Source organism: Nocardioides ganghwensis, assembly GCF_014779655.1.
Lineage (GTDB): Bacteria > Actinomycetota > Actinomycetes > Propionibacteriales > Nocardioidaceae > Nocardioides > Nocardioides ganghwensis.
Window position 1 is genome coordinate 337,742 of record NZ_JACXYX010000001.1, and the last position, 56,356, is coordinate 394,097.

Below are 56,356 nucleotides of genomic sequence, written 5' to 3' on the forward strand. Positions count from 1 at the left end.
TCCTGGCCGCCGAGCTCTCGGCGGAGTTCCTCGCGTGGCGCGCGGGCGTCGACCCGTTCGACCCCGACGACGAACGGCTCGCGCGACGGTGGCTCACGATGCTCCCCGAGGAGGACGCCGCGCTGGTCGCGGCACGCGGCGCACAGGCGGTGGCGGCCTCGGTCCGCGAGGCCCTCGCCTGCCCGGACGGCTACCTGCGTGACGCGGCGCTGCAGCACCGCCCGTGGCAGCACGGCCCGGCCGAGGTGGCCTGCCCGGTGCGGGCGTGGTTCGGCGAGGACGACGACCGGTCCCCGGCCGACCGCGTCTCCGGGCTCGTGGCGGGCTTCGCCGACCTCGAGGTCACCGTGCGGCCTCGGAGCACCCACCTCGCCACCCTCGTCGCGCACTGGCCCGACGTGCTGGCGACCCTGCGTGACCCGGTGTCCGGGCCGGGCGGCTGATCAGCGGGCGCCGCCGTCGTCGCACCCGGTGCCGTACCACCGGTCGCCGATGATCTGGATGCGGCACGGGCGATCGGTGGACGACGCCTCGGACACGGCGGGCGAGGCGACCAGGACGGACCCGAGGACGGAGGCGGCGATCGCCACCATCCCGGCGGTCCGCAGCCGGCGGTCGGTGCGCACGTCGTCGTTCGTGACCAGTGGCTCGACGGTCGTCGCCATGGTGTCTCCCAGGAGTCGGAATGCGGCTTGTCCACAGTTTGTCCACCGTTGGTGGAAAACGAACACTAGGACTCTGTCCACTGTTTGTCCAAAGATGGGTACCCTTGTGGACGTGTACACCGTCGGACGCACCGCAGAGCTCACCGGAGTGCCGCGCGAGACCCTCCGCAAGTGGGAGCAGCGCTACTCCGTCGTCGCCCCTGCACGCACCGAGGGCAACTACCGCCTCTACGACGACGAAGCCGTCCGCCGCCTCTCGGTGATGCGCGACCTGGTCGACTCCGGCTGGTCGCCCCGCGAGGCCGCCAAGCGGGTGCTCGCGGATCCGGCAGGCGGGGTCAGCGTGCTGCCCGGCGCCGAGTCGCCCCTCTCGAGCCTCGACGAGCTCGCGGCCTGCGGCGAGGACTTCGACGTCGTGCGGCTGGAGAGCCTGCTCGACAAGGCCTTCGCCGAGGCCGACCTCGCAGTCGCGGTGGACGAGTGGCTGATGCCGTCGCTGGTACGGCTCGGCGAGGCGTGGCAGCGCGGCACGGTGAGCGTCGCCGGCGAGCACTTCGTCAGCGCTGCCGTCCTGCGGCGCCTCTCCCAGGCGTTCCACCAGCTCCCGCACCCGGCGGACGGCGCTCCCCGGGTGATGGTCGGCCTGGCCCGCGGGTCGCGGCACGAGCTCGGCGTCATGGCCTTCGCCATGGTGCTGCGCAGTCGCGGTGTCGGCGTGACCTACCTCGGCGCCGACCTCCCCGTGGAGTCGTGGGTCGACACCGTACGCGCGCTGGGCCCGGCCGCGGTCGTGCTCGCGGTGCCGACGGTCGAGGACCTGCCCGCGGTGCGTGAGGCCGTGCAGGCCATCGCCCCGCGGACCCGCGTCCTGCTCGGGGGTGCCCACCAGGGGCGGGTCGAGGGCGCCGAGCAGCTCGGCCACCGCATCGGCGAGGCCGCCGCCGGTCTCGCCGACCGCCTCACGGCCTCGGGCTGACCCCGCCTACTGCGCCGAGCGGACGCGGATGCCCGACAGGGGCACCGTCGTGGTGCCCGCGGGGTCGGTGAAGAAGTCGTTGCCCTTGTCGTCCACGACGATGAACGCCGGGAAGTCCTCGACCTCGATCTTCCAGACCGCCTCCATGCCGAGCTCCTCGTACTCGACGACCTCGACGGACCTGATGCAGTCCTGCGCCAGCCGCGCGGCCGGGCCGCCGATCGAGCCGAGGTAGAACCCGCCGTGCGTGCCGCACGCCTCGGTCACCTGCCGGGAGCGGTTGCCCTTGGCGAGCATGACCATCGAGCCGCCCGCGGCCTGGAACTGCTCGACGTAGGAGTCCATGCGGCCCGCGGTCGTCGGTCCGAACGAGCCGGACGGCATGCCCTCGGGGGTCTTGGCCGGGCCGGCGTAGTAGACCGGGTGGTCCTTGAGGTAGGACGGCATCTCCTCGCCGGCGTCGAGGCGCTCCTTGATCTTGGCGTGCGCGATGTCGCGTGCCACGACGAGCGGGCCGGTGAGCGAGAGCCGGGTCTTGACCGGGTGCTTCGACAGCTCGGCGAGGATGTCGGCCATCGGCTGGTTGAGGTCGATCGGGACGACTGCGCCGCCCTCGATGTCGTGGGCCATCCCGGCGTCGGGCATGTAGTGCGCGGGGTCGGTCTCGAGCTGCTCGAGGAAGACGCCCTCGGGCGTGATCTTGCCGAGCGCCTGCCGGTCGGCCGAGCACGAGACCGCGATCGCGACCGGGCACGAGGCGCCGTGGCGGGGCAGGCGTACGACGCGGACGTCGTGGCAGAAGTACTTGCCGCCGAACTGCGCGCCGATGCCGAAGGACTGCGTGAGCTCGAAGACCTTCTCCTCCAGCTCGACGTCCCGGATGCCGTGCGCGCTCATCGACCCCTCGGTCGGGAGGTCGTCGAGGTAGTGGGCGGAGGCGTACTTCGCGGTCTTGAGAGCGAACTCCGCGCTCGTGCCGCCGATCACCACCGCGAGGTGGTACGGCGGGCACGCGGCGGTGCCGAGCGAGCGGATCTTCTCGTCGAGGAACTCCATCAGCCGCGTCGGGTTGAGGACGGCCTTGGTCTCCTGGAAGAGGAACGACTTGTTCGCCGAGCCGCCACCCTTGGCCATGAAGAGGAACTTGTACTCAGGGCGCTGCTTGCCATCGGGCCCGGCCTTGGCGGGGGTGGAGTAGATCTCGATCTGCGCCGGCAGGTTGGTGCCGGTGTTCTTCTCCTCGAAAATGGTGAGCGGCGCGAGCTGGGAGTAGCGGAGGTTGAGCCGGGTGTAGGCGTCGTAGACGCCGCGGCTGATCGCCTCGCCGTCGTCGGTGCCGGTCAGCACGCCCTCGGACTTCTTGCCCATCACGATGGCGGTGCCGGTGTCCTGGCACATCGGCAGCACGCCGCCGGCGGAGATGTTGACGTTCTTGAGCAGGTCGAGCGCCACGAAGCGGTCGTTGCCCGAGGCCTCGGGGTCGTCGATGATCTTGCGCAGCTGGGCGAGGTGGCCGGGGCGCAGGTAGTGGCTGATGTCGTGCATCGCCTCCTCGGTGAGCCGGCGGATCGCCTCGGGCTCGACCTCGAGGAAGGTGCGTCCGCCGACCTCCGTCGTCGAGACGCCTTCGGTGGTGATCAGCCGGTAGGGCGTCTCCGGTGCGCCGTTGGACCCGGCGGTGGGGAGGAGGTCGGAGTAGTGGAATTCAGCGGCGCTCACGGCTGCTGATGCTACGCCGGGTCGGCTGCCCCGCCGGCGTCGCCCTCGCGCTCGCGACGCTTCTGCTCCGCGGCCCGTCGGCGCTGCTCCTCCGCGCGCTCGCGCACCTTCCTGAGGAACTCCTCGTCCGCCGCGGGGTCCGAGGCCGCGAACCGGCCCGGGCGGTCGTACTCGGGGAACGCGCTCGTGCTGCGCTCGTGCGGACCGGTGCGGCGCGGCGCCCGTACGGGCCGGCCGGCGAGCAGCCAGGCGAGCGAGCCGATCAGGGGGAAGAACAGGATGAGCAGGATCCACCACACCTTGCCGAGGTGGCGGACCTCGTCGTCGCGGCTGCTGATGGCCTGGACGAGGCAGAACACGGCCAGCACCAGTGGCACGAGGAAGAGCACGATGCGCATGAGAGGACCCCCGCAGGTCGGCCCCGGCCCGGGCCCCGGGCGACCGGTTCCACCCGCCGCGGCGGCAGCGTACCGCTCCACGAGGGATGCCGCGGCCGGTTGACGCGAACACCTCGGATTCATCGGTCGGTCGCAATCCGGCCATTCGGGAGTAGCCTCCGATGCGACGGGACCCACGAGGCTCCGCCCGGCACCCGCCGATCTCGGAACAGCACTCATGGAGGTCACGTGAACACTCGCAAGGCACTCATCTCCCTCGCCGCGACGGCGACCCTCCTCTCGGCCGCTGCCTGCGCGGCCCCCGAGCAGGAGTCCGACACCACCACCGAGAGCGGTGTCGACGCCGCGGCCGCCACCTCCGCCGAGGACTTCGGCGGCATGGAGGAGCTCATCGCAGCCGCCCAGGAGGAGGGCGAGCTCAACGTCATCGCGCTGCCCCCGGACTGGGCCAACTACGGCGAGATCATCGAGACCTTCTCGGAGAAGTACGACATCGAGGTCAACTCCGACCAGCCCGATGCCGCTTCGCAGGACGAGATCAACGCCGCCAACGACCTCGCGGGGACCGACCGCGCGCCCGACGTCTTCGACCTGGGCCAGTCCGTCGCCCTGGCCAACACCGACATGTTCGCGCCCTACCAGGTCGAGACCTGGGACGACATCCCCGACGAGTTCAAGGACCCCGAGGGCGCCTGGGTCAACGACTACGGCGGCTACATGGCCATCGGCTACGACTCCTCCGTCGTGCCCGAGGTGACGTCGGTGGCCGACCTGCTCAAGCCGGAGTTCAAGGGCAAGGTCGCGCTCAACGGTGACCCGACCCAGGCCGGCGCGGCCTTCAGCGGCGTGATGATGGCGGCCATCGCCAACGGCGGCTCGGCCGACGACATCGCCCCCGGCGTCGACTTCTTCCGCGAGCTCAAGGCCGCCGGCAACTTCCTCACCGTCGACCCCGACTCCACGACGATCGAGCAGGGCACCACTCCCGTCGTCATCGACTGGGACTACCTCGGTGCCGCCGCGGCCGCCAACGTCGACACGTGGGAGACCGTGGTGCCCGAGGAGGCCGTCGTGGCCGGCTACTACTTCCAGGCGATCAACGCCGACGCGCCGCACCCGGCCGCCGCGCGCCTGTGGCAGGAGTTCCTTTACAGCGACGAGGGCCAGAACCTCTGGCTCAAGGGCGGCGCCCGCCCGGTCCGCGGTGACGCGATGGCCGAGGCCGGCACCATCGACGAGGAGCTGTGGGGCGCCCTGCCGGAGGTCTCCGGCGAGCCGGTCATCCCGACCGACGAGCAGACGGTGACCGCGGGCGAGTACCTCGCCGAGAACTGGTCCAAGGCCATCCGCTGAGCACGACCACTGCGAAGGGGGGCCCGGGCCGACGGTTCGCCGTCGGCCCGGCCCTTCCGCTGCTCCCGTTCCTGCTCTTCGTCCTGGTCTTCCTCGTCGTCCCGACCCTCACGGTCGTCGTCGGCGCCTTCCAGGACGAGGACGGCCGCCCGACGCTGGGCAACCTCGACGCGCTCACCAGCGAGGCCGCGCTCACCGCGCTCGAGGGCTCGCTGGTCCTCTCGGCGTCGACCGCGCTCATCGGTGCCGTGCTCGGCGCCCTGCTGGCCTACCTCATCGTGTCGATGTCGCCGCAGAGCATGGTGCGCCGCGCGACGCTGGCCGTCAGCGGGGTGCTGGCCCAGTTCGGCGGCGTCGTGCTGGCCTTCGCGTGGATCGCGACCATCGGCCCGGTGGGCGTCCTCACCCAGGCGATGTCCGACCTCTTCGGCGCCGACATCTACGGCAGCGGCTGGCTCTTCGGACTGCCCGGCCTGGTCGTCGTCTACTCCTACTTCCAGATCCCGTTGATGGTGATCGTGTTCGCCCCGGCCTTCGACGGGCTGCGGCCGCAGTGGCGCGAGGCCGCGGTCAACCTCGGCGCGAGCACCTGGGACTACTGGCGCCACGTCGCCCTGCCGCTGCTGACGCCGGCCTTCCTCGGCGCCCTGCTGCTGCTGTTCGCCAACGCGTTCGCGGCGTACGCCACCGCAGCCGTGCTGGTCAGCCAGGGGCAGCCGATCGTGCCGCTCATGATCCGCCAGGCCATCACGAGCGAGGTCCTGCTCGGCCAGGCCAACGTCGGCTTCGCGCTCGCGCTGGAGATGATCGTCGTGGTCACCATCGTGATGGTGGGCTACAACGTGCTGCTGCGGCGTACGTCGAGGTGGCTGCGATGAGGCAGTCGACCGGGTTCAAGGTGTTCCGCGCCGTCGGCCTGCTGGTCTTCGCGGCCTACTTCTTCGTGCCGCTGCTGGCGATGTTCGACTTCTCCACCCAGGTCCGGGGGAGCGCCCCCGGGCGCACCTGGGACAACTGGTCGCTGATGGTCACCGACGAGGACCTCCGCTCCTCGATCGTCGCGTCGCTGCTGCTGGCGCTGTTCACCGTGGTCCTGATGGTCGTGCTGCTCGTGCCGACGATGGTGTGGGTGCGGCTGCGCGTGCCGCGGGCCCGCGGGCTGGTCGAGTTCCTCTGCCTGCTGCCGCTCACCATCCCGGCGCTGGTGATCGTGGTCGGCATCAGCAACGTCTACTCATGGGTGACCTACCTGCTCGGTGACAGCGCGCTGGTGCTGACGTTCGCCTACGTCGTGCTGGTGCTGCCCTACTCCTACCGGGCCATCGACGCCGCACTCTCCGCGATCGACGCCTCCACCCTCTCGGAGGCCGCCCGCTCGCTGGGCGCCGGGTGGTTCACCGTGATCGTGCGCATCATCATGCCCAACATCACCGGCGGCATCCTGGGTGCCGCATTCATCGCGGTCGCGCTCGTGCTCGGCGAGTACGTCTTCGCCTCGCTGCTGCACTTCGACACCCTCCCGGTGGCGATGGCGGCGCTCTACAAGAGCAACGGGCCGGCGGCCATGGCGGCCGCCCTCGCCTCGATGATCCTCGTGGCCGTGCTGCTCGTCGGCCTCACCTTCCTCAGCCGGGACCGGCACAGGCACGATCAAGGAGCCTCCTCATGACCGACCTCAGGACCGAGCGCGGGCTCGCCGTCGAGCTGTCCGACCTCACGCGCGTCTACGGGCAGGTTCGCGCGCTGGACGGCTTCACCCTCAGCATCGAGCCGGGGGAGCTCGTCGCCCTCCTCGGTCCGTCCGGCTGCGGCAAGACCACCGCGCTGCGCATCCTGGCCGGCCTCGACACCGCCACCTCCGGGACCGTCTCGGTCGGCGGCAAGGACCTGACCCGGGTCCCGGCCAGCAAGCGCGACATGGGCATGGTGTTCCAGGCCTACAGCCTGTTCCCGCACATGACGGTCATCGACAACGTCGCTTTCGGCCTCAAGATGCGTGGTCGCGACGGCGCCGCGCGGCGTGCGCGGGCCGGCGACATGCTCGACCTCGTCGGTCTCGCCGAGCACGCCGACCGCTACGCCCACCAGCTCTCCGGCGGCCAGCAGCAGCGCGTCGCCCTCGCCCGGGCGCTGGCGATCGAGCCGTCCGTCCTGCTCCTCGACGAACCGCTCTCGGCCCTCGACGCCAAGGTCCGCGTCCAGCTGCGCGACGAGATCCGACGGGTCCAGATCGAGGTAGGCACCACGACGCTGTTCGTCACCCACGACCAGGAGGAGGCCCTCGCCGTCGCCGACCGGGTCGGGGTGATGAACGCCGGCCGGCTCGAGCAGCTCGCCCCGCCGGCCGAGCTCTACTCGGCCCCGGCGAGCCAGTTCGTCGGGGAGTTCGTCGGCCTCAGCAACCGGCTCCCGGCTCAGGTCACGGGCGACACCGCGGCCGTGCTCGGGCGCGACGTGCCGGTGCTGCCCGGGTCGACCACCGGCGCCGGCCGCGCGCTCGTCCGCCCCGAGGCGGTCTCCGTCGTCGCCGACCCCGACGGCCCGGCCACGGTCGCCACCGTGATGTTCCTCGGTCCGCTGTCGCGGGTCACCTGCACGCTGCCCGACGGGACCGACGTCGTCGCCCAGCTCGCCAGCACCGAGGCGCTGCGCCTCCAGCCGGGAGACTCCGTACGCCTCGAGGTCGCGCCCGAGCCGGTGCTGGTCATCGCCTGAGCCGGTCGGAGTTCGGGCTCCTCCCGGGGCCACCTGCGGTAGTCCAGTGGGATGTGGCTGCTGGCGTGTCCTCCGGCGAGCCGGATCTCACTGGACTACCCGGCGGGCGGTCTGCCGGGGGGTAGTCCAGTGGACAGTGGTCGGGTTCTCGGCCGTGAAGCAGCCGTTGCCCACTGGACTACCCCCGCCGGCAGCCGTTGCCCACTGGACTACCCCCGTACGCCCGACCGCCAGGGCGCGACGAGCGCGGCCAGGTCGGGGGCCAGCTCCTTCTGCAGGAGCGGGCCGAAGGTCACGCGGTGGACGCCCATGACCTGCAGGTCCTCCAGCGAGCCTGCGGCCGAGCCCTTGCGCGGGTTGGCGATGACGTTGACCGGTCCGGCGAGCGCGTCGAGGATGCGCTGGAGCGACGCGGCGTCCGGTGCGCCGACGGGATAGCTGCACCGCGACCCGGCCTCCTCGCAGGCCAGCAGCCGGGTGATCGCCTCGGCGACCGGGTCCTCGAACCGGTCCTTCTTGACGAAGGCGTCGGTGCGCGCGTTGATGACCAGGTCGACGCCGGCCGCGTCGGCGGCCTGGCGCAGGCCCCCGATGTAGTCGGCGTGCTCGGCGACCGACCGCATCCGGCCGCCCTCGGAGTGCACGGTGTCCTCGATGTTGAGGCCGACGGCCCCGGTCTCGAGGAGCCGCTCGACCAGCTCGGCGGGGGCGGCGCCGTAGCCGGACTCCATGTCGGCGGTGACCGGCACGCCCGGCACCGCGCCGCAGATGCGGCGTACGCCGTCGAGCGCGTCGTCGAGCGTCATGTCCTCGTTGTCGCCCTGCCCGCGCGAGTCGGCCAGCGGGTGGCTGCCGATGCTGAGCGCCTCGAAGCCGGCCCCGGCGACGACCGTCGCGGACCAGGCGTCCCAGACGTTGGGCAGGACCAGCGTGGTGCCGGTGTGGTGCAGCTCGAGCAGCCGGGTGGCCAGGGCGGGGAGCGAGGAGGTGTCCATGGCGTCGAGGCTGCCACGCCCGCGCCGCCGGGCATAGGCCCGGAGGGACGGGCGTTGCACCCGTCGTGAAGGACGACGACCGGGTTCTCGAGTCACTGGTGATCGGCGCGGGGCAGGCGGGCCTCGCGGCGTCCTACTTCCTCCGCACCCGCGGGGTCGACCACCTCGTCCTCGACGCCAACCCACGGCCCGGGGGTGCCTGGCAGCACCGGTGGGCCTCGCTGAGCATGGACGACGTCCACGGGGTCGCCGACCTCCCCGACTCCACGGCCCCCGACGGATCGCGGCGGGCGGCGAACCTCGTCGTGCCCGACTACTTCGACGGCTACGAGCGCTGGCACCACCTCCCGGTCGTACGGCCCGTGCGGGTGGACCGCGTCGAGTCCGAGGGCGTCCTGCTCGTGGTGCACGCCGCCGACCGCGCGTGGCGCACCCGCACGCTGGTCAACGCGACCGGCACCTGGACACGCCCCTTCGTGCCCTACTACCCCGGCATCGCGTCGTTCGCGGGGGAGCAGGTGCACACCGCGCACTACCCGGGCGCGGAGCACTTCCGCGGCAGGCGGGTGCTGGTCGTCGGCGGCGGCGCCTCCGCGGTCCAGCTCCTCGGCGAGATCGCCCCGCTCGCCGACACGCTGTGGGTCACCCGGCGACCGCCGGTGTGGCGCGACGACGACTTCGACGCCGCCGCCGGCCTCGCAGCCGTGACGGCCGTCGAGGAGCGCGTACGCCGCGGGCTGCCGCCGGAGAGCGTCGTCAGCGTGACGGGGCTCGCGCTGCGCCCGCAGGAGCAGCAGGCCGCGCGACTAGGGGCGTACGACCGGCTGCCGATGTTCGCGCGGATCGAGCCCGACGGCGTGCGCTGGACGGACGGTCGCTTCGAGCGGGTCGACGCGATCCTGTGGGCCACCGGCTTCCGGCCCGCCGTGGACCACCTGGCACCCCTCGGCCTGCGGTCGCCGGAGGGCGGGATCGCCCTCGTGCCCGTCCCGGGCAACGTGCAGGGCGCCACCACCGCGGTGCGTGACCCGCGGGTGCAGCTCGTGGGGTACGGGCCGTCCGCCAGCACCCTCGGTGCCTCCCGCGCGGGGCGCCAGGCCGCACTGGCCGTGTCGCGGCACCTGGCCGCGGCCGCCGCCTGAGGTCGCGTCGGCGAGGTTGGACAAACCTTCAACCACCCCTGGGGCACAATCGAGGAATGGAGGGACGGGGGCGTCACCGCGCAGCAGTGGTGGCCTGCGCGCTCGTCGCCTCCGCCTGCACCTCGGCGCCTGCCGACGCCCCGAGTGACAGGGTCGAGCCGACCGTGCCGTCGGCGACCAGCACCGCCACCACCCAGCCGGTCCGCGAGGGCGAGGTCACCCTGGCGTTCGGCGGTGACGTCCACTTCGAGGGAGGGGTGGCCCGGCTCCTCGAGCGTCCCCGCAACGGCCTGGGTGCGATCGGCCGGACGCTGCGCGCCGCCGACGTCGCGATGGTCAACCTCGAGACGCCGGTGACGCAGCGCGGTCGCCGGGACCCCAAGGAGCTCGAGAACGCCGGCGACCGCTACTGGTTCCGTACGGGCCCGCGCGCCCTCGACGTCCTCGGCGCGGCCGGTGTCGACGTCGTGAGCGTCGCCAACAACCACGCCGGCGACTACGGCGCCGTCGGCCTCGAGGACACCCTCGCCGCCGGTCGGCAGCGGGGCATCGCGATGGTGGGCGCGGGGCGGGGCGACGCGGCGTACGCCCCGCACGTCGTCGAGGTGGGCGACCTCGAGGTCGCGTTCCTCGCCGCCGACGGCGTGCAGCGCGAGGGATCCAGCGACGTCTGGTCGGCCCGCCCGGGCGCCCTCGGCACGGCCTCCGCCCGCGGGAGCAACGCCGCCGGCCTCGTCGCCGCGGTCGAGGCGGCGGCGGCGCAGGACCAGCTCGTCGTGGTCTACCTCCACTGGGGCAAGGAGTACGAGTCGTGCCCCACCCAGTCGCAGCGCCTGCTCGCCCGCGAGCTCGCCGACGCCGGCGCCGACGTGGTGGTGGGCAGCCACTCGCACGTCCTCGGCGGAGCCGGCTGGGCGGGGGACACGCTCGTGGCGTACGGCCTGGGCAACTTCGTCTGGTACCACGACCGGCAGGCCGAGACCGGCGTCCTGTCGGTGACCCTCGACGCCGACGGCGTCGTGGGGAAGTCGTGGACGCCGGCCCGGATCTCACCGGTCGACGGCCGACCGGTGCCGGTGACTGGCGCCGACCGGACGCGCGCCGTGGCGGACTTCCGTGCCCGCCAGCGCTGCACCGGCCTGGCCGCCGAGCGCGGCGACGCGCAGGCGGACGACCCGGCGTACGAGTCGTCGGTCAGCCGGATCGACGCCGCCCTCGCCGAGCGGATGCGCCGCAGCCACCGGCCGGGCTGCCCGGTGCCGCTGCGCGACCTGCGCTACCTGCGGATGACGCACCGCGACTTCGACGGCCGCGCCCGCACCGGCGAGATGGTCGTCCACCGACGCTTCACCGGTGACGTGCGCGAGCTCTTCGGTCGCCTGTACGCCGCGGGCTGGCCGATCGCGCGGATGCGGCTCGTCGACGACTACCGCGCCGACGACGACCTGTCGATGGCCGCCAACAACACCTCGGGGTTCAACTGCCGCCGCGTGGCGGGGCAGACCAGCTGGTCGCAGCACGCCTACGGCGAGTCGATCGACATCAACCCCGTGCAGAACCCCTACGTCCGCGACGGGCGCGTCGACCCCCCTGCCGGTCGGCCGTACGTCGCGATCGACCGGCGCCGCTCCGCGCCCTTCCGGCTCGGCGTGATCAGGAACGAGGACCTGGTGGTGAAGGCCTTCGACCGCATCGGCTGGGCGTGGGGCGGCTACTGGGTGTCGTCGAAGGACTACCAGCACTTCGCGGCCTCTCGGGGCCCGTCCTGACGGACGGTCCTCCCGGCCGGTGCCCGACGACCGGTCCAGACCGTTCCACACGGGCCTGTCAGCGCTTGTCAACGAGCGTCAACCGCCGCTGTGGCGGTCGCACCGTGGTGTCACTCCCGGACCATCAGGGCCCGGCCCACGAAAGGGACACCACCATGAACACCACCATCTTCAGGTCGATCGCTGCCGCCGCCACCTCCGCCGTCGTCTTCTCGGTCGCGGCCTGCGGGGACGAGGTCGCCCCGCCGGCGAACGACGTCAGCCGTGGCAAGGTCGTGCAGGAGCGCAGTGTGCCGGCTCCCCAGCGCACGTCCGTCAACCGCATGGACTTCCGCGACGAGAACGGGAGCGCCAAGCCGCGAGGGCGCAAGCACGAGCCGGCCGGCAGCCGCACCCGCGACCGGATGGACTTCGCGGAGAACCACGGCCGCTGAACGACCGGGCGGTCCCGGCGCCAGGTCGGGCGGGGAGTGCGCTCATCGGGCTTCCTCCCGGGTCACGGTGATGGCCCTGCTGAGAGGGACGTGCTCTCGGGCGTCGGACGCCGCCCGCGTGAGCAGCCGGCCCGCGAGAGTGCCCTGCCCGTCGCGGAGCGCGCACTGAGCCGCTCGCCAGCGGCAGTACGCCACGTCATGGCGGCGCCCGGCATCGGCCCATGCGCCTGCCGCGGCCATCCAGTCGCCGACGGAGTCGAGTCCGTCCAGCCGAGCCAGCTCCACCTTCCACTGCGGTGCGGGGCACAGGTCCGAAGGAGCGTTGTCCGACGTGAACGGGTCGTGGGCAGCTCTCGCTCGCAGGTCGTCGAGCAGCGCGCGCACACGCCGCCGTCCGTCCGGGCCCGCCCTCGTCGCCGCAGCGAGATCCGCGACGGCCCGGGCAGCCAGGACCAGCGCGCGGCCGACCTCTCCCGGAACCGTTTCCTCGATGCTCCCGGCGACGGCGAGGCAGTCCAGTGCCTCGCGCGGCTTCCCGTGCCACAGGAGCGACGACGCCTCCTCCACCGCGAGCAGCGACCGGGGGAACGAGCTGGGACGGACCTCATACAGCTCCCGGACCAGAGACTCCGGGTGCTCGTGGCCGGTCGCGACCCCTATCGCGACGGCCAGCGTTCGCATCGGCCACGACGGCCGCGGCGCGCTCGTCTCCTCCTCCACCAAACGAGCGGCTTCAGCCACGTCGCCGGCGCGAACCCGTGCGAGCGCGACGTTGTAGGCGATGACCGCTCCTTCGACCGCTCCGAGCGCCAACGACGAACGTGCGGCGAGGTACGGGTCCGCGGCTGCCGACACCTCCGCGACCGGCGCGCACAGCAGGAGCAGCGTGTCGGTGTGGTGGTTCCCCACGATCAGCTCCATGACTGGGTCGTCGTCGGTCGACGGCTCGCCGAGCTCCCGTAACGCTGATCGCGCTCCGGCGACGTCACCTCGGCGCGCGGCCCACCAGGCCTCGAACACCGTGACCCACCGCTGCTCGTGCACCAGCCCGAGATCGCTCAGCACGCTCTTCGCCTCTGCGAGGTCTGCAGCGGCCTCTGGCGCACGCCCTTGCCGGTGTCTCAGGTTGGCCCGGTGCCCGAGCGCCCGGGCCAGCCCGCGAGAAGGTGAGCCGCGTCGGTAGAGCTCGATGGCCCGCTCGAAGAGCTCGAGCTCGGCTTGCGGTCTGCCGCCGGTGTCCAGGTGGATCCCGGCTCGATGGAGCATCTCGGCACGCTCCCCGTCGGACCACCCCCCGGACGCATCGAGCGCCCGTCGGCAGACATGGTCCAGCTCGGTGTCCCGGCCTGCCCGCGACAACGCATCCACCAGCCCGAGCCAGGCCTCGGCCTCGCTGAATCCCGGTTCGGTGACGCCGTCCGACGAGAGGTCGAGCACGCGCCTCCAGTGCGTGGACGCCTCGTCGCCGGCATGGCGTGCGGCGGCAGCCCGCGCCGCTGCGAGCACCCAGGTGAACTCCTCGTGGTGGCAGGAAGCAGCCCTCCAGTGGCCGGCGACCTCGGCCGCAGGCGCCACTGCCACCGCCGCGAGGGCGTCGGCGAGATGACGGTGGACCTCCCGCGCCTCGCCGGGCACCAGCCGCGCGCGAGCGGCACTGGCGATCAACGGGTGTCGCAGCGCGACGTCGTGCGACCCCGTCGACAGCAGGCGGCGGGCGAGCAGGACACGCAGAGCCGCCGTGAGGGCGCCCTGGTCGAGCTCCGTCGCCCGCGCCGCGACGTCGGGCGGGAGGGGGCGGTCCGCCACCCCCAGCGTCCGCACCACGCGCCACGCCTCCTCCGGCAGCTCGTCGAGCCGGGCCTCGAGCAGCTCCGCGACCCGTGCGGACAGCTGGTCGTCGCCGTGCGCGACGAGCTGTTCGGTGAAGAACGGATTGCCGAGGGTCTGCGCGTGCACTGCCGCAGCGCGCTCTTCCGGGGCGCCGAGGATCTCCAGCTGCTCGCGCACCCCCTCCACGTCCAGAGGCTCGAGACGCACCTCCGGGACCGTGAGTCCCCGGCGGAGACGAACGACCCGGTCGGGAGCGTCGGCGACGACGAGCGGACCCTCGGTCCTCATCGTCGCCACCACGGATGGGCGCGTAGGCCTGCCGACGAGGTGCTCGATCAGGTCGAGCGTGCTCTGGTCGGACCAGTGCAGGTCCTCGAAGCACACGGCGAGCGGTCGGACCGCGTCGAGTGCTCTCAGGATCGCTCCGACGGCGTAGAAGAGTCGACGGACGCCGTCGGGTAGAGGCTCGCGCGGCTCCACGGGGCCGAGATGGGGGAGCAGCTGCGGCAGCGACGCGGCGACATAGGGCGGGCACCTGGCCAGCGACTCGTCGAGCCATCCGCCACCGTCACCGAGGCAGGTGCTCAGGGCATCCGCGACGGGCATGAACGGCACCTCGGTGGACAGCGGCAGGCACTGCCCCACGGCGACGAAGGTGCCGGCCCGCTCGGCGGCGGCGCGTACGAGGGTCGTCTTGCCGATGCCGGCCTCACCGGTGACCAGCAAGAGGCCGGTGCCGGTCTCGAGGTGGCGGCGTACGGTCTCGAGCTCGGCGTGACGGCCTGCGATGCGGGTCGCTGGAGGACGTGTGCCATCGGCGGGGGTGGAGGCGGCGAGCCACAGGTCGTGGAACCGGGTCGTGTCACCGCCCATGGCCTCGACGAGGAGCTCGAGGGTGCCCCAGGCCGGGAGTGCGGGCTGGGAGAAGGTCTTGGAGACGGTGGTGTGGGAGACGCCGGTCTCGCGGGCGAGGGTGCGCAGGCTGGGCCAGCCGGCGCGGTGGTGTAGGTCGTGCAGGGCGTCGTTGAGCACCCGGATCGGCCCCGGGGCCAGGTCGGGGCGGGGAAGTGCGCTCATCGGGTGTCTGCCCCGGTCGCCGTGATGGCCCTGCTGAGAGGGACGTGCTCTCGGGCGTCGGACGCCGCCCGCGTGAGCAGCCGGCCCGCGAGAGAGCCCTGCCCGTCGCGGAGCGCGCACTGAGCCGCTCGCCAGCGGCAGTACGCCGCGTCGTGCGGGGAGTTGACCCGGTCGTGGGCGGCGGCGGCCACCGTCCAGAGGTCGGTCGTGTCCTGCGTGAGGAGCCGGGCGCGTTCCGCGTTCCACGTGGCAGCCCAGGCGTCCCTGCAGACCGGCATCGGCCCGGGTGCCAGCGGGTCGACCGCGGCACGACGTCGCAGGTCGAGCAGCTCCGCCGACAAGGTGCCGGGAGTGGGACCGCCCTGCGTGGCGAGGTCCGCGGCAGCGCGGGCGGCGGTGACGTACGACTCGCCGAAGTCGCCGATGCCGGGATCGGCGAGGGCGAGTTCGAGCGCGTCGCGGATGGCGGGCCACGCCAGGTCGGCGCGGCCCTGCCAGAGCTGTGCCGTCGCGCGGGCCCGGCAGATCGTGAGGTTGTTGGTGCGGCGGAGGTCCGGCATGTGCTCCAGCGTTGCGAGCGCCTCGTCCGGCGCATCCTGTGCGATCTGCACGAACGCCCTGACCACGCGCAGCGGCCACTCGTCGTAGGCGTCGGACGAGCGGACGGCGGCGAGCTCCTGTGCGGCCCGGCTGATCTCGCCGCTGTTGAGGAGCGCTTCCGCCACGTTCGCCCGGACGATGGTGAGGAGGTGGAACTCCAGGCCGAACTCGGCGGCGACGTCGAAGGCGCGTCGAGTGGCTGCGATCACCTCGGCCGCAGGGCGTCGGTGGAGCAACAGTGCATCGCTGACGCACATGGACATGTAGGCCTCGCGGTGTGGTTCCGCCGGTGCCGGGTGGCGCTCGCGGGCGAGCGCGAGCTGCCGCAGCGCAGCGGACAGGTCGCCCTGGTGCGCCAGCTGCCACAGGAGCGTGGCGGACGAGCCGTAGTACAGGCCGTGGTCGCCGAGGTCGGTGGCGATCTCGAGCGCCTGCCTGACGGTGGCCACCGCCTCCTCGTGAGCGCCGCCCCTGCTCAGCTCGTTGGCACGCAGGTCCAACGTGTGGACGAGGCACTCGCTGGGTGGCAACGCACGGAGGAGCTCCATGGCGCGGTCCGTGAGCGCGAGGCACGCATCGCCGTCGTCGGCGGCGATCGCCTCCATCAGTGCGGCGCGGCGGAGGATCTCCGCCTCCGTCAGCGGGTCGACCTGACCGACCCGCTTGAGTGCGGTTCGGGCGAGGGCGAGGGCGTCCTCCAGGCGGTTGCACAGCTGCAGTGCGTCGATCGCACCGATCACCGCTTCGGCCCGGTCGAACGCCGGCGCCAGGTCAGGCGACTCCTCGTCGATCTCGAGAGCACGGAGCCAGTGCTCCGACTCCTCCTTCGGTGCCGTGCGGAGGTGGGCCAGCCGTGCCGCTTCGGCGCGTGCTCCGAGCTCCGCGCCGGGCTCGCCCGCCTGGCGCCAGTGGGCCGCGATCTCGGCTGCGTGCTCCCGACGAGTGGGTTGCGCGTCCAGCGCTGCGGCAAGGGCGGCGTGGACCGCTCTCGCCTCGCCCGCGACCAACCGTCGTCGCGCCGCCTCGGCCAGCAGGGGATGGCTCAGCGCGACGCGGTCCTGCGCGTCCTGCGTCACGAGCTCGCGCGCGGTGAGCTCCTTGAGCCCGACCAGCAGCGCCGCGGGTGGGACGCGAGCGGCCTCCCCCAGGACGCCGGCGGGAAGGTCGCGATCGGACGTGCCCAGCACGGCGGCGAGTCGACCGGCCACGTCTCCCAGGTCGCCGAGGCGTCGGTCGAGCACCTCCGCCAGGAATCGCGGCATCGCCTCGCTCGTCGCGAGACCCGCAGCCAGGTGGGCGGTGAAGAGCGGGTTTCCGCACGAACGCCCGTGGATCCGGGCAGCGAGCTCGGGGGTCGCCGAGGCGCCGACGAGCAGCCGCAGCTGCTCGGCCGTCTCGTTCGGCGACAGCGGCGGAAGGTCGTCGCTGGGACCGACGAGGCGTTGCACGCGACCCAGCCAGTCCACGTGAACGGCCGACACGGTCGGGTCGTGCGTGCGCCAGGATCCCACCAGCGAGACGTTCGCCCCGCTCGCCACCAGGTGTTCCACGAGGTCGAGGGTGGTGGTGTCGGCCCAGTGCAGGTCCTCCATCACGAAGCCGAGGGGCCGACGGTCGTTCAGCCGGGCGATGAGGCGTGCCACGGCAGCGAAGAGGTGCTGCTGGCTGGTGTCCATGCCCGGGTCGCCCGCATCCAGCTCCGGCAGGAGACGCTGCAGTGCGCGGGGGACGAAGGCGGGACACTCCCTCAAGGCGTCGGCGAACCAGGAGCCGTCGGCGTCGAGGATGGTCCGCAACGCGTCGGCCACCGGCATGAGGGGAGCCTCCGTGGACATCGGGAGGCAGTGCCCCAGCGTGACGAACGCACCGGCCTGCTCGACTGCGGCCCGTATCAGGGTGGTCTTGCCGATGCCGGCCTCTCCGGTGACGAGGAGGAGGCCGGTGCCGGTCTCGAGGTGGCGGCGTACGGCTGCGAGCTCGGTGATGCGGCCGGTGATGCGGGTCGCGGACGGGGTGGCGGCGCCGTCGATGGGGGTGGAGGCGGTGAGCCACAGGTCGTGGAAGTGGGTCGTGTCGCCGCCCATCGCCTCGACGATGAGCTCGAGGGTGCCCCACGAGGGCAGGGTCGGGGAGGAGAGGGTCTTGGAGACGGTGGTGTGGGAGACGCCCGTCTCGCGGGCGAGGGTGCGCAGGCTGGGCCAGCCGGCGCGGTGGTGGAGGTCGTGCAGCGCCGTGACGAGGTCGCGGTGCGGCCCCGGGGGCAGGTCGGGCCGGGGGAGGGCGCTCATCGGCGGCCCGCTGCGGTCTCGGCGATCGCTCGGGAGAGCGGGACGTGCTCGCGGGCGTCGGCTGCCGCGCGCCTGACGAGCCGCGCGGCGAGGGTGCCCTGGCCGGTGCGAAGGGCGACCTGGGCGGCTCGCCACCGGCAGTAGGCCGCGTCGTGCGGACGAGCGAGGTCGTCCCAGGTGCCGATCGCCTCGAGCCACGCGTCGACCCGGTCCTCGTCCCGCAGGCGTCCGAGCTCTGCTGACCACTGGTGCGCCGCGGCCCTGTCCGCGAGGACGGCGGACGGCTCGAAGGGGTCGTGGTGCAGGCCTGCGCGGAGCTCCAGGAGTGACGTCGTCGTCGCCTGCCTGGCCCGGGCTGGGCCCCGCACGGTCATGTCCGCGGCTGCGCGCGCGGCCAGCACGAGCAGGTCGCCCACGGTCCCCGGGGAGATCTCGTCGTGGCGGCGCCCTCCCAGGATGCTTCCGAACATCCGCCACCCGGTCGCGGGGTCGCCCATCCACACCTCGTAGGTCAGCCGGGCCTCGGCGACGAAGGGGTCGATGACCTCGTGCAGACCCGACTCCACGCGCGACAGCCGGCGGCGCGCTGTCTCCTGGTGGCCACACAGCACCTCGAGCAGGGCACGCTCGATGTGCGGGAGTGGGAAGGAGCCCGGCTCCTCGTCGGCGGTGTGGTCGGACATGACCTCCAGGGCTCGACGTACGCGGCCGGCCCGACGCCATCCCTGGCTGACGTTGCACCTGAGGACGTGCACGTGGCCCGAGCCCACCTTCCAGCGCGCGGCGAGCTCCAGCGCGGGGCGCGCGGCCGCCTCGACGGCGTCAGGGGACCCGCAGGTCATGAGGAGGATGTCGGTGTGGCGGACGGCCACGGCCAGGTCGCGCTTCAGGTTGTCCCCATAGGCGAAGGCGCCGACGACGGCCTCGATGGCCTCGACTGCGCGCTCGTCCCCGGAAGCGGCCGTCTGCCAGGCGTGCTGGGCGCGGACCGACCGCTCGAGGGCCTGGTCGCCCACCTGCGCAGCCACCTGGGCCGCCTCGTCGAGGGCGGCCGCCGCCTCGTCGCGCCGCCCGTGCCACTCCAGTTCTGTGCCTCGCCAGTTCAACGCCGCGGCCAGCCCCGCCGACAACGGCAGGCTGCGGTAGAGCTCGATGGCCTGATCGACGAGCCGCAGACCGTGGTCACCGGTGTGGAACTGCGATGAGTGGAACCTGGCCAGCAGGGTGAGCAGCTCGGCGCGCTCGGACACGTCGTACAGGTCCGACATCGCCAGCTCCTCCTCCAGCACCGGCGCGGCCTCTGCCGGGCGACCGGCCAGGTCGAGCTGGTTGGCGATGCCGGCCACCACCTCGTGGCGCCGCACCGGCTCGTCCCCGACCTCGCGCGACTCCCGGGGCCACAGCGCCCACGCGCGCAGCCAGTGCTCCGCCGCCTGGGCAGACGCGTACCGCTCCGCCGCTGCCCGGGCAGCGCGGACCCGCCACACGAGTTCCTCGGACGCGTGCCCGGCCCCCTGCCAGTGGCGAGCGACCTCAGCAGGTTCCGCGTCCGCGGCTGCCGCCAGCACAACCGCCAGGGATCGGTGCAGCGCCGCCGTCTCACCGGGAAGCAGGCGGCGACGTGCTGCCTCGGCGAGCAACGGGTGCCGCAGGTGCACCATGCCGTCGGTGACTCCGAGAAGCTGGAGGTCGCGCAGCTCACGCAGGGTGTGGGAGAGCTCGTGGGGATCGGTCGCAAGGGCGCGGGCGAGCGCGGCCTCCGCGAGCGGGCGGTCCGCCACCCCCAGGAGCGCCGCCACCTGCCACGCCCGCCCGTCCAGACGGCGCACCCGTCCGTCGAGGAGCTCGCGGAGGTAGGTGGGCTGACCTGCATCCGCGTGGGCGAGCTGCTCGGTGAACAACGGCTGACCGTGGCTGCGGGCGTGGATTGCGGCGGCCGCCTGGCGGGACGTGCCCAGGCGCAGGAGGGCGAGCTGCTCGGCGGTCTCGTCGCTCGTCAACGGCCCCAGCTGGAGGGCCGTGGCGTCTCGGCGGATGCGTGTGCACCAGTCGCGCCGATCCGGGGGCACGTCGGGGTCATCGGTCCGCCACGTGCTCAGGATGCGTGTCCGGGTGCCGCGGCACAGGTGCTCGACCAGGTCGAGGGTGAGGTCGTCGGCCCAGTGGAGGTCTTCGAGGACCAAGGCGAACGCCCCACGGACGGTGAGGGCCTCGAGGAGCTCTGCGACCGCCGAGAAGAGACGCTGGCGCAGCCAGCGGTCGTCGGGGTCCTGCACCGCGTCAGTCACGGACAGCTCCGGCAGCAGGGTGGCCAGGGCCGTGGTCACGTACCCAGGGCACCCCTCGAGAACGCCGGCCAAGAACCCTCCGCCATCCACGCGTGCGACGTGGCGGAGCGCCTCGGTGAACGGCATCAGGGGGATCTCGGTCGACAGCGGCAGGCAGCGCCCGGTGGCGAGTGACACTGACGGTCGTACGGAGTCGCACCCCGCGTCGACAAGGGTGGTCTTGCCCATCCCTGCCTCTCCCGTCACGAGCAGCAGGCCGGTGCCGGTCTCGAGGTGACGTCGTACGGCGGCGAGCTCGGCCCTGCGGCCGGCGATCCGTGCCGGCGGCGGGGCGGCCCGGTCGCCGGAGGTCGAGGCGGCGAGCCACAGCTCGCGGAACGCTGCGGCATCACCGTCCATCGCCTCGACGAGCAGCTCGAGGGTGCCCCACGAGGGGAGCGCGGGTTGGGAGAAGGCCTTGGAGACGGTGGTGTGGGAGACGCCGGTCTCCTTGGCGAGGGCGCGCAGCGAGGGCCAGCCAGCGCGGTGGTGGAGGTCGTGCAGGGCGTCGTTGAGCACCCGGATCGGTCCCGACAGGGCTGGTCGCGGCAGTGCGCTCATGGGGTTCCTCCGTCGACCCACGTACAGGTCGAGGATCCTCTCGGGTCGACGGGGCGGGCAACCCCGTTTGTGGGGGTGCTTGTCAACCTTCGTCAACCCTCGTCAACCGGGCTCCTGGCGGGCCGACTCTCGAGGTCCAGAGGAAGACACACCGGACCATCCGTCCGGCCACCAGAGGAGACCGCCATGAGCACCAGCACCACCACCTCGTTCCGCCGCACCGCTGCGTTCGCGGCCGCCACGAGCTTCGCCGCCATCGCCACGACCTTCGCTGCCCAGCCGGCGCAGGCCGCCGAGCCCGACTCCGAGCGTCCCTGCTTCATCGCCCAGCCGCGGTGGAACGAGGCCCTCGACGGTCCGGCCCCGACCTGCCCGAGGCCGACCTGGCAGCCGGCCACCGAGGAGGAGCGCCCCGCGAACGCGTGGACGGAGCCGAGGACCGGCTTCGACGACTTCATGCCGTGACACCCGGACTCCCCTGGGAGGCCCGGCAGCGGCGTCCGCGGACGTACGTCGCTGCCGGGCCTGTGGGCCCTGACGCTCGTCATGGTCGAGGGGTCGGCCCGATCGCTAGGCTGGCCCCCATGGGGGAGATCGAGAACCGCCAGCCCGACCCGTCGCAGATGCGCATCTCCGACGCCGACCGGCAGCGCGTCGCCGACGTGCTGCGCGACGCGGCGGGGGAGGGGCGCATCGACCTCGACGAGCTCGAGGAGCGGCTCGAGCTGACCTGGCAGGCCAAGACCTACGGCGAGCTCGTCCCGATCACGCTCGACCTCCAGGCCCCCGGCCTTGTGCCGCACCCGGCCGCGGCACCGGTGCGGCGTACACCGTCGTCGGTGCCAGCGGTCGGCCACAACTCGTCGGTCGCGATCATGAGCGAGTGCAAGCGGCAGGGGGTGTGGGCGGTGCCCGCGCACCACAGCGCGTTCGCGTTGATGGGCGGGGTGGTCATCGACCTCCGCCAGGCCCAGCTCTCAGCCCACGAGACGCTGATCAACGCCAGCGCGGTCATGGGCGAGGTCAAGGTCATCGTGCCGGCCGACATGCACGTCGTCATGGACGGCACCCCGATCATGGGCGAGTACACCCAGGCCAAGGACAAGGTCGCTGCCGACATCGGCCCGGGCTCGCCCGTCGTACGCATCCGCGGGATGGCGCTGATGGGTTCCGTCACGGTGCAGCGCCAGCCGGCGCCGGGCACGCCGAAGAAGTACCTCGGGACCTACTGACCGTCGACCCTCGCCCGCCGCAGGTGCACCAGGGTGACCGTCTCGGGTCGCCGGCGCGGGATCCAGCAGCCGCGGGTGCCCAGCACCGCGCCCCGCACCGCGACGCCGTCGGTGGGACCGGTCTCCGGCAGTGCGACGGACCGGCTCACCGCGCGGTGGTCGACGGGACCGGCCCAGGCCAGGTCGTACGCCGCGTCGGCGACGAGGCCGGGCACGCGCACCACCGTGCCCCGGTTGCTCGCCGACTCGTCGAGCTGGACGTGCGCGAGCAGCGCCTCGCTGCCGTCGGCGGCCACCACGCCGTGGAGCAGCACCGCCGGGTCGGCCGTCTCCGGGCGCACCACGCGTCCGGAGTGCAGCAGCGGACGGAAGCGCTTGTGGAGCGCGACCCAGCCGGCCAGCGCGTCGAGCTCGTCCTCGGTGGCGGTGCTGAGGTCCCACTCGATCCCGAAGGCACCGAACAGGGCGGTCGCCGCGCGGAAGTCGAGGGTGAAGCGACGACCCGACTGGTGGGCGACGGGTGCGCTGACGTGCGCACCGAGGTACTCCGGGGCCACGAGCTGGGTCGTCCAGCGCTGGATGTGCTGGCGGGCCAGGGCGTCGGTCATGTCGGAGGTCCACACCCGCTGGGTGCGCTCCAGGACGCCGAGGTCGATGCGACCGCCGCCGGACGCGCAGGACTCCCAGTCGATGCCGGGGTGCAGCTCGCGCAGCGAGTCGAGCAGCCGGTAGAAGGCGAGGGTCTGCGCGCGCACGGCCGAGGCGCCGCCCCGCGGGCCCGAGCCGGCTTCGAGGAGCTCGCGGTTGTGGTCCCACTTGACGTAGTCGACCGGCGCCGACGACAGCACCGCGTGCACCCGGTCGTGCACGTGCTGCCACACCTCCTCGCGCGACAGGTCGAGCACCAGCTGGTGGCGGTGCAGCTGCGGCACCCGCGACCCGGTCGAGAGGATCCAGTCGGGGTGCGCGCGGTAGAGCTCGGAGTCGGGGTTGACCATCTCCGGCTCGAACCACAGCCCGAACTGCATCCCGAGCCCCCGTACGTGGTCGGCGATCGGCGTCAGCCCCTCGGGCCAGACGTCGGGGTCGACCCACCAGTCGCCGAGGCCCGCCGTGTCATCGCGTCGGCCGTGGAACCAGCCGTCGTCGAGCACGAACCGCTCGACCCCGACCCGTGCCGCCCGGTCGGCGATCTCGTGCAGGCGCGACAGGTCGTGGTCGAACCACACGGCCTCCCACACGTTGAGCACCACCGGTTGGTGGGCCGGGTGCGCGGGCAGGGAGCGCTCGTAGGCGTGGAACGCTCCGGCCAGGCCGTCGAGCCCCTCGTCGGAGGCCCCGAAGACGACCCAGGGAGACGTGTACGCCTCGCCCTGCGCGAGCACCACCTCGCCCGGCTGGAGCAGCTCGCCGCCCCCGAGGGTGGTGCCGAGGTCGGGTGAGCGCTCGACCCGGAAGCAGCTGTTGCCGCTCCACGCGACGTGGACACCGAGCACGGTGCCGGTGCGGGTGCCGAACCCGCGCGAGCCGAGCACGGCCACGGTCGCACCGCCGAGGCCGGGCCGGCCCTCGCGGCCCTCGCGCAGCCACAGCCCGTCCGTGACCTCGTGGCGCTGCGGGGTGCGCTCGCCCTCGTGGCGCCCGGTGAAGTCGAGCAGCTCGACGAGGTCGTCGGGCGCCGGGAGCACCACCTCCAGGCCGGTCAGCACGTAGCTGCCCGGGCCCGTGCTGCGGATCGTGTGCCGCCCACGCAGGAGCCCGCCCGGCAGCGTCTCGAGCTCGGTGGTGAGGCCGAGCCCGGCGGCGTCGTCCGTGGCCGTCACGACCAGTCGTTCGTCGGCCGCCTCGACGTCCTCGAGGACGAAGCGCGTGGACCACGCCGCGTCGGAGCCCGGAGCGCCCGTACGGTGCCCGCGCAGGTGCGGGCGGGTGAAGAGCTCGTGGGCGTGCTCGCCGAGCAGCGGGACCCCGGGGCCGCGGAAGGTGGACGGGTAGCCGCTCCGGCCGACCTCGTCGGGCGCGGCGACGCCGGCCCAGAGGATCCGGGGGAGCATGTCGCCCCGGGCGTCGGGTCGCAGGTCGAGCTCGACGGTGAGCCGCGGTGCTCCGCTGGGGCCGGGTGGGGGGAAGAGCATGGAGGTGCCGCTCCTGTCGGGCGAGGGATCGTTCACGGGTGCACGACCCACACGGCGGTGTCGGGCTCGACGACCTGCCCGTCGCCGGCCGGGCTGGAGAGGACGACCCCCTCGGGCAGGCGTACGGCGGAGTCGCCGAGGTTGGCGAGGCACTCGAAGCGCTCGCCCCGGCGGAAGTGCAGGACGCCCTCGGGCGCGGGCAGCCAGTGCAGGTCGGGGCCTCGCAGGTCGCGGATCTCCCTCCGCAGCCGCAGCGCCGTGCGGTAGAGCTGGAGCATGGAGCCGGGGTCGCGCTGCTGCGCCTCGACGGTCAGGTCGGCCCAGTGCGCCGGCTGCGGCAGCCAGGGATCGACGGTGCCGGAGGAGAAGCCGAAGGGTGGACGCTCCCCGCTCCAGGGCAACGGCACGCGGCAGCCGTCACGACCGCGGTGGCGGCCGCCGGAGCGGACGAAGACCGGGTCCTGCAGCAACGCCTCGGGGATGTCCTCGACCTCCTCCAGCCCGAGCTCCTCGCCCTGGTAGAGGTAGGCACCACCGGGGAGCGCGAGGGTGAGGAGGACGGCGGCCCGTGCGCGGCGGCGGCCCAGGTCGAGGTCGCCCTCGCCGAAGCGGGTGAGGTGCCGGGTCTCGTCGTGGCTCGACATCGCCCAGGTGGCGGGTGCGCCGATCGGTTGCAGTGCGGCGAGCGTACGGTCGACGACCGAGCGCAGGTGCGCGGCGTCCCACGGCGCGTGCACCCAGTCGAAGTTGAACGCCGTCTGGACCTCGTCGGGGCCGAGGTAGCGCGCGAGCCGCTCGGGACCCCTGACGACCGCCTCGGCCACCAGCACCTGATCGCCGGGGTGTGCGTCCACCAGACGGCGCCAGCGGCGGAAGATGTCGTGGACCGCGTCGACGTCCCAGTGCGGGTTGCCCTCCCAGCGTCCGGTGTCGAAACGAGTGGGGTCGGGGTAGTCGGCATCGGGGTAGTCCGGGTGCTTCGCCATCGCCGGTGCGGCGTCGAGGCGGAAGCCGTCGACCCCGCGGTCGAGCCAGAACCGCAGCACGTCGTCGAAGGCGTCGCGGACCTGCTCGTCCTCCCAGTCGAGGTCGGGCTGCTCGGGGGCGAAGAGGTGGAGGTACCACTGCTGCGGGGTGCGGCCGTCCTCGACCGGCGACCAGGCCGAGCCGCCGAAGGCGCTGATCCAGTTGTTGGGCGGCTCCGCGCCGCCGGGTCCGGTGCCGTCGCGGAAGTGGTAGCGCCCCCGCTCGGGCGACCCGGGCGCGGCGGCGAGCGCGGCCCGGAACCACTCGTGCTCGGACGAGGTGTGGTTGGCGACGAGGTCGACGACGACCCGCAGGCCGAGCCGGTGGGCCTCGGCGATCATCGCGTCGGCGTCCTCGAGCGTGCCGAAGCGAGGGTCGATGTCGCAGTAGTCGCTGACGTCGTAGCCGCCGTCCGCCATGGGGGAGGGGTACCAGGGCGCGATCCACACGGCGTCGACGCCGAGGTCCGCGAGGTGGGGGAGTCGGGCGGTGATGCCGGCGATGTCGCCTTCCCCGTCGCCGTCGGCATCGGCGAAGCTGCGGGGATAGATCTCGTAGATGACCGCACGGCGCCACCACGGCTCGCGGTCGGGAGCCTCGGTCACGAGGATCCTTCCAGTCGTCGGGTCATGGCGTGGTGCAGCGGTGGGTGGCCCGGGATCCCCCGGGCCACCCACCGCGTGCGTCAGCCCTTGACCGCACCCGCTGTCAGGCCGCGGACGAAGAAGCGCTGCATCACCAGGAACACGGCGATCGGCAGGACCATCGACAGGAACCCGCCGGCGGTGATCAGGTGCTGGCCCGACCCGGCCTGCCCCATGAGGTTGTTGCGCAGCGCCACGGTGATGGGCGCGTTGTCGCCCGGGCCGACGAAGATCAGCGCGACCAGCAGGTCGTTCCAGACCCAGAGGAACTGGAAGATCGCGAACGCGGCCAGGGCGGGCAGCGACATCGGCAGCACCAGCCGGAAGAACGTCTGGAAGTGGCTGGCGCCGTCGATCTTCGCCGACTCGATCACGCTGCGGGGCAGGGTCGCCATGTAGTTGCGGAGGATGTAGATCGCCAACGACATCCCGAAGCCGATGTGCGCCAGCCAGACGGCCGGGAAGGTGCCGGCGATCTGCAGGTCGCCGTAGATCCGGAGGATCGGCACGAACGCGATGTAGTTGGGCACCACCAGCAGGCTCACGACCGCGAGGAACAGGAAGTTGCGGCCCGGGAACTCCATGAAGGCGAAGGCGTACGCCGCGAAGGCCGCGACCAGGATCGGGATGAAGGTCGCCGGCAGCGTGATCGCCAGGCTGTTGACGAACGCCTGGCCGAGTCCGCCCTGGTCGATGGCCGTCTCGTAGTTGTCGAAGGACATCCGGCTCCACGCGGACGGCGTCCAGAACAGCGTCCACCAACCCGACTCGTTGGCGTCGTCCCGTGGGCGGAAGGAGGTCAGGAAGAGCCCGATGACGGGCACGATCCAGAGGAAGCACAGGATGAAGACGACGATGCGCGCGAACCAGCCGGCCTTCTGCGGCTGTCCCTCCCGGGAGGGCTGGCGCTTGCGCGTCTTCGTGGTGGGCGTGGCCGCCCCCATCGTGGTCTGTGTCGAGGTCATGCCATTGACTCCTCACGACGGAAGTTGCGCACCTGGTACACCATGATCGGGATGGTCGCGAGCATCAGCAGGACGACGATCGCTGCGGCTGCGCCGTTGTTGAAGTTGGTGAAGAGCTGGTTGAAGAACTCGTTGCCGATGACGTTGGTGTTGGCGCCGCCGTTGGTCATCACGTAGACGATGTCGAAGATCTTCATGACCCCGATCAGCGTGGTGACGTAGACGGTGATGACCGAGCCCCAGATCTGCGGGACGACCACCTGGAAGAAGATGGCCCGCTCGTTGGCGCCGTCGATGCGCGCCGCCTCGAGCGTGTCCTCGGGGACGCCCTTGACCGCGGCGGAGAGCAGCACCATCGAGAAGCCGGTCTGGGCCCACAGCAGCATCATCATCAGGAAGAAGCTGTTGAGGCGGAAGTCGCTGACCTGCAGCCACGCCACGGGGTCGAACCCCAGCGCGGTGATGATGGCGTTCTGCAGGCCGATCTGCTCGCGACCCTCGGGGCGGTAGTTGTAGATCAGGCCCCACACGGTGCCGGCGCCGACGAAGCTGATGGCCATCGGCAGGAAGATGATCGTCTTGGAGGTGTTCTCCCACGTGGGGTTGAGCCGGTCGGCGAGCACGGCCATCGCCAGTCCCAGGACCACGGTCATCGCCGGGACGACGGCCATCCAGAGCAGCGTGTTGAAGAGGGTGTCCTGGAAGCTGCTGCTCTGCAGCAGCCTCGTGTAGTTGTCCAGGCCGACCCACGCGGTGCTCTGGGCGTTGGCGAAGCTGTAGACGACGGTCTGCACGGCCGGGTAGACGAGGTAGAAGACCAGGGCTGCGTAGGCGGGGAGGATGTAGAAGTACGGCTTGAGCCGGTCCTCCCACCGCCCGGGCAGCACCTCGGCCAGCTTGTTGAGCAGCCAGTAGAGGATGACGGCGGCGCCGACACCCACACCGACGGTGATCAGGGCGTTGAGGATCTTCAACAGCATGTGTCCTGCTCCTGGATCGGGCGAACGTCCGGGGAACTGCTGGTCCGCACGGGGCGGGGACGACCGGCGGCTGCGCCGACGTCCCCGTCCCGTCGGGAGGCGATCAGCTGGCGGGCCAGCTGGCGTCGATGTTGCTCAGCGTGGTGTCGAGGTCCTGCTGTTCAGAGATCCACGCCGTCATCTCCTTCCAGAAGCTGCCGGCCCCGACCTCGCCGGGCATCAGGTCCGAGCCGTCGAAGAGGAACTGGTCGGACTGGTAGGCGACGTCGGCGATCTGCCGCGTCAGGTCGCTCGGGTAGAGCGAGGTGTCGAACTCGGTGTGGGGGGAGATGAACGAGCTGTTCGGAGCCGCCTCGGTGCCGAGCTCGACGTCGGCCAGGATCTGCATCATCGCGCGCGAGTCCTCGTTGTCGAGCAGCAGCGTGGCGAGGTCACCGCCACCCAGCACCGGGGCGTCGGTGCCGGCCTCGGCCGGCGGGAACCCGAAGACGCCGACCCGCTCGTCGACGTTGTCGACGACGTCCTGGGGGATGAAGTCGGCCGAGACGATGAAGTTGCCCTGCTTGAGCATCCAGCAGCCGGGCTGCTCGTCCCACATGGTGTCCTCGGCGTCACCGAAGGCCACGCTCGCGATGGAGCCGCGCCCACCGGGCACGCTGCCCTCGGCGAGGACGGTCTGCTCCATGTAGTCGGCAGCCTGCCGGACCACCTCGGAGTCGAACTTGACCTCGTTGGCGACCCACTGGTTGTACTCCTCGGGACCGCCGTAGCGCATGATCAGGTCCTCGAACCAGTCGGTCACCGGCCAGCCGGTGGCCGCGCCGGACTCGATGCCGAAGCACCACGGCGTCTCGCCGTCGCTCTTCATCTGCTCGGTCAGCTCGGCGAGCTCGTCGAGGCTCTGGGGAGCCTCGAAGCCGGCCTCGTCCCACGCCTGCTTGTTGTAGAACACCAGGCTCTTGACGTTCATGCTGATCATCAGGCCGTACTGGGTGCCGTCGATCTGACCGGCCTCCAGGGTGCCGGGGGTCATGTCGGAGATCGCGTCGGCCGGGACGATGTCCTCGGTCAGCTCGACGGCCTTGCCGCGGTCGACGATCTGCTTGATGACGCCGGGCTGCGGGATGACCGCGATGTCCGGCGGGTCGTTGGCCTGGATGCGGGTCAGGATGAGCTGGTTGATGTTGTCGACGCGCTCGATGTTGACCTCGATCCCGGCGGCCTCGGCCTCCTCCTCGATCTTGGCCTTCAGCCCCTCGAAGACGAGGGGGTCGGTCGTGGCGAGGATGTCGACGACGCCGTCGTCACCGCCGGCGCTGCCGCCGCCACCTCCTCCTCCGTCGTCGCTGCCGAGGCAGCCGGTCGTGGTCAGGGCCAGCGCGGCCGCGGTCGCGGCGAAGGCCGTGCGGCGCCGGGTCGAAGTCAGTCGCATGAGGGTGCCTCCTCGGATGGCGGGACCTGTCCCGCGCGTCCTGATTGTCGTAGTGTGACGTACACCACTGCTGAATCGAATCAGCCGCATCATCATCGGCCCGCGGTCCGGGTGTCAAGCAACTCGATGGACACGAACTGGTCACGGGCCCCGATCGACTGCGGCAGGCTCTGCCGCGCGCCGAGGGGGCGCGCACCGACGAGAAGAGGGACGCAGTGGAGACCCGACGCGTGATGCTCGCCGACGTCGCTGCCGCGGCCGGGGTGTCCGCCACCACCGCCTCGTACATCCTCAACGGCCGCGCCGCGCAGATGCGGATCGCGCCCGAGACGGACGAGCGGGTGCGTGCCGCCGCGGCCCGTCTCGGCTACCGGCCGAACCGCAGTGCGCGCAGCCTGCGCACCCGGCGTACGGCCACGATCGGGCTGGTCTCGGACCAGATCGCGGGGGAGCAGTACGGCAGCAGCATGCTGACCGGTGCCAGCCTGGCCGCCCGCGAGCTCGACCACCTGGTCGTGATGGGCGAGAGCGGCGGCGACGCCGACCTCGAGCGGCTGCTGCTGGAGGAGATGCGCGAGCGCGACGTGGACGGGATCGTGTACGCCACCCGCACCGCGCGCACGATCCACCTGCCCGACGCGCTGCGCGGCGTCCGGTCGGTGCTGCTCAACTGCGAGGACCCCGACGAGCGGTACGCGTCGGTGCTGCCCGACGACGAGGGCGGGGGGCGTACGGCCGCGGCCACGCTGGTCGCCGCGGGCGTCTCGGAGGTCTGGGTCGTGGGGGAGGACCCGACGCCCGAGGCCACGGCCGGTCCGCGACGGATGGCGGGGATCCGGGCGGGGCTCGCGGAGGCGGGCCTGGAGCTCGCGGGCGTGGTCGCCTGCGACTGGTCGGTCACCGAGGGCTTCGCCGCCACCACCCGCTGGCTGGCGGGGGGCGGGCGCGCCGAGGGCCTGGTCTGCATGAACGACCGGGTCGCGATGGGCGTCTACCAGGCCCTGGCCGAGGCGGGGCTGCGCGTGCCCGACGACGTGAGCGTCGTGTCCTTCGACGGATCGGCGCTCGCGGGGTGGCTGCGTCCGGTGCTCTCGTCCGTCGAGCTGCCCTTCACCGAGCTCGGCGCGCTCGCCGTGCGCCGTCTCCTCGACAGCGACGACCACGGCGGCACCGAGACGGTGCCGATGGTGGTGCGGCACGGGGGCTCGGTGCGCACCGCCCGGGACGGCCCTGCGTGAGGCGCCCCGCGTGAGACAGCCGGGCCGCGCCATTGCCCCGCCCCGGGGCGGGCCCTACTGTGACCTCGGGGTCTGTGACCCCGGTCACTTCACTACGGATCGTCCGGCACGTACCTGCCGGTGAAGGAGCAGACAATGGCATCAGTGACGTTCGACAAGGCCCAGCGGTGGTATCCCGGGGCCGACGAACCAGCGGTTCCGGGGATCAGCCTGGAGATCGAGGACGGCGAGTTCATGGTGCTCGTCGGGCCCTCCGGCTGCGGCAAGTCCACCACCCTGCGCATGCTCGCGGGCCTCGAGGAGGTCAACGACGGGAAGATCTACATCGGTGACCGCGACGTCACCAACATCCCGCCCAAGGACCGCGACATCGCGATGGTCTTCCAGAACTACGCGCTCTACCCGCACATGTCGGTCGAGGAGAACATGGCGTTCTCGCTCAAGATGGCCAAGGTGCCGGCGGCCGAGCGCAAGGAGCGCGTCGCCAAGGCGGCGGAGATCCTGCAGCTCACCGAGTTCCTCGAGCGCAAGCCCAAGGCACTGTCCGGTGGTCAGCGCCAGCGCGTCGCCATGGGTCGCGCGATCGTCCGCAACCCGCAGGTCTTCTGCATGGACGAGCCGTTGTCCAACCTCGACGCCAAGATGCGCGTGGCGACCCGCACCGACATCGCCCGCCTCCAGCAGGACCTCGGCGTCACCACCGTCTACGTCACCCACGACCAGGTCGAGGCGATGACGATGGGCGACCGCGTCGCGGTGATGAAGCTCGGCGTGCTCCAGCAGGTCGACACCCCCCTCAAGCTCTACGACAAGCCCGCCAACCTGTTCGTCGCCGGCTTCATCGGCTCGCCGCAGATGAACCTGATGGAGGGCATGGCCGCCGACGGAGGCGTCAAGATCGGCGGCTACGCCGTGCCGGTCGACCCGACCGCCGAGCGCAAGATGTCGGGCAAGGTCACGGTCGGCGTCCGCCCGGAGAACTGGCGGCTCGTGACGGCGGAGGACGGTGGCCTCCCGGTCAAGGTGACGGTCGTCGAGGAGCTCGGCGCCGACAGCTACGTCTACGGCACGTGCGACGTGGAGGGCACGCCGTCCAACGTCATCGTGCGCGTCAGCGGCCGCCACCACCCGCACAAGGGCGAGACTCTCTACGTCACCACCGACCCCGAGCACGTCCACGTGTTCGACACCGAGTCGGGGGAGCGCCTCTCCGAGTGACGCGCCCCGACGCGGTCGGGACTCAGACGAGGACGGCGAGGTGCCTGATGTGCGCCTCGCCGTCCTCGGCGTCCAGGACCAGGCCGGTGCTGACCGGGTCGGGGAAGACCTGGTCGGTGAGCACGACCTCCCCGTCGCCCGCGAACACCTCCACCGAGGACACGTCGACGACGACCTCGAGGCGCAGCGGCGCGTCACCGCTAACGAGCGGGGCGGTGTGCTCGGCCGCGAACCCGGGGTGGAAGTCGGTCTCGCCCGACGTACGCCGGTCGAGTCCGACGGTCCCCGACGCCGGCGCGACCCACACGGTCGTCCGCTCCCCGTCCCCGACCCGCACGTGCAGGCCGACGCGACGGGCGTCGCCCGGGTCGACCTCGAGGACGACCCGGCAGGTGCGTGCCGCGACCGGCAGCACCAGCTCGCCGTCCAGCGGTCGGTCCCGCAGCTCGTACGCCGTCCGCCCGGGTCTCACGACGGGTCGTTGCACCAGCACCAGCTCGCCGTCGCGACGCCGCAGCGCCAGCCGGCGGGGCAGGGTCATCGCGCCGCGGAAGTCGACGGCCGGCACGGCGACCGCGTACTGCCAGTTGCTCATCCAGGCCTGGAGGACCGGCTCCGGCCCGGGTGCGCCCGAGTAGGACACCCCGGCGTAGAAGTCCGCGCCGTGGTCGAGCCACCGCGCCGCCTGCGTCGCCACGAAGCCCGTGTCGGTGAGCTCGCCGACGAAGTACTGCATGCCCGAGCCGCCGGCCGGTGCGCCGTCGACGACGCTGACGAGCAGCACCCAGGCCGCTTCTCCCGACGGACCGTCCCCGTCCTCGACGGGCACCCGGACCAGGTCGGGGCACTCCCACAGGCCCTCGACCGCCCCCTCCGGACCGAAGGACGAGACGTGCTCCCACGCGATGAGGTCGGCGGAGCGGTAGAGCTCGACGGTCCGGTCGTCCGCGAGCACCAGCACCATCCACCACGCGTCGTCGTGGCGGAGGACCTTCGGGTCGCGGAACGCCGTGGAGCCGATGTCGAGGACCGGGTTGGCGGCGTACGGGGTCCACGTCCGCCCACGGTCGAGGCTCCACGACAGGGACTGCCGCTGGAGCCCGCTGGCGGGGTCGAAGGACGTCCAGAGCGCCACGAGCGGCCCGGCGCCGTCGCGTCCGAGGCCCGAGGTGTTGTCGGCGTCGTGGACGACGCTTCCCGACCACACGTGCTCGGTGTCGGTGGCCGCGAGGGCGATCGGCAGCTCGGTCCAGTCGAGCAGGTCCTCGCTCACGGCGTGGCCCCACGACATCGGTCCGTGCACGATCCCGTCGGGCCAGTGCTGGAAGAACAGGTGGTGCTCGCCGTCCTGCACGACCAGGCCGTTGGGGTCGTTCATCCAGCCGCGGCGGGGCGTGAAGTGGTCGCGTGGGCGCGGGATCGGGTTCGTCGTCGGATCGAGGCTCACGAGCACCGAGCCTACGGCCAGCCGGGTCCGACATACTGGCCTGCGTGACCGTGTGGGACACCGGGTTCGAGGACCGCCTCGCCGCCCTCGAGCCAGACCTCCTCGACACCCTGGGCCGGGTCTACGGACCCGAGGCGGCGCCCGCGGTCGCACGTACGCTCGTCGGGATCGCCCGCGCCGCGCACGACGCGCGGCCCGACGACCTGCGCGAGCTCGACGCCCAGCGGCTGCGCGAGCCCGACTGGTTCCAGCGGCCCTCGATGGTGGGCTACGCGGCGTACGCCGACCGGTTCGCCGGCACGCTGCGCGGCGTCGGCGAGCGGGCGCCGTACCTCTGTGACCTCGGCGTCGGCTACCTGCACCTGATGCCGCTGCTGACCCCGCGCCCGGCGCCCAACGACGGCGGCTACGCCGTGATGGACTACCGCTCCGTCCGCCCCGACCTCGGGACGCTCGAGGACCTGCGCGAGCTGACGACGACGCTGCGCGCCGACGGGATCAGCCTGTGCCTCGACCTGGTGCTCAACCACGTCGCTCGCGAGCACGAGTGGGCCGTCGCAGCCCGGGCGGGCGACCCCGACAAGCGGGCCTACTTCCACGTCCATGCCGACCGCGAGGTGCCGGACGCCTACGAGGCGACGCTGCCGGAGGTGTTCCCCGACTTCGCGCCGGGCAACTTCACCTGGGACGACGACCTCGCGGGCTGGGTCTGGACGACCTTCAACGACTACCAGTGGGACCTCGCCTGGTCGAACCCCGCGGTCCTGTGCGAGTTCGCCGACATCATCCTGTCGCTGGCCAACCTGGGCGTGGAGGTGTTCCGGCTCGACGCGATCGCCTTCATCTGGAAGCGCCTCGGCACCAGCTGCCAGAACGAACCGGAGGTGCACGACCTCACCCGGGCCCTGCGCACGGTCGCGCGCATCGCCGCGCCGGCGGTGCTCTTCAAGGCGGAGGCGATCGTCGGTCCGGCGGACCTGCCGGCCTACCTCGGCGTGGGCGAGCACGCCGGGCGGGTGAGCGACCTCGCCTACCACAACGGGCTGATGGTGCAGATCTGGTCGATGCTCGCCTCCGGCGACGCGCGGCTGGCGACCCACGCGCTCCAGCAGCTGCCGCAGCCCCCGTCCACCACCGCCTGGATCACCTATGCCCGCTGCCACGACGACATCGGGTGGGCGATCGCCGACGACGACGCCAGGGCCGTGGGACTCGACCCCTTCGCCCACCGGCGGTTCCTGTCCGACTGGTACTCCGGTGCGTTCCCCGGCTCGTGGGCGCGCGGCCTGGTCTTCCAGCAGAACGAGCAGACCGGTGACCGCCGGATCTCCGGCTCACTGGCCTCGCTGGCGGGGCTCGAGGCCGGTGACCCGGACGCCGTCGCACGGATCCTGCTCGCCCACGCGATCATCCTCGGCTTCGGCGGCCTGCCCGTGATCTGGATGGGCGACGAGCTCGGCCTGCTCAACGACGCCGGCTGGGCCGACGACCCCGCCCACGCCGCCGACAACCGCTGGGTGCACCGGCCGCGGATGCCGTGGGACGCGGTCGGGTCGGACCCGCACGGCATCACCGCGGGCCTGCGCCACCTCCTCGACGTACGCCGGGCCCTGCCGCACCTGCACGCGGCCAGCCCGACCGAGCTCTGGGACCCTCGCGACGGCGGCGTGCTCCTCGTCGTCCGACGCCACCCCGACGGCCCGCTCCTGGGGGCGTACAACGTCACCGGCCGCGTGGGCTGGGTCGCCGCCGACGTCCTGCACTGGCTCGGCCTGCACGACGACGCCCTCGTCGACGCGCTCACCGGCAGCGCGCCCGAGCTGCACGACGGCGCGGTGCGGCTCGAGCCGTACGCCGCGGCGTGGTTGCACCTCGGCGCTGCCCGCGGCTGAGCGGGCAGGGTGCCCCTCCCGGTGGCGGAGTGCCCCTCCCAGTGGCGGAGTCCCCGCCCGAGCGGGGAGTCCGCCACCTGGAGGGGCGTACGACCCCCACCAGGTGTCGGACCACCCCTCCAGGTCCGGCGTTCGCGCGTCCGGGGTCAGGTCGTCGCGGCGTCCGACCCCGGCTTCACGTCGTCCTGCTCCTTGCCCACTTCCTCGGCCTTCGCCATCGCGTTGCCGCCGGGGATGATGCCGGCGTTGTCGCGGTCGAGGGTGAGGTTGTCGCCCGTGGCCGGGTCGAACAGGTGGATCTTGCGGGCGTCGACCCAGATCGTGGCCTCGTCGCCCTCCTTGATCCGGCTGGCGCCGTCGAGGGAGACCACGAGCTGCGTACGCAGTGACTCGCCGTCGAGGTCCTTCTCGAGCTGCGTGAGCTGCTCGCGCACCTCGTCGGGCGCCTCGAAGGGGATGTAGGCGTAGGCCTCGTTGCCGAGCCACTCGACCACGTCGACGGTGGCCTTGAAGGTCGCCTCGTCGGTGACCTTGTCGCTGTCGACGACGCTGGCGTCCTCGAAGTGCTGCGGCCGGATGCCCGCGATGAGCAGGTCCTTGCCCTGGGCGTTGGCGGCCCGCTCCTCGGGGATGGTGACCGTGCCGAAGGGCAGCTCCACCCGGTTGCCGTCCACCTTCGCCGGGACGAAGTTCATCGGCGGTGAGCCGATGAAGCCGGCGACGAACAGGTTGGCGGGGTTTTCGTAGAGCTCGCGCGGGGTCGCGTGCTGCTGGAGCACGCCACGCTTGAGCACCGCGACGCGGTCGCCCAGCGTCATCGCCTCGGTCTGGTCGTGGGTGACGTAGACCGTGGTGATGCCCAGCCGCTTCTGCAGGCGCGAGATCTCCGTACGCATCTGCCCGCGCAGCTTGGCGTCGAGGTTGGACAGCGGCTCGTCGAACAGGAACGCCTCGGCGTCGCGCACGATCGCCCGCCCCATGGCCACGCGCTGGCGCTGGCCGCCCGACAGGTTGCCGGGCTTGCGCTCGAGGTGCTCGTCGAGCTCGAGCGTCTTCGACGCCTCGCGCACCTTCTCGTCGACCTCGGAGTCCGACTTGCCCGCCAGGCGCAACGGGAACGCGATGTTCTCGTAGACCGTGAGGTGCGGGTAGAGCGCGTAGTTCTGGAAGACCATGGACAGGTTGCGGTCGCGAGGAGCGAGGTCGTTGACCTTCTTCCCGCCGATGAGCATGTCGCCCTCGGTGATGTCCTCCAGTCCGACGATCATGCGCAGGAGGGTCGACTTCCCGCAGCCCGACGGGCCCACGAGGATCAGGAACTCGCCGTCCTCCACGTCGATGCTCACGTCGTTGACGGCCGGGAAGCCGTCGCCGTACTGCTTGACGATGTTCTTCATCTCGATGGCAGCCATGAGCTGATCACCCCTTCACTGCGCCGGAGGTGAGGCCGGCGACGATCTTGCGCTGGAACAGCAGGACGATGACGATGATCGGCACGGTGACCACCACGGAGGCGGCGGCCAGGGTGCCGTACGGCGGGTTGAACGGGTCGGGCCCGACGAAGAACGAGAGCTGGGCCGGCACCGTGCGGGACCCGGTGGTCGACGTCAGCGAGATCGCCAGGACGAACTCGTTCCACGCGAAGAAGAACGTCAGGATCGCCGCGGTGAAGACACCGGGTGCGGCGAGCGGGACGATCACCTTGCGGAAGGCCTGCCACGACGTGGCGCCGTCGACCTGGGCCGCCTGTTCCATCTCCCACGGGATCTCGCGGAAGAACGCGGACAGGGTCCAGATCGCCAGCGGCAGCGTGAAGGTCATGTAGGGGATGATCAGGCCGGGCCAGGTGTTGAACAGGCCGATCGTGCGCCACATGTCGAACAGCGGGCCGACCAGGGACACCACGGGGAACATCGCGATGGCCAGCGCCATGGTCAGCACCAGGCGCTTGCCCTTGAACTCCAGGCGGGCGATGGCGTAGGCCGCCAGCGTCGCGAAGATGACTGCCAGGAACGTCGCGATGAGCGAGATGAAGAAGGAGTTGCGGAGCGCGTCGATGAAGTCGCCCGCCGTGGCCTCCTGGCCCGGGGTGACCTTGCCGATGCCCAGGATGTCGCGGTAGTTCTGCAGCGTCGGTTCGCTGGGCAGGAACTGCGGGCTGCCGGCTCCGGTCTCTCCCGGTCCCTTGAAGGACAGCGAGATGATCCACACCACGGGCAGGAGGCACCACACGAGGATCAGCACGAACCCGATCCAGGTGCCTGCGTTGGTCTTGTTGCTCATCAGCCCTCACCCCTCGCCTGGGCCAGGTCGACCCGGAACAGCTTCACGATGCCGAACGCCAGCAGCAGCACGCTCAGGAAGAGCAGCACGGACAGCGCCGAGCCGAGGCCCAGCTGGACCTGCTCGATGCTCTGGCGGTAGGTCAGGAACGACACCGACTCGGTGTCCTGGGCGCCCTTGGTCATCACGAAGATGTTGTCGAAGATGCGGTAGGCGTCGAGGGCGCGGAAGAGGACCGCGACCATGATGGCCGCCCGCATGTTGGGGAGGATGACCTTCCACAGCCGCTGCCACCACGTGGCGCCGTCGACCTTGGCGGCCTCCAGCATGTCCTCGGAGACCTGCGAGAGGCCCGCGAGGAGCAGCAGGGCCATGAACGGCGTGGTCTTCCAGATCTCGGAGACCATGATCGCGAACATCGCCGGCCAGTGGTCGCCGAACCAGTTGAAGTTGTCCTCGACGAACGGCACCCAGCTGTTGACGAACCCGTTGTTGAGGCTGAAGGCGAACTGCCAGGCGAAGGCCGAGACGACCGTGATGATGCCGTAGGGGATCAGGATCGAGGTGCGGATCACGCCTCTCGCGAAGACGACCCGGTGCATCACCATCGCGAACGCGAAGCCGATGACGAGCTCGACCGCCACCGTCACGACCATGATGAGGACGGTGTTCCAGGTGTCCTGCCAGAACAGGCTGTCGGTGAGCACGGTCGCGTAGTTGGAGAACCAGATGAACTCGCGGTCGTCCGGCGCGGTCAGGCGGTAGCGGAACAGCGACAGGTACAGCGCCTGGAGCATCGGGTAGGCGGTCACCAGCAGCATCAGGACCACTGCGGGTGCGACCAGCCGCTGGCCCAGCCGGTTCTCGGCCTTCGACCGGTCGCTGTCGACCGCCGTCCCGCCGCGTGCGGAGTCTTCCCTCGGAGGTGCTTGGGTGGCGGTCACAGCAGGCTCCTTCCCTGGAGCACGTCCTCGATGAACTGCTTGGCTTCCTCCGGGGTCTGCTCGTCGACCCCCGACGGCGGGTGCCACGTGCTCTGGATGCCGCCGGAGATGTCGCTCCAGTAGGGCGACGGGGTGCGCGGTGCGGCCGCCTCCAGGCTCTCCTGGAAGAGCTCGAGCAGGTCGGGCGGGAACAGCTCCTGGACGTTGGGCTGGTCGTAGCCGGCCTCGCTGGAGGGCATGTTGCCGGTGAGCTCGGCGTTGAGCGCCTGGTTCTCGGGGCTGGTGAGGCATTCGAGGGCGCTCACCGCGAGGTCCTTGTCGTCGGAGAACTCGCTGACCCCGATCCCGATCCCGCCGTAGGGCGGTCGGGACTCCTCGCCCTCGACGGACCGCGGGTAGCGGGCCCAGCCGAGGTCGTCGACGACCTCGTCGGAGTAGCCCGCCCCGTTGAGGATGTAGGTCCAGTTGACCATGAACGCGCCCCGGTCGCCGCCGAAGGTCGCGGCGGCCTGTCCCTCCTGCGCGATCGAGAGGTCGTCAGGCGCCGCATCGGAGGAGGCGAGGTCGGCGATGACCTGGGCGGCCTGCCTCCCCGCGTCGGAGTCGATGTCGATCTGTGCGTCGGCGCCCTGCTCGGTGTCAGAGGCGATCTGGCCGCCGGCGCCGGCGATGAGCGCGTTGATCCAGACCGAGTACCCCTCGTACTTGTTGGCCTGTACGGCGACGGTCCCGTCGTTCTCGGACGCGGCCTGGACGATCTGCTCCCACGTGACCGGCTGCTCCATGTCGAGGCCGGCCTGCTCGACGAAGGACTTGCGGTACCAGAGGACCTGCGTGTTCGACCAGAACGGCGCCACGACGACCTTGTCCTCCCACGTCGCGGCGACCGCGGCGCTCTCGAACGCCTGCTCGCGGAACGTGTCCTGCAGGTCCTGCGGGATCTCCGCCAGGTAGCCGGCCTCCGCGAACTCCGCCGTGAACGGCGGGTCGATGCTCATGAGGTCGATCTCCGGGTCCCCGGCCGCGAGTCGCCGGGCGAGCTGGATGCGCTGCTGGTTGGCGTCCTGGGGGAGGACCTGCGTCGAGATCGTGTACTCGTCGGTGGAGCACTCCTCGGCGACGGCGTCCTGGCCGCCGCTGTCGGGGTTGATGTACCAGGTCAGCTCGGGAGTGCCGCTGTCGCCGCCGCACGCGGCCAGCAGGCCGCTCGCCAGCGCGAGTGCGGCCAGCGGTGCCACCCTCCGTCTTCCCCCGGGCCGGCCTCGTTGCCGGATCGACGGTGCTCGTGACATCCGCGCCCTCCTCGTGTCTAGTTGAGCCTCTGGTCTAGTGGGCCTCGACACGGTTTGGCAACATGCACCCCATTCCAACGGGTACTGACGAAAAGGGTTTCGATGACCGTCTGGCGTGCCCCCGGGCGCATCAACCTGGTCGGTGAGCACACCGACTACAACGACGGCTTCGTGCTGCCGTTCGCGCTCGAGGTGGGGTGCACCGCTGTCGTGGAGCCCGCGTCCCCGGGCCGGGACGGCTGGTCGGTGCGCTCGGCGCAGCAGGCCGAGCCCGTCGTCGTACGCCGCTCCGGGCTGTCCGCGGCACCCGACGTGCCCGAGTGGTCGCGCTACGTCCTCGGTGCGCTCTGGCTGCTGACCGACCGCGGCGTCGACGTCCCCGCGCTCGACCTCCGGGTCGACTCCGACGTGCCGTCCGGCGCGGGCCTGTCCTCCTCGGCCGCGCTCGTCTGCTCGGTCACGCGGGCCCTCGACGACCACCTCGGCCTCGGCCTCGACGACGACGCGCTGTTCGCGCTGACCCGCGACGTCGAGAACGACGCAGTGGGCGCGCCGACCGGCGGGATGGACCAGCTGGTCAGCCTTCGCGGCGAGGCCGGGCACGCCCTGTTCTGCGACATGCGCAGCCACGAGACGCGCGCGGTGCCGCTCGACCTCGCCGGCAACGGACTGGCCGTGCTGGTCGCCGACACCCGCGCGCCGCACCGGCACTCCGACGGCGAGTACGGCGCGCGGCGCAGCGGGTGCGAGGAGGCGGCGCGCCGGCTCGGCGTACCAGCCCTCCGCGACGTGACGGCCGCCGACCTCGACGACGCGCTGGCCCAGCTCAACGACGACGAGCTGCGACGCTACGTGCGGCACGTCGTCACGGAGGACGACCGGGTGCTCTCGGTGGTGCGGCTGCTCGACGAGGGCCGACTCCCGGACGTCGGGCCGCTGCTCACCGCGTCGCACATCTCGATGCGCGACGACTTCCGGATCACCGTCCCGGAGGTCGACACGGCCGTCGACGCCCTCCACGAGGCCGGCGCGCTGGGGGCGCGGATGACCGGCGGCGGGTTCGGCGGCTGCGTGATCGGCCTGGTGTCGGAGCAGTCGGTCGAGTCCGCAGGCGAGGCAGTGCGTGCCGCCTTCGCCGACGCGGGCTTCGGCGAGCCGTCGCTCTTCACCGCGGCCCCCGCGGCGGGGGCGCACCCGGTCGCTGGTTGAGGGGGTCGCGCAGCGACCGTCTCGAACCCCTCAGGACGCCCGGTCGGCCGTGCGTGCGATCGCCTCGACGAGGGTCTCGAAGAGCTCGGGCGGCAGGTCGTGGCCCATCCCGTCGACGGTGAGCAGCTCGGCGCCGGGGATCGCGGCCGCCGTCGAGCGGCCGCCGCTGAGGTGGACCATCTTGTCGGCCGTGCCGTGCACGACGAGGGCGGGCACACGCAGGCTGCGCAACCGCTGGGTGCGGTCGGGCTGCCCGAGGACGGCCAGCATGTGCCGCATCGTCCCGTTGGCGCTGTAGCCGCGGTCGAAGGTCTCGCCGGCGCGCTCGGCCAGCCGCTCCGGCGTGGCGGGCCAGGCGGGGGAGCCGATGACGCCCCAGAAGGCCACGCTGGTCGCGACGTACGACTCGCGCCCGGGCTTGCGGGGTGCGAGCAGAGCCGGGATGAGCCGCGGGTCCTGCCAGCCGACCGTGCGCCGTCCGGTCGTCGACATGATGCTGGTCAGCGACCGCACCCGCGTCGGGTGCTCGACGGCGACGGTCTGCACGATCATGCCGCCCATCGAGACACCGGCGACGTGCGCGGAGTCCCAGCCGAGGTGGTCCATCAGGGCGACCGCGTCGCCGGCCAGGTCCGACATCGAGTACGGCGCCCGGGTCCTGCGACCGCCGAACGCGCGCACCAGCTGGCCGCGCGTCACCCGCGCCCGGATCCGCGTCGATCGTCCGGTGTCGCGGTTGTCGTAGCGGACGACGTGGAAGCCGGCCGCGGCGAGCATCAGGCAGAGCTCGGTGTCCCACCAGTTCATCGGGCCGCCGAGGCCCATCACGAGCAGCAGCGGCTCGCCGTCGGGGTCGCCGAAGGTCTGGTAGCAGAGCTCGACCTCGGCGCCGACAGGCGCGAAGAGCTCGTCGGAGACGACGGGCGCCTCGGTGGAGGTGCGGCGTGGGGACATGCCCCCAGTGAACACGACGACCATCCCCAAAAGAATGCAACGTGGGCGGCATCCCCCATTCCTCGGGGCCTCTGGGCTATGTTCGATGATTGTGACCCAGCGCACAGTGGCGGCATTCCTGACGCCGGAGGGCTTCTCGCAGCCTTCCGTGGCGGCCGTCCTGCGCGAGGGATCGCTGGTGACGGAGGTCGGCCGCTACGCCGCGCACGCCTTCACCTCGCGTGGCGAGCGCCGTCGTACGCCCCTGGGCTCGCGGCCCGTACGGGTGGGCGAGCCCGTACTGCTGGTGCCGGGGTTCCTCGCGGGGGACTCCTCGCTCGGCCCGATGAGCCGGTCGTTGCGCCACCAGGGTTTCCGGACCTACCGCGCCGACGTACGCGCCAACGTCGGCTGCACGCTCGGTGCGGCCGCGCAGCTCGAGGAACGGCTCGAGGAGATCGCCCAGCGGCGCGGCGCGCGGGTGCGGATCGTCGGTCACAGCCTCGGCGGGATGCTGGCCCGCGGGGTCGCCGCGCGCCGTCCAGACCTCGTCGCCGGCATCGTCACGATGGGCAGCCCGATGCTCGCTCCGGGCGCGCACCACGCGTCGCTGGCGCGCAGCGTCGACCTGCTGGTGCGGCTCAACCGCGCCGGGATGCGGCGGCTGATGGCCGAGGACTGCGTCGCCGGACGGTGCGCCCAGGAGAGCTTCGACCAGGCGCGGGCGGCGCTGCCCGACGACGTCGACTTCACCGCGATCTTCTCGCGCCGCGACGGCATCGTGGACTGGCGCGCGTGCATCGATCCGGCCGCGACCGCGGTCGAGGCGCGCTCGTCGCACGTGGGGATGGCGTTCGACCCGGCCGTCATCGCCGCCGTGTCGGCGGCGCTGCGGCCGCGCCCGGTCGCCTCAGCTGTCGAAGTCGATCGAGGACAGAGCGCGTAGCTTCGAGAGCCGGTGCTCGGCGGTGATCGAGCGCACGGTGCCGCTGCGCGAGCGCATCACGAGGGAGTGCGTCGTGACGCCCTCGCCGCGGTAGCGGACGCCGCGCATCAGCTCGCCGTCGGTGATGCCGGTGGCGACGAAGAACGCGTCGTCGCCGGTCACGAGGTCGTCGGTGCCGAGCACGACGTCGGGGTCGAGGTCGTGGCCGGCGTCGAGGGCGCGCTGGCGCTCGTCGTCGTCCTGCGGCCACAGCTGGCCCTGGATCGTGCCGCCGATGCACTTCATCGCGCAGGCGGTGATGATGCCCTCCGGCGTGCCGCCGATGCCGAGCATCAGGTCGACGCCCGTGTCCGGGCGGGCCGCCATGATCGCGCCGGCCACGTCGCCGTCGGTGATGTACTTGATGCGCGCGCCGGTCTCGCGGATGTCCTCGACGAGCTTGGCGTGACGCGGCCGGTCGAGCAGCACGACCGTCACGTCGTGCACCGAGAGTCCCTTGGCCCTGGCGACGCGGGCGATGTTCTCCTTGACCGGCAGCCGGATGTCGACGACGTCGGCGGCCTCGGGGCCGGTGGCCAGCTTGTCCATGTAGAACACCGCGCTCGGGTCGTACATCGAGCCGCGCGGTGACACCGCCAGCACCGAGATGGCGTTGCTCATGCCCTTGGCGGTCAGGGTGGTGCCGTCGATGGGGTCGACCGCGACGTCGCACTCGGCGCCCGTGCCGTCGCCGACCTCCTCGCCGTTGAACAGCATCGGGGCGTTGTCCTTCTCGCCCTCACCGATCACCACGGTGCCGCGCATCTCGACCGTGGAGATCATCACGCGCATGGCCTCCACGGCCACGCCGTCGGCGTCGTTCTTGTCGCCGCGCCCGACCCAGCGGCCGGCGGCCATGGCGGCCGCCTCGGTGACGCGCACCAGCTCGAGGGCGAGGTTGCGTTCGGGCATCGGGGCACTGGCGCTCATGTCGCGCATGTTATCGACGCGCGGCGTAGCGGCTCACCGCGGTCGCCTTGGCCGACAACCACACCTCGCGACCGGGCACCAGGCCCAGCTCGACGGCCGCGGCGGGGGTGAGGTCGGCGAGCAGGTCGGGGGAGGCGTGGACGAGCAGGCGTACGGCGTCGCCGTGCGGCGCGAGGCTCGCGATCGTCCCGCGCCACCGCAGGCGCGTCGAGCCCTCCGGCTCGTGGAGCGAGACCACCACCGAGTCGGGTGTGAACGCGATCATCTCCTCGCCGTCGGCGACGAGGTTGAGGCCGACGAGGCGCGCCACGTGGGGCGTACGGGGCTCGGCGGCCACCTCCGCCGGGCGGCCGACCTGCGCCACCGCTCCGTCGTCGAGCACGAGCACCCGGTCGGCCAGCGTGAGCGCGTCGATCGCGTCGTGCGTGACGAGCAGCGCCACGCCCGGGAAGTCGCTCAGGTGCCGGCCGAGCTCGATCCGCAGGGCCATCTGCACCGAGACGTCGAGGCCGGAGAACGGCTCGTCGAGCAGCAGGACCTCGGGCTCGGTGGCCAGCGCGCGGGCGATCGCGACCCGCTGGGCCTGGCCACCCGAGAGCTCGCGGGGGCGGCGTCCGGCGAGGTCGGCGATGCCGAAGCGCTCGAGCCAGTGGCGCGCGACGCGCTCGGCGTCCGCGCGGCTGCGGCCCCGCGCCCGCGGTCCGAACGCCACGTTGTCGAGGGCGGAGAGGTGCGGGAACAGGCTCTGGTCCTGGAAGACGTAGCCGACGCGACGCTGCGGCACGTCGAGGTCGGTCCAGTCGGCGTCGCCGACCTGCACCCGGCCCGGCTCGAGACCTGCGATCGCACGCAGCAGCGTGGACTTTCCGGCGCCGTTGGGGCCGATCACGACCAGGACCTCGCCGGCCTCGGCGGTCACGTCGGCGCGCACGCGACCGGGGAGGTCCACCTCCACGCGCATCATCGCGCCACCGCCCAACGCTCGCGCAGCAGGACGAGCACGCCCACCGACAGCACGAGCAGGATCAGGCTCAGGGTCCGCGCGACGGCGGGGTCGCTGTTGAGGGCGACGTAGATCAGGCTCGGCATGGTCTGGGTGGTGCCCGGATAGTTGCCGGCGAAGGTGATCGTCGCGCCGAACTCGCCGAGGCTGCGTGCCCAGGCCAGCGCGCTGCCGGCCAGCACGCCCGGCGCGGCGAGGGGCAGGGTGACGCGGCGGAAGGCCGTCCACCGGTCGGCGCCCAGCGTCGCCGCCACCACGTCGTACGACGCGCCGTGCGTGCGCAGTGCACCCTCGACGGCCAGGACGTAGAAGGGGAGCGAGACGAACGTGTGGGCCAGCACCACTCCCGTCATCGTGTAGGGGACCGAGAAGGGGAGGTGCTGCCCGATCAGGCCGCTGCGCCCGAGGGCGGTGACGAGGGCGACGCCGGCCACGACGGGGGGAAGGACGAGGGGGACCAGCACGAGCGCCCGCACCACGCGGCGTCCGCGGAAGTCCACCCGGGCCAGCAACCAGGCCAGCGGAGTGCCGAGCACGACGCACCCGACGACGGTCAGCAGGCTGCTCAGGGCGGTGATGCCCAGCGCCTCGCGCACGGCCTCCGAGCCGAGGTGCGCGGGCAGCGTGCGCCACGGCGTGTCGAGGACCAGCGTGACGAGCGGCACGACGAGGAGGGCCACCCCGACGACGGCGGGGACGAGGAGGACCGTGGGCGCGCGGCCGAGGCGGGGGCCCGTCACTGGCCGTCGCCGAAGATGCGCGGCGCGTCGAAGCCCGCGTCGCGGAGGACGGCCTGCCCCTCCGGGCTCCGGACCAGCTCGACGAAGTCGGACGCGAGGGCGGACCCGCCGAGAGTGGTGATCTCGTAGATCGTGGACGCAGCGCCCTGCCCGGTCTCGACGGTCTCCACGTCGTCACCCGCGGCGAGGGCGTCCGTGCGGTAGACGAGGCCGGCGTCGACCTCCCCGGCGACCACCCGGGCGAGCACCGCCTTGACGTCCACCTCCTCGGTGACCGGCTCGGCCTGGCTGGCGCGGACGTCGAGCACCGTCTCGGCCAGGGCTCCGCAGGGAGCACTGGTGACGCACCTCGCCCAGTCGACACCGGGCGACGCGAGGCTGCCGAGTCCGGTGACGTCCGCCGGGTTGCCCGGCGGCGTGACGATGACGAGCTCGTTGAGGGCGAACGCCTCGGGCTCCAGCGACGCGGCACCACCGTCGACGGCGACCTCCATCGCCCGGGCGTCCGCGGTGGCCAGGACGTCGCCGGGCGCGCCGTCGACGGCCTGCTCGGCGAGGGTGGTCGAGGAGCCGAGGACCACCACCACGTCGACGCCCGGGTGCTCGTCCTCGAAGGTCGTCGCGAGCTCGGTGAAGGTCCCGGTGAGGCTGGCCGCGGCGAGCACCGTGAGGGTCTGCTCGTCGTCGTCGCCACCGCAGGCGGCCAGGGGCAGCAGCAGGACGAGCGCGGCCAGGCCCCTCACCGGGGCACCTCCACCACGACGTTGGTGGACTTCACGCTGGCGATGGCGCGTACGCCGGGCTCGAGGCCGAGCTCGTCGGCGGCGTCGCTGCTCATGAGCGACACGACGCGGTACGGGCCGCAGATCATCTCGACCTGGGCCATGACGTGGTCGCGCTTGACCCGGGTGACGATCCCGCTCATCCGGTTGCGCGCGCTGACGGCGCCGGCGTGGGTGCGGTCGCGCTCGGCGACCTCGCCCGACTCGACGAGCTGCTCGGCGAGCTCGGCGAGATCGGAGCCGGTCACGGTGGCGCGCCCGTCCGTGCGCCGGGACGGCAGCCGGCCGGCGTCGACCCAGCGGCGTACGGTGTCGTCGCTGACCGCCAGGATCTCGGCGGCCTCCGCCAGTCGGTAGGTGATCACGCTGCAAGTATGCCGCACCTGCGGACGCCCGATGAGCAATCCGACCGCACGTGCGGCTGCCAGCCTGCCCGGCGTCACAGCGCTCCAGGCGGGCTGGGAGGATGGGAGCGTGAGTGGGCAGGGACAGCCGAGTCGGTACACGCGCTCCTTCGGCGGCATGACCGGCGCCCTCATCGTCACGGTCATCGCCGTGCTCGCCTTCGTGGCCTGGCGCGGGCTGTTCCGCACCGACGTCGACGACACCCCGGTGGCGGTCGACTGGCAGGAGAGCGTCGAGCTCGCCCAGCAGGCCGACCTCGAGGTCGTCCACCCGCGCGAGCTCCCTGCGGGGTGGATCGCCACGAGCGTGGACCTGTCCGCCGGCGACGACCCGCAGTGGGGGATGGGCGTGCTCACCGATGACGGCCGCTTCGTCGGCATCCGGCAGCAGGACGCCTCGGTGGATGCCCTCGTCGAGCTCTATGTCGACGAGGAGGCCGAGGCCGGCGAGGAGGCGACGGTCTCCTCGGAGATCACCGACTCCTGGCAGACGTGGAGCGACGAGGGCGGCGACCGCGGCTACTCCACCGAGATCGGCGACGAAGCGCTGCTGGTCTACGGCTCCGCGCCGGTCGAGGACATCGAGGCCTACCTGGGGCTGCTGACGCGCTAGTCCTCGGACTCGGTGCCCATCGCCTCGTCGAGGCGCTGGCGCGCGCCGTCGAGCCACTGCTGGCAGACCTTGGCCAGTGCCTCGCCGCGCTCCCAGAGCGCGAGCGACTCCTCGAGGGTGGTCCCGCCGGCCTCGAGGGTGCGCACGACCTCGATGAGCTCCTCGCGCGCCTCCTCGTAGGTCAGCTGGTCAGGGGTGGCGTCACTCATCGGGGTCCTCCTCGACCAGGGTGGCGGTCTCGACTCGATCGGTGGTGGCGTGGATCCGGCCGTCGGCGACCCGCACGGACACCGCGGCGCCGGCGGCGGCCTGCGCGACCGAGGTGACGACGTGGCCGTCGGCGTCCTGGAGCACGGCGTACCCGCGTCGCAGCGTGGCGAGCGGGGACAAGGACTGGGCGCGCGCGAGCTGGTGGCCGATGTCGTCGGCGGCACGGTCGAGGCGGTGCGAGAGCGTACGCCGGGCGCGGGCGAGCAGGTCGTCGAGCTCGTCGGACCGGACGGTGAGCAGGTTGCGCGGGTCTGCCATGGCAGGACGCGAGCGGACCTGGGCCAGCCACTCCTGCTCACGGGCGACCCGCTGGGTGATCACCTGGCGCAGCCGCTCGCGTGCCCACGTGACGCCGTTGAGCTCCTCGGCCATGTCGGGCACGACGAGCTTGGCGGCGTCGGTCGGGGTCGAGGCGCGCACGTCGGCGACGAGGTCGAGCAGGGGCTGGTCGGGCTCGTGGCCGATCGCGGACACGACGGGCGTACGCATGGCGTGCACCGCACGGATCAACGCCTCGTCGGAGAATGGCAGCAGGTCCTCGATGGAGCCGCCACCGCGGGCAACGACGACGACGTCGACGTCGACGTGGCGCTCGAGCCGGTCGAGCGCCTCCATCACCTCCGCCGCCGACCGGGTGCCCTGCATCGCGGCGTAGGCGACCTCGAACTGCACCGCGGGCCAGCGTCGGCGCGCGTTCTCCAGGACGTCGCGCTCGGCGGCGCTGTTGGGCGCGGTGACCAGGCCGACCCGCCCGGGCAGGAACGGCAGGTCGCGCTTGAGCTCGGCGGCGAAGAGGCCCTCGGCGGCCAGCAGCTGGCGGCGGCGCTCGAGGCGGGCGAGGAGCTCGCCGAGGCCGACCATGCGGATCTCGCGGGCGGCGAGGGAGAACGAGCCGCGGTTGGCGTAGAAGCTCGGCCGGGCGTGGACGACCACGCTCGCGCCCTCGACGAGGGGTGGGTTCATCGAGTCGACGAGGGAGCGGGGGCAGGTGAGGGTGACCGAGATGTCGGCGACGGTGTCGCGCAGCGTCATGAAGACCGTCTGCATGCCGGGGCGGCGGTTGACCTGCGCGATCTGGCCCTCGACCCACACGGCGCCGAGCTTGTCGATCCACTGCGAGACGGCATTGGCGACGGCCCGCACCGGGGCCGGCGACTCGACCGTGGCGTCGCGGAGTGAGGGCACGCCGCGAGGATAGGCGAGGGGTCGGACACGGCGCCGCAGGCGGGCTGGCGCGGCCCGTAGACTCGGGCCCATGACCCTTCGACACGACGCCGCTGGCGCGTCGTCTGCTCAGGACGGCGCCACCGACCTCGGCCTTCCGCCCGTCCTCGACCCGGAGACCGCGAAGAACGTGCTGCTCGCGGCCCCCCGCGGCTACTGCGCCGGCGTGGACCGGGCCGTCATCACCGTCGAGAAGGCGCTCGACCTCTACGGCGCGCCCGTCTACGTGCGCAAGCAGATCGTGCACAACAAGCACGTGGTGGCCAACCTCGAGTCGCGCGGGGCGATCTTCGTCGAGGAGCTCGACGAGGTCCCCGAGGGGCAGACCGTGGTGTTCTCGGCGCACGGCGTCTCGCCCGCGGTCCACGCGCAGGCCGCCGAGCGCAGCCTCAAGACCATCGACGCGACCTGCCCGCTGGTGACCAAGGTCCACCACGAGGCACGGCGCTTCGCCTCCGACGACTACGACATCCTGCTGATCGGCCACGAGGGGCACGAGGAGGTCGAGGGCACCGCAGGCGAGGCGCCCGAGCACATCCAGCTGGTGCAGAGCCCCGACGACGTGGCCGGCATCGTCGTGCGCGACCCGGCCAAGGTCGCCTGGCTCTCGCAGACCACGCTGAGCGTCGACGAGACCCTCGAGACGGTGGCCGCGATCCGCGAGAAGTTCCCGCTGCTGCTCGACCCGCCCAGCGACGACATCTGCTACGCCACCCAGAACCGCCAGCTCGCGATCAAGGAGATCTCGGCCGCCGCCGACCTGGTGATCGTGGTCGGCTCGCGCAACTCCTCCAACTCCGTACGCCTGGTGGAGGTCGCCCTCGAGGCGGGCGCCAAGGCCTCCTACCTCGTCGACGACCACACCGAGATCGACGAGGCCTGGCTCGACGGCGTCGAGACCGTGTCGGTGACCTCGGGCGCCTCGGTGCCCGAGGACCTCGTCGAGGGCGTCCTCGCCTTCCTCTCCGAGCGCGGCTACCCCGACGCCCGCGCGGTCCACTCGGCGGAGGAGTCGCTGATCTTCGCGCTGCCGCCCGAGCTCCGCCGCGACCTGCGGGCCGCGCAGAAGGCCTGAGAACGGTCATGGCGCGCTACCTCGACATCCACCCCGACAACCCGCAGCCGCGGCTCGTCACCCAGGTCGTCGAGGCGCTCCGCGACGACGCGCTGATCGCCTATCCCACCGACTCCGGCTACGCCCTCGGCGCCCGGCTGGGCAACCGCGACGGCCGCGACCGGATCCTGCGGATCCGCGAGCTCGACGACCGCCACCACTTCACGCTGATGTGCAAGGACTTCTCCCAGCTCGGGCAGTTCGTCCACGTCGACAACCACGCGTTCCGGGCGATCAAGGCCGCGACGCCCGGCCCCTACACGTTCATCCTGCCGGCGACGGGCGAGGTGCCGAAGCGCCTGATGCACCCCAAGAAGCGCACGGTCGGCGTCCGGATCCCCGACCACGCACTGGTGTGCGCCCTGCTCGAGGAGCTCGGCGAGCCCATCCTCACCAGCACCCTGATCCTCCCCGGCGAGACCGAGGCGCGGACCATGGGCTGGGAGATCAAGGAGGACCTCGACCACGTCGTCGACGTGGTCGTCGAGTCCGGCGAGGTGACGGCCGAGCCGACGTCGGTGATCGACTGGTCCGAGGCGGAGCCCGTCGTCGTACGCCGCGGGGCGGGCGACGTGTCGCGCTTCGAGGAGTGACTCACTCGAGCCGGGCCACGTTCCAGACCACGTCGTAGGCGTCCTGGCTGTCGTCGGGACCCGGCGTGTTCCACAGCAGCAGGCCCGCCGCGAGCGCGACCTGGGCATCGTGCATGCCCTCCCCGACGCGGGCGAGCGTGAGCTGGTCGAGGTCCAGCACGTAGGTCGAGGTGTGCCCGGGGTGCTCCGCGCCGTCGTCGGTCACCCCTGAGAGGACGACGTGCGAGGCGTCGGCGGCGACCGCTGCCGCGTCGGCGATCTCGACGACCCGCCCGCCGTGCCGCTCGTGGACGACCGTCGTCCGGCCCGGGACGTCCGACCCGCTCTCGCAGAAGTACGTCACCACCGGACGGTCTCCGGCCCACAGCACGGTGGGAGCCACCTCGGGGAACGCGGTCGGCTCGTCACACCCGTCGGGCCGACGGTCGGAGAGCTCGGTCTCTCCCGCCGGCGTGGAGACGACCACCCGACCGTCCCACGTCGCGCGGAGCTCGGCGTCGTCGGTCCATGCCACGGCGACGCCCCTCAGCCCGGGCTCGACGCGCGCCTGACCGCCCTCTTCGAGCGACGCCGACCACCAGTGCAGCGGAGCGGACTCGCCCTCCATGGTGCTGCCGACGTACACGCGGTCCTCGGGGCCCATCCGGATGACGGGAGGCAGGTGCACCTCCCACGACCCGCTGACGTGCACGACGCTGCGCTGCCAGGTCCGGGTGCCGCGGTCGAAGAGGAGCAGGGTCCGCCCCTGGTGCATCCACTCGGCCAGGACGAGCCGGTCCTCGGTGAGCTCGACCACGGTGACCTCCGGAGGGCGTCCGGGCAGGGGCGGCAGCCAGTCCGTCGCACCGGTGGCCGGCTCGACCAGGCCGATCTCCGCGTGGCCGCGGTCGTTGGTGTAGCGGGCGCGGAGGACGAGTCCGTCGGTCGTGATCCCCTCGTAGCGGTCGTACTCCAGCGACGCCGGACCGCTGTCGCGCCAGGTGGTGCGGGTGGTCGTCAGCGGGTCGATCCGCAGCGGCAGGGCCCGGTCGACGTCGACGCGGTCGATCTCGGCGGGCGCCGGGTCCGGGGCGGGTCGTTCGGGGCCCGACAGGACCGTGGCGACCGCGAGCGCGGCTGCTGCCAGCGACCCGAGGCCCACGGCCGCGCCGACCCGTCGCCGGGTGCGACGTACGCCTGCCCGGACGACGGCCCGCGGGTCGACGTCGTACGGCGGGGCGTCCGCGACTGCCTCGCGCAGCGCGGCACGCAGCTCGGTGCTCACGGCAGCACCTCCTGGGCCTGGGCGGGGACGTCCGGGGCGGGGGTGCGCAGCTCGCCGCCGTGCCGGGCGTACGCCGCGCGCAGCGCCTCGAGCCCACGAGCGGTCTGGCTCTTCACGGTGCCCGGGCGGCAGCCCAGCGTGCCGGCGACGGTCTCGACGCTCAGGTCCTCGTAGTAGCGGAGCACCACGCAGGCCCGCTGCCGCGCGGGAAGCTCCGCGAGGGCGGTCAGCAGCAGGGCCCGGTCGACGACCTGGGCGGTGGCGTCCTCGACCGTCGCGTCGACGAGCTCGAGTGTCGGCTGCTCGGAGGAGGAACGCTTCCGCACCTGGTCGATCGCGACGTTCATCGTGGCGCGGCGCGCGTAGGCGTACCGGCCCGGCCCCCGGTCGAGACGGGGCCAGGCGACGTAGACGCGGATCAGTGCCTCCTGCGTGATGTCGGCGGCCCGGTCCCAGTCGCCGCACATGAGGTAGGCCGTCCGCCGCAGACCCGGTGCGGATGCGCGGGCGAAGGTGGCGAACTCGTCGTCGTCGGTCCTGGCCATGTCACCTCCCGCGCCTCTCATAGTGAGATACGCGGTGGGGGTACGAACAGGTTGCAGGCGTCTGCGCCCGTCAGCCGGCGGACTGCCCGAGCTCGCGCTCGAGCTCGCCGACCATCCCGGCCTCGCCCTCTCGGTGCAGGCGCCAGGCGAGCCAGCCGAGGCAGAGCGCGTAGCCGACGAACAGGGCGACGCCGTGGGTGGCGACCCCCGACACCACGGCCTGGAGCAGGCTGTCGCGCGGGTCGGCCACCGTGGACCGGTCGACGAGGGCGACGAAGCAGAAGACGGTCGTCATCAGCAGCGGCGGGAGGAGGGCGACCATGTAGAAGTCCCGCCGGCGCACGAGCGCGGCGAGCCCCAGGCACATCACCACGAAGCAGAGGTCGAAGAACAGCGTCAGGCGGCCGACCAGCAGCACGTCGACGCTGACGGCCGTGAGCGTGACGGCGACGCCGAGCGACACCACCTGACGGCCGGGCTCGCGCCCGACCTCCCAGAACGCCTCGGCGTGTCTCACGGCCCTCAACCTAGGGCGGCTCTCAGGCGCCCCGGGCGCGGCGCGCCGCAGGGGAGGACTGCTCACGCTCGAGCAGGTCGTCGAGCGTCGGCTCGCCGGGGCCGCCCGGGACGTCGTCGAGGACTGCCAGCTCGGGCGACGCGAGCGAGCGCGCGACGGCCTCGACCTGGCGGGGCTCCTCGAGCGCGTCGTTGGTCACGCCGAGCTCGGCGAAGCGTCGCGCGGACACGAGCACCCGTCCCTCGAGGGAGCCCATCGCCTGGTTCCACGCCACGACGCTCGCGTTGAGCGAGCGACCGACGCGGTCGAGGTGGCCGGCCATCGAGCCCAGGCGGGCGTGCAGCTCCTGCCCGAGGCGCTGCACGGCCTGGGCCTGCTCGTTGAGCACCTCGTGCTGCCAGCCCTGGGCGACCGTGCGCAGCAGCGCGATCAGCGTGGAGGGGGTGGCGAGCACGACGTTGCGTGCGGCGGCCTGCTCGACGAGGTCGGGCACCGCCTGCAGGGCGGCCTGGAGGATCGCCTCGCCGGGCAGGAAGAGCACGACGAACTCGGGCGTGCCGGCGAGCGCCTCCCAGTAGCGGCGGGAGCCGAGGTCGGCGACGTGCTTGCGGACGTGCTCGCCGAGCCGGGCCAGCGCCTGGTCGTGCTCGGTGGTGTCGTCGGACCCGGTGAGGTCGAGGAAGGCAGCCAGCGGCGCCTTGGCGTCGACGGCGATCGTCCGCCCGCCGGCCAGCGACACCACCAGGTCGGGGCGCAGGCGGCCGTCGTCGAGGCGGGTCTGCTCGGCGAAGTCGCAGTGGTCGACGAGCCCGGCGAGCTCGACGGTGCGCCGCAGGTGGAGCTCGCCCCACTGGCCGCGCACCTGGGGCTTGCGCAGGGCGGTCGCCAGGGTCGTGGTCTCGCGGCGCAGGCTCTCGGTGGAGTGGCGCATGTCGGCGACCTGCTGGTTGAGCTGGGCCTGCCACGCCGTGCGGTCGTGGGCGAGGTCGCTCAGCTGGTCCTGGAGCCGGTCGAGGCCGTCCTGCACCACGGCGTGCTCGGCGACGCGCCGCTGGAGCTCGGCGATGGCGGGGTCGTCGGCGGGACGGCTGCGCGACCACAGCACGCCGATGAGGGCTCCCAGCGTCAGGCCGACGGCGAGGACCAGCGCCAGGGTGAGCAGCAGGGGGAAGGTGTCCATGGCTCCAGCATGGATCCACCCACCGACAGTCGGTGCGACGTCGGGTGGCGACCGCCGGGGTAGTCCAGTGAGTTTTGGTCGTCCCAGGCCGCGAATCGCAGCCAGTTCTCACTGGACTACCCCACGACGACAGCCATTCCTCACTGGACTACCCCGGGGTGGCGGTCAGGCGCCGACGGTGCCCCGGAACGTCCGCCGGTAGGCCGAGGGCGAGACGCCCACGCTCGCGCGCAGGTGCTGGCGGAGCGAGGCCGCCGTACCCATCCCGGCCCGCACCGCGACCTGGTCGACCGTCAGGTCGGTGGCCTCGAGCAGGTGCTGAGCGTGGCGGATCCGCTGCTGGGTGACCCAGGCGCCGGGGGACTGGCCGGTCTCCTCGCGGAATCGGCGGGTGAAGGTGCGCACGCTCATCGACGCCCGTGCGGCGAGGGTGGCCACGTCGAGGGGGTGGTGCAGGTGGGCCTGCGCCCAGGCGCGTACGTCCCCGGTGGCCTCGTCCGGTCGGCGCGGCACGTGCCGCTCGATGAACTGCGCCTGCCCGCCGTCGCGCCAGGGCGGCACGACCATGTGGCGGGCGACGGCGTTGGCGACCGCGGTGCCGTGGTCGCTGCGGACCAGGTGCAGGCACAGGTCGATGCCGGCGCTCAGCCCGGCCGAGGTCAGCACCCGCCCGTCGTCGGTGAACAGGACGTCCTCGTCGACGGCGACGGCCGGGTGCAGGCGGCGGAAGTCGTCGGCGTACTTCCAGTGGGTGGTGGCACGGTGGCCGTCGAGGATGCCGGCGGCGGCGAGCACGAACGCGCCCGTGCAGATCGACACCCAGCGCACGTCCGGAGGCGCCGAGGCGAGAGCGGCGCGCAGGTCGTCGGGGAGGGTGCCGTCGCGTCGGGGCCCGGCGACCTGCGTGCCCGGGACGATGACGGTCTGGGCGGTGGCGAGGGCCTCGATGCCCGCCGAGGGTGCGATGGCGTACCCCCTCGTCGCCTCAACCGGCCCGCCGTCGAGCGACACGACCGCCACGTCGTAGAGCGGGCGGCCCTCGGGGTCGTACGCCTCGCCGAGCACCTGCGGCGGGATGGTGAGGTCGTAGCCGATGACCGGCGGGATCGCGAGCACGACCACCCGGTGCGGAGCGTGCGGAGCCGATGCCATGGCCGGATCCTTCCACATGTTGGCATTCGTGCCACTCGTGAGCGTACGTCGGCGGCGGGAGACTCGTCCCGTGACGATGACGACGCCACCCGCGCCCGCGCCCTCCGGACGCACCGCCGAGCCCCGCCTCCACTGGGCCTGGGTGGTCGCGTCGGTCGCCTTCGTCACGCTCGTCGGCGCCGCGGCGTTCCGCTCGGTGCCCGGCGTCCTCATCGAGCCCCTGCACGACGAGTTCGGCTGGTCGCACGGGCTCATCGGGTCCGCGGTCTCGCTGAACCTCATGCTCTTCGGCCTGATGTCGCCGTTCGCCGCCGCCCTGATGGACCGCTTCGGGGTCCGCCCGGTCGTCACGTTCGCGCTCGTCATGGTCTCGGTCGGGAGCGGCCTGACGGTCTTCATGACCGAGCCGTGGCAGCTGATCCTGTCCTGGGGCCTGCTGGTCGGACTCGGCACGGGCTCGATGTCGATGGCCTTCGTCGCCACGATCACCAGCCGTTGGTTCGTCGCCCGCCGCGGCCTGGTCAGCGGCATCCTCACCGCCGGCAACGCGACCGGCCAGCTGATCTTCCTGCCCGTCGTCGCGTGGCTCGCGACGCACCACGGCTGGCGTACGGCCGCCCTGCTCGCCTCGCTCGCCGCGCTGGCCGTCCTGCCGCTCGTGCTGCTGTTCCTCCGCAACCACCCCGCCGACCTCGGCCTACGGGCCTTCGGCGCGACGGACGCGGATCCCGGGCCGCCCCCGCACCAGCACGTCGGGTCGAGCGCCGGCCGCGCGCTCTCGGTGCTGCGCGACGCCGCCCGTAGCCGTACGTTCTGGCTGCTCGCCGGCGGGTTCGCGATCTGCGGCATGACGACCAACGGCCTCATCGCCACCCACTTCGTCCCGGCTGCGCACGACCACGGCATGCCCGCCACGACGGCCGCCTCGCTGCTCGCCGTCGTCGGGATCTTCGACGTCGTCGGCACCATCGCCTCGGGCTGGCTCACCGACAAGGTCGACCCGCGGCTGCTGCTGGTCGGCTACTACGCCCTGCGCGGCGTGGGGCTGATGGCGCTGCCGGCGCTGATGTCGCCGCACGTGGAGCCGAGCATGTGGGTGTTCATCATCGTCTACGGCCTCGACTGGGTCGCGACCGTTCCACCCACGGTCGCGCTGTGCCGGGAGTGGTTCGGAGCAGCCGCCGGTCCCATCGTGTTCGGCTGGGTCTTCGCCAGCCACCAGGTCGGGGCCGCGATCGCCGCCACGGGTGCCGGCGTGGTCCGCGACGTCACCGGTGGCTACGACCCGGCCTTCTACGCCGCGGCCGGGCTGTGCGCGGTC

The 56,356-nt window shown here is 72.4% G+C and carries 50 protein-coding genes (2 of these 50 cut by a window edge); 20 read left to right on the forward strand and 30 right to left on the reverse strand.

The features are described from left to right. Positions 1–443 carry the 3' portion of an alpha/beta fold hydrolase gene (locus tag IEZ24_RS01610; RefSeq protein ID WP_129455957.1) on the forward strand. The gene continues 391 nt to the left of window position 1, outside the view, so the window shows 443 of its 834 coding nt (coding positions 392–834); its start codon lies beyond the left edge, outside the window; its stop codon occupies positions 441–443. Here the strand turns inward: IEZ24_RS01610 and IEZ24_RS01615 are convergent, their stop codons facing one another. Beyond that, on the reverse strand, positions 444–665 hold the full coding sequence (locus IEZ24_RS01615; protein WP_165356131.1) for a hypothetical protein: 222 nt from the start codon (positions 663–665) through the stop codon (positions 444–446). Positions 666–777: 112 nt separating this feature from the next. Between IEZ24_RS01615 and IEZ24_RS01620 the strand changes: the two genes are divergently transcribed. After that, positions 778–1,641, forward strand: a complete 864-nt coding sequence (locus IEZ24_RS01620; RefSeq protein WP_165356132.1) for a MerR family transcriptional regulator — start codon at positions 778–780, stop codon at positions 1,639–1,641. 6 nt (positions 1,642–1,647) lie between these two features. Here the strand turns inward: IEZ24_RS01620 and IEZ24_RS01625 are convergent, their stop codons facing one another. Together IEZ24_RS01625 and IEZ24_RS01630 are read right to left on the reverse strand one after the other, a co-directional pair. Then, positions 1,648–3,360 carry a fumarate hydratase gene (locus IEZ24_RS01625; RefSeq protein ID WP_129455959.1) on the reverse strand — a complete coding sequence of 571 codons (1,713 nt, stop codon included), beginning with the start codon at positions 3,358–3,360 and terminating at the stop codon, positions 1,648–1,650. Positions 3,361–3,371: 11 nt separating this feature from the next. After that, positions 3,372–3,758, reverse strand: a complete 387-nt coding sequence (locus IEZ24_RS01630) for a PLD nuclease N-terminal domain-containing protein (RefSeq protein WP_129455960.1) — start codon at positions 3,756–3,758, stop codon at positions 3,372–3,374. A gap of 228 nt (positions 3,759–3,986) precedes the next feature. Here IEZ24_RS01630 and IEZ24_RS01635 point away from each other — a divergent pair, with 228 nt between their 5' ends. From IEZ24_RS01635 to IEZ24_RS01650, 4 genes are read left to right on the forward strand one after another with little or no spacing between them, the layout of a single operon-like run. Continuing rightward, positions 3,987–5,111 (forward strand): ABC transporter substrate-binding protein, encoded by a 1,125-nt coding sequence (locus IEZ24_RS01635; RefSeq protein ID WP_129455961.1) that lies wholly within the window; start codon positions 3,987–3,989, stop codon positions 5,109–5,111. Then, entirely contained in the window at positions 5,003–5,989 is a 987-nt protein-coding gene (locus IEZ24_RS01640; protein WP_242498545.1) for an ABC transporter permease, read from the forward strand. Before IEZ24_RS01635 ends, IEZ24_RS01640 begins: the two co-directional genes overlap by 109 nt. Continuing rightward, a complete protein-coding gene (locus tag IEZ24_RS01645; RefSeq protein WP_129455962.1) occupies positions 5,986–6,780 on the forward strand; it encodes an ABC transporter permease in 795 nt (264 codons plus the stop codon). The genes IEZ24_RS01640 and IEZ24_RS01645 overlap by 4 nt, the downstream gene beginning before the upstream one ends. Then, positions 6,777–7,826 (forward strand): ABC transporter ATP-binding protein, encoded by a 1,050-nt coding sequence (locus tag IEZ24_RS01650; RefSeq protein WP_129455963.1) that lies wholly within the window; start codon positions 6,777–6,779, stop codon positions 7,824–7,826. Before IEZ24_RS01645 ends, IEZ24_RS01650 begins: the two co-directional genes overlap by 4 nt. A 209-nt stretch (positions 7,827–8,035) precedes the next feature. Here the strand turns inward: IEZ24_RS01650 and IEZ24_RS01655 are convergent, their stop codons facing one another. After that, positions 8,036–8,821, reverse strand: coding sequence for an isocitrate lyase/PEP mutase family protein (locus IEZ24_RS01655; RefSeq protein ID WP_129455964.1), 786 nt, complete (start codon positions 8,819–8,821; stop codon positions 8,036–8,038). A gap of 65 nt (positions 8,822–8,886) precedes the next feature. Between IEZ24_RS01655 and IEZ24_RS01660 the strand changes: the two genes are divergently transcribed. The 3 genes from IEZ24_RS01660 (at position 8,887) to IEZ24_RS01670 (ending at position 12,166) form a co-directional block, all read left to right on the forward strand. Further along, on the forward strand, positions 8,887–9,963 hold the full coding sequence (locus IEZ24_RS01660) for a flavin-containing monooxygenase (protein ID WP_129455965.1): 1,077 nt from the start codon (positions 8,887–8,889) through the stop codon (positions 9,961–9,963). A gap of 56 nt (positions 9,964–10,019) precedes the next feature. Then, a complete protein-coding gene (locus tag IEZ24_RS01665) occupies positions 10,020–11,732 on the forward strand; it encodes a CapA family protein (protein ID WP_129455966.1) in 1,713 nt (570 codons plus the stop codon). 155 nt (positions 11,733–11,887) lie between these two features. Then, complete coding sequence (locus IEZ24_RS01670) at positions 11,888–12,166, forward strand: hypothetical protein (protein WP_129455967.1); 279 nt, start codon at positions 11,888–11,890, stop codon at positions 12,164–12,166. A 42-nt stretch (positions 12,167–12,208) separates the two neighbouring features. Here IEZ24_RS01670 and IEZ24_RS01675 read toward each other — a convergent pair whose 3' ends face one another. Genes IEZ24_RS01675 through IEZ24_RS01685 form a run of 3 tightly spaced genes read right to left on the reverse strand, consistent with a single transcriptional unit; the run spans position 12,209 to position 20,849 of the window. Continuing rightward, positions 12,209–15,073, reverse strand: a complete 2,865-nt coding sequence (locus IEZ24_RS01675; RefSeq protein WP_129455968.1) for an ATP-binding protein — start codon at positions 15,071–15,073, stop codon at positions 12,209–12,211. After that, positions 15,070–17,961, reverse strand: coding sequence for an ATP-binding protein (locus IEZ24_RS01680; RefSeq protein ID WP_129455969.1), 2,892 nt, complete (start codon positions 17,959–17,961; stop codon positions 15,070–15,072). The genes IEZ24_RS01675 and IEZ24_RS01680 overlap by 4 nt, the downstream gene beginning before the upstream one ends. Continuing rightward, positions 17,958–20,849, reverse strand: a complete 2,892-nt coding sequence (locus tag IEZ24_RS01685) for an AAA family ATPase (RefSeq protein WP_129455970.1) — start codon at positions 20,847–20,849, stop codon at positions 17,958–17,960. Before IEZ24_RS01685 ends, IEZ24_RS01680 begins: the two co-directional genes overlap by 4 nt. 186 nt (positions 20,850–21,035) lie before the next feature. On the opposite strand from IEZ24_RS01685, the gene IEZ24_RS01690 reads away from it, so the two are divergent. Together IEZ24_RS01690 and IEZ24_RS01695 are read left to right on the forward strand one after the other, a co-directional pair. Then, positions 21,036–21,314 (forward strand): hypothetical protein, encoded by a 279-nt coding sequence (locus tag IEZ24_RS01690; protein ID WP_129455971.1) that lies wholly within the window; start codon positions 21,036–21,038, stop codon positions 21,312–21,314. A gap of 119 nt (positions 21,315–21,433) precedes the next feature. Further along, positions 21,434–22,081 carry a DUF1707 SHOCT-like domain-containing protein gene (locus tag IEZ24_RS01695; RefSeq protein WP_129455972.1) on the forward strand — a complete coding sequence of 216 codons (648 nt, stop codon included), beginning with the start codon at positions 21,434–21,436 and terminating at the stop codon, positions 22,079–22,081. Here IEZ24_RS01695 and IEZ24_RS01700 read toward each other — a convergent pair. The 5 genes from IEZ24_RS01700 to IEZ24_RS01720 form a co-directional block, all read right to left on the reverse strand. Then, positions 22,075–24,216 carry an alpha-galactosidase gene (locus IEZ24_RS01700; RefSeq protein WP_129455973.1) on the reverse strand — a complete coding sequence of 714 codons (2,142 nt, stop codon included), beginning with the start codon at positions 24,214–24,216 and terminating at the stop codon, positions 22,075–22,077. The two genes, IEZ24_RS01695 and IEZ24_RS01700, sit on opposite strands and share 7 nt — an antisense overlap. A 32-nt stretch (positions 24,217–24,248) precedes the next feature. Further along, a complete protein-coding gene (locus tag IEZ24_RS01705; protein WP_242498546.1) occupies positions 24,249–25,847 on the reverse strand; it encodes a glycoside hydrolase family 13 protein in 1,599 nt (532 codons plus the stop codon). An 80-nt stretch (positions 25,848–25,927) separates the two neighbouring features. Beyond that, entirely contained in the window at positions 25,928–26,851 is a 924-nt protein-coding gene (locus tag IEZ24_RS01710; protein ID WP_224744655.1) for a carbohydrate ABC transporter permease, read from the reverse strand. Continuing rightward, positions 26,848–27,831 (reverse strand): carbohydrate ABC transporter permease, encoded by a 984-nt coding sequence (locus tag IEZ24_RS01715; RefSeq protein ID WP_129455974.1) that lies wholly within the window; start codon positions 27,829–27,831, stop codon positions 26,848–26,850. The genes IEZ24_RS01710 and IEZ24_RS01715 overlap by 4 nt, the downstream gene beginning before the upstream one ends. A 103-nt stretch (positions 27,832–27,934) precedes the next feature. Next, entirely contained in the window at positions 27,935–29,263 is a 1,329-nt protein-coding gene (locus IEZ24_RS01720; protein WP_165356133.1) for an ABC transporter substrate-binding protein, read from the reverse strand. Between the two features lie 215 nt (positions 29,264–29,478). On the opposite strand from IEZ24_RS01720, the gene IEZ24_RS01725 reads away from it, so the two are divergent. Continuing rightward, positions 29,479–30,501, forward strand: coding sequence for a LacI family DNA-binding transcriptional regulator (locus IEZ24_RS01725; protein ID WP_129455976.1), 1,023 nt, complete (start codon positions 29,479–29,481; stop codon positions 30,499–30,501). 135 nt (positions 30,502–30,636) lie between these two features. Then, the gene (locus IEZ24_RS01730) at positions 30,637–31,719 is read left to right on the forward strand and encodes an ABC transporter ATP-binding protein (protein ID WP_129455977.1); all 1,083 of its coding nucleotides are present in this window, start codon (positions 30,637–30,639) and stop codon (positions 31,717–31,719) included. 22 nt (positions 31,720–31,741) lie between these two features. Here IEZ24_RS01730 and IEZ24_RS01735 read toward each other — a convergent pair whose 3' ends face one another. Beyond that, on the reverse strand, positions 31,742–33,166 hold the full coding sequence (locus IEZ24_RS01735; RefSeq protein WP_207206865.1) for a glycoside hydrolase family 32 protein: 1,425 nt from the start codon (positions 33,164–33,166) through the stop codon (positions 31,742–31,744). Between the two features lie 44 nt (positions 33,167–33,210). Here IEZ24_RS01735 and IEZ24_RS01740 point away from each other — a divergent pair, with 44 nt between their 5' ends. Beyond that, positions 33,211–35,058 carry an alpha-amylase family protein gene (locus tag IEZ24_RS01740; RefSeq protein WP_242498547.1) on the forward strand — a complete coding sequence of 616 codons (1,848 nt, stop codon included), beginning with the start codon at positions 33,211–33,213 and terminating at the stop codon, positions 35,056–35,058. A 146-nt stretch (positions 35,059–35,204) separates the two neighbouring features. Here the strand turns inward: IEZ24_RS01740 and IEZ24_RS01745 are convergent, their stop codons facing one another. The 4 genes from IEZ24_RS01745 to IEZ24_RS01760 are packed head-to-tail and all read right to left on the reverse strand — an operon-like array spanning position 35,205 to position 39,523. Beyond that, complete coding sequence (locus IEZ24_RS01745) at positions 35,205–36,470, reverse strand: ABC transporter ATP-binding protein (RefSeq protein WP_129455978.1); 1,266 nt, start codon at positions 36,468–36,470, stop codon at positions 35,205–35,207. 7 nt (positions 36,471–36,477) lie between these two features. Next, on the reverse strand, positions 36,478–37,341 hold the full coding sequence (locus IEZ24_RS01750; protein WP_129455979.1) for a carbohydrate ABC transporter permease: 864 nt from the start codon (positions 37,339–37,341) through the stop codon (positions 36,478–36,480). Beyond that, positions 37,341–38,285, reverse strand: a complete 945-nt coding sequence (locus tag IEZ24_RS01755) for a carbohydrate ABC transporter permease (RefSeq protein ID WP_129455980.1) — start codon at positions 38,283–38,285, stop codon at positions 37,341–37,343. Before IEZ24_RS01755 ends, IEZ24_RS01750 begins: the two co-directional genes overlap by 1 nt. Continuing rightward, positions 38,282–39,523: an extracellular solute-binding protein gene (locus tag IEZ24_RS01760; RefSeq protein WP_207206866.1), complete on the reverse strand. Its 1,242-nt coding sequence runs from the start codon at positions 39,521–39,523 to the stop codon at positions 38,282–38,284. Before IEZ24_RS01760 ends, IEZ24_RS01755 begins: the two co-directional genes overlap by 4 nt. A gap of 108 nt (positions 39,524–39,631) precedes the next feature. Between IEZ24_RS01760 and galK the strand changes: the two genes are divergently transcribed. Beyond that, positions 39,632–40,786: a galactokinase gene (gene galK / locus IEZ24_RS01765; protein WP_224744656.1), complete on the forward strand. Its 1,155-nt coding sequence runs from the start codon at positions 39,632–39,634 to the stop codon at positions 40,784–40,786. Positions 40,787–40,816: 30 nt separating this feature from the next. Here galK and IEZ24_RS01770 read toward each other — a convergent pair whose 3' ends face one another. Beyond that, complete coding sequence (locus tag IEZ24_RS01770) at positions 40,817–41,740, reverse strand: alpha/beta fold hydrolase (protein ID WP_129455983.1); 924 nt, start codon at positions 41,738–41,740, stop codon at positions 40,817–40,819. Between the two features lie 85 nt (positions 41,741–41,825). On the opposite strand from IEZ24_RS01770, the gene IEZ24_RS01775 reads away from it, so the two are divergent. Continuing rightward, positions 41,826–42,665, forward strand: a complete 840-nt coding sequence (locus tag IEZ24_RS01775) for an alpha/beta fold hydrolase (RefSeq protein ID WP_224744657.1) — start codon at positions 41,826–41,828, stop codon at positions 42,663–42,665. Here IEZ24_RS01775 and glpX read toward each other — a convergent pair. The 5 genes from glpX to IEZ24_RS01800 are packed head-to-tail and all read right to left on the reverse strand — an operon-like array spanning position 42,630 to position 46,524. After that, positions 42,630–43,643 carry a class II fructose-bisphosphatase gene (glpX, locus tag IEZ24_RS01780; RefSeq protein WP_129455985.1) on the reverse strand — a complete coding sequence of 338 codons (1,014 nt, stop codon included), beginning with the start codon at positions 43,641–43,643 and terminating at the stop codon, positions 42,630–42,632. The genes IEZ24_RS01775 and glpX overlap by 36 nt on opposite strands. 1 nt (position 43,644) lies before the next feature. Then, complete coding sequence (locus tag IEZ24_RS01785; protein ID WP_129455986.1) at positions 43,645–44,598, reverse strand: sulfate/molybdate ABC transporter ATP-binding protein; 954 nt, start codon at positions 44,596–44,598, stop codon at positions 43,645–43,647. Further along, entirely contained in the window at positions 44,595–45,377 is a 783-nt protein-coding gene (modB, locus tag IEZ24_RS01790) for a molybdate ABC transporter permease subunit (RefSeq protein ID WP_129455987.1), read from the reverse strand. The genes IEZ24_RS01785 and modB overlap by 4 nt, the downstream gene beginning before the upstream one ends. Continuing rightward, complete coding sequence (modA, locus tag IEZ24_RS01795) at positions 45,374–46,120, reverse strand: molybdate ABC transporter substrate-binding protein (protein ID WP_207206867.1); 747 nt, start codon at positions 46,118–46,120, stop codon at positions 45,374–45,376. Before modA ends, modB begins: the two co-directional genes overlap by 4 nt. After that, positions 46,117–46,524, reverse strand: coding sequence for a TOBE domain-containing protein (locus tag IEZ24_RS01800; RefSeq protein ID WP_207206868.1), 408 nt, complete (start codon positions 46,522–46,524; stop codon positions 46,117–46,119). The genes modA and IEZ24_RS01800 overlap by 4 nt, the downstream gene beginning before the upstream one ends. A 109-nt stretch (positions 46,525–46,633) precedes the next feature. On the opposite strand from IEZ24_RS01800, the gene IEZ24_RS01805 reads away from it, so the two are divergent. Then, a complete protein-coding gene (locus tag IEZ24_RS01805) occupies positions 46,634–47,176 on the forward strand; it encodes a DUF4245 domain-containing protein (protein WP_207206869.1) in 543 nt (180 codons plus the stop codon). Here the strand turns inward: IEZ24_RS01805 and IEZ24_RS01810 are convergent. Together IEZ24_RS01810 and xseA are read right to left on the reverse strand one after the other, a co-directional pair. After that, a complete protein-coding gene (locus tag IEZ24_RS01810) occupies positions 47,173–47,385 on the reverse strand; it encodes an exodeoxyribonuclease VII small subunit (protein WP_129455990.1) in 213 nt (70 codons plus the stop codon). The two genes, IEZ24_RS01805 and IEZ24_RS01810, sit on opposite strands and share 4 nt — an antisense overlap. Further along, positions 47,378–48,631 carry an exodeoxyribonuclease VII large subunit gene (gene xseA / locus IEZ24_RS01815; protein ID WP_242498548.1) on the reverse strand — a complete coding sequence of 418 codons (1,254 nt, stop codon included), beginning with the start codon at positions 48,629–48,631 and terminating at the stop codon, positions 47,378–47,380. The genes IEZ24_RS01810 and xseA overlap by 8 nt, the downstream gene beginning before the upstream one ends. A gap of 70 nt (positions 48,632–48,701) precedes the next feature. Between xseA and IEZ24_RS01820 the strand changes: the two genes are divergently transcribed. Both IEZ24_RS01820 and IEZ24_RS01825 read left to right on the forward strand, forming a co-directional pair. Beyond that, complete coding sequence (locus IEZ24_RS01820; protein ID WP_129455992.1) at positions 48,702–49,745, forward strand: 4-hydroxy-3-methylbut-2-enyl diphosphate reductase; 1,044 nt, start codon at positions 48,702–48,704, stop codon at positions 49,743–49,745. Positions 49,746–49,753: 8 nt separating this feature from the next. Beyond that, positions 49,754–50,377, forward strand: a complete 624-nt coding sequence (locus IEZ24_RS01825) for an L-threonylcarbamoyladenylate synthase (protein WP_129455993.1) — start codon at positions 49,754–49,756, stop codon at positions 50,375–50,377. 1 nt (position 50,378) lies between these two features. Here IEZ24_RS01825 and IEZ24_RS01830 read toward each other — a convergent pair whose 3' ends face one another. From IEZ24_RS01830 to IEZ24_RS01850, 5 genes are all read right to left on the reverse strand, one after another. Further along, positions 50,379–51,641: a hypothetical protein gene (locus IEZ24_RS01830; protein ID WP_129455994.1), complete on the reverse strand. Its 1,263-nt coding sequence runs from the start codon at positions 51,639–51,641 to the stop codon at positions 50,379–50,381. Then, entirely contained in the window at positions 51,638–52,186 is a 549-nt protein-coding gene (locus IEZ24_RS01835; protein ID WP_129455995.1) for a SigE family RNA polymerase sigma factor, read from the reverse strand. The genes IEZ24_RS01830 and IEZ24_RS01835 overlap by 4 nt, the downstream gene beginning before the upstream one ends. Positions 52,187–52,256: 70 nt before the next feature. Then, positions 52,257–52,703, reverse strand: a complete 447-nt coding sequence (locus IEZ24_RS01840) for a DUF6542 domain-containing protein (protein ID WP_129455996.1) — start codon at positions 52,701–52,703, stop codon at positions 52,257–52,259. 22 nt (positions 52,704–52,725) lie between these two features. Then, positions 52,726–53,883 (reverse strand): DNA recombination protein RmuC, encoded by a 1,158-nt coding sequence (locus IEZ24_RS01845; protein WP_129455997.1) that lies wholly within the window; start codon positions 53,881–53,883, stop codon positions 52,726–52,728. Between the two features lie 165 nt (positions 53,884–54,048). After that, positions 54,049–55,035, reverse strand: coding sequence for a GlxA family transcriptional regulator (locus tag IEZ24_RS01850; protein WP_207206870.1), 987 nt, complete (start codon positions 55,033–55,035; stop codon positions 54,049–54,051). A gap of 76 nt (positions 55,036–55,111) precedes the next feature. Here IEZ24_RS01850 and IEZ24_RS01855 point away from each other — a divergent pair, with 76 nt between their 5' ends. After that, a protein-coding gene (locus IEZ24_RS01855; RefSeq protein ID WP_224744741.1) for an MFS transporter crosses the window boundary here: on the forward strand, positions 55,112–56,356 show its 5' portion. The gene runs 57 nt beyond the window's last position; the window shows 1,245 of its 1,302 coding nt (coding positions 1–1,245); the start codon lies at positions 55,112–55,114; the stop codon falls past the right edge of the window.

Bases quoted from the DNA above. Each gene is read 5' to 3' on its own strand.
- IEZ24_RS01615 (WP_165356131.1), bottom strand. From the start codon at position 665: ATGGCGACGACCGTCGAGCCACTGGTCACGAACGACGACGTGCGCACC.
- IEZ24_RS01630 (WP_129455960.1), bottom strand. From the start codon at position 3,758: ATGCGCATCGTGCTCTTCCTCGTGCCACTGGTGCTGGCCGTGTTCTGC.
- IEZ24_RS01645 (WP_129455962.1), top strand. From the start codon at position 5,986: ATGAGGCAGTCGACCGGGTTCAAGGTGTTCCGCGCCGTCGGCCTGCTG.
- IEZ24_RS01650 (WP_129455963.1), top strand. From the start codon at position 6,777: ATGACCGACCTCAGGACCGAGCGCGGGCTCGCCGTCGAGCTGTCCGAC.
- IEZ24_RS01655 (WP_129455964.1), bottom strand. From the start codon at position 8,821: ATGGACACCTCCTCGCTCCCCGCCCTGGCCACCCGGCTGCTCGAGCTG.
- IEZ24_RS01665 (WP_129455966.1), top strand. From the start codon at position 10,020: ATGGAGGGACGGGGGCGTCACCGCGCAGCAGTGGTGGCCTGCGCGCTC.
- IEZ24_RS01670 (WP_129455967.1), top strand. From the start codon at position 11,888: ATGAACACCACCATCTTCAGGTCGATCGCTGCCGCCGCCACCTCCGCC.
- IEZ24_RS01675 (WP_129455968.1), bottom strand. From the start codon at position 15,073: ATGAGCGCACTTCCCCGCCCCGACCTGGCCCCGGGGCCGATCCGGGTG.
- IEZ24_RS01680 (WP_129455969.1), bottom strand. From the start codon at position 17,961: ATGAGCGCCCTCCCCCGGCCCGACCTGCCCCCGGGGCCGCACCGCGAC.
- IEZ24_RS01685 (WP_129455970.1), bottom strand. From the start codon at position 20,849: ATGAGCGCACTGCCGCGACCAGCCCTGTCGGGACCGATCCGGGTGCTC.
- IEZ24_RS01690 (WP_129455971.1), top strand. From the start codon at position 21,036: ATGAGCACCAGCACCACCACCTCGTTCCGCCGCACCGCTGCGTTCGCG.
- IEZ24_RS01695 (WP_129455972.1), top strand. From the start codon at position 21,434: ATGGGGGAGATCGAGAACCGCCAGCCCGACCCGTCGCAGATGCGCATC.
- IEZ24_RS01700 (WP_129455973.1), bottom strand. From the start codon at position 24,216: ATGCTCTTCCCCCCACCCGGCCCCAGCGGAGCACCGCGGCTCACCGTC.
- IEZ24_RS01710 (WP_224744655.1), bottom strand. From the start codon at position 26,851: ATGACCTCGACACAGACCACGATGGGGGCGGCCACGCCCACCACGAAG.
- IEZ24_RS01715 (WP_129455974.1), bottom strand. From the start codon at position 27,831: ATGCTGTTGAAGATCCTCAACGCCCTGATCACCGTCGGTGTGGGTGTC.
- IEZ24_RS01720 (WP_165356133.1), bottom strand. From the start codon at position 29,263: ATGCGACTGACTTCGACCCGGCGCCGCACGGCCTTCGCCGCGACCGCG.
- IEZ24_RS01730 (WP_129455977.1), top strand. From the start codon at position 30,637: ATGGCATCAGTGACGTTCGACAAGGCCCAGCGGTGGTATCCCGGGGCC.
- IEZ24_RS01745 (WP_129455978.1), bottom strand. From the start codon at position 36,470: ATGGCTGCCATCGAGATGAAGAACATCGTCAAGCAGTACGGCGACGGC.
- IEZ24_RS01750 (WP_129455979.1), bottom strand. From the start codon at position 37,341: ATGAGCAACAAGACCAACGCAGGCACCTGGATCGGGTTCGTGCTGATC.
- IEZ24_RS01770 (WP_129455983.1), bottom strand. From the start codon at position 41,740: ATGTCCCCACGCCGCACCTCCACCGAGGCGCCCGTCGTCTCCGACGAG.
- IEZ24_RS01775 (WP_224744657.1), top strand. From the start codon at position 41,826: ATGATTGTGACCCAGCGCACAGTGGCGGCATTCCTGACGCCGGAGGGC.
- glpX (WP_129455985.1), bottom strand. From the start codon at position 43,643: ATGCGCGACATGAGCGCCAGTGCCCCGATGCCCGAACGCAACCTCGCC.
- IEZ24_RS01785 (WP_129455986.1), bottom strand. From the start codon at position 44,598: ATGATGCGCGTGGAGGTGGACCTCCCCGGTCGCGTGCGCGCCGACGTG.
- IEZ24_RS01810 (WP_129455990.1), bottom strand. From the start codon at position 47,385: ATGAGTGACGCCACCCCTGACCAGCTGACCTACGAGGAGGCGCGCGAG.
- IEZ24_RS01820 (WP_129455992.1), top strand. From the start codon at position 48,702: ATGACCCTTCGACACGACGCCGCTGGCGCGTCGTCTGCTCAGGACGGC.
- IEZ24_RS01825 (WP_129455993.1), top strand. From the start codon at position 49,754: ATGGCGCGCTACCTCGACATCCACCCCGACAACCCGCAGCCGCGGCTC.
- IEZ24_RS01835 (WP_129455995.1), bottom strand. From the start codon at position 52,186: ATGGCCAGGACCGACGACGACGAGTTCGCCACCTTCGCCCGCGCATCC.
- IEZ24_RS01845 (WP_129455997.1), bottom strand. From the start codon at position 53,883: ATGGACACCTTCCCCCTGCTGCTCACCCTGGCGCTGGTCCTCGCCGTC.
- IEZ24_RS01850 (WP_207206870.1), bottom strand. From the start codon at position 55,035: ATGGCATCGGCTCCGCACGCTCCGCACCGGGTGGTCGTGCTCGCGATC.